Consider the following 57,090-nt stretch of genomic DNA (forward strand, 5'->3'; position numbering starts at 1 on the left):
GGAGAAGAGTTCACCATCCTCTTCCACCGCAAGGAACGGGAGGAGGTACTCGCCTCCCTGGAAGAACTGCGCCGGACCATTGCCGACTACCAGATGCGCCTGCGGGGCAACGACCGCCCAAGCTCGTCCCGGGAGGGTAAAAAGCTCCGCTACGGCTCCGGCCGCGGGAATGGCACCGTCTCCGTAACCGTCAGCATCGGCGTTGCCGAAAGCAGCGCCGACCGTCGCCGTCCCGCCGACGTCATCAAGGCGGCCGACCAGGCCCTCTACCGGGCCAAGGGTGGCGGCCGCAACCGGGTCTGCACCTGACGGACCCCCCAGTCTCTATCCCTTTCCTTCTCATCTTCCCCCCATTGCATTCCCGCCCCTCCCCGCTATACTTTTTCCGGTAATCATCACACGCCGGAGAGCCACGCGCGCGACGGCAGAGACACGGCGCCACAGGGGCCAGGGAGGGGATACCATGAAAATCCGACTGATTTCACTCATCACGCTTGCGGCATTCACGTTGGGCGGCGTCACGGGGTGCGGCACCATCCCGAAGGAGCACGAGGGGACTGCAAAAGGGGCCGGCTACGGCGGCGCAGCCGGCGCCCTTGCCGGCGCGCTGCTGGCCGGAGAGGGTTCACGGACCAAGGGAGCCGTTCTCGGCGGTCTGGCCGGAGCCCTCATCGGCGGCGTCATCGGCAACTACACCATCGACAAGAAGCTCACCGCCGAGGAGACCGCCGCCAAGTACAACGTCCAACCCTCATCGGGGACCATGGTCCGTCTCGAAAACGTGACCACCACCCCCTCAAGCGTCAATCCGGGAGACCGGGTAGAGGTCCAGACCACCTATGCGCTCCTCACCCCATCCACCACCGAGCAGGTGGGGTTAACCGAGTCCGTCGAGATCTACCACGGGGGTGAACTCGTCGGGAATCCCGAGGCCATGGTCACCCACAGCGGCGGCACCTATACCTTCACCATCCCCATCGTCCTCCCCAAGGATGCGAAAGCGGGGAGCTACCGGGTGATCTCCACGGTCAAGACTGCGACGGCAAAGGACAGCCGCGAAACCAGCTTCACGGTGCGGTAGCCTGCTGCCCCATCCATGGAGGGAGGGAAAAAGCATGATCGCTCTGACTGTCAACGGCACGCGGCACCAGGTGGACGTTCCCCCCGACACGCCGCTTCTCTGGGTGATCCGGGAGGTTATCGGCCTCACGGGAACCAAATTCGGCTGCGGCATGTCCCTCTGCGGCGCCTGCACCGTCCACGTGGAGGGGCGGGCGATCCGCTCCTGCGTCACCCCCGTGTCGGCCGTGGCCGGCAAGGAGATAACCACCATCGAGGGGATTCCCGAGTCTCACCCGGTGAAACAGGCGTGGATCGCCGATGACGTCCCCCAGTGCGGCTGGTGCCAGCCGGGACAGATCATGGCTGCCACGGCCCTTCTGGCGACCAACCCCAAGCCCGACGATGCCGCCATTGACGAGGCCATGGAGGGAATCCTCTGCCGATGCGGCACCTACCAGCGCATCCGCCGGGCAATCCACCGGGCCGTCGGCACGCCGACGAAAGGGGGTGCGTCATGAGCGGAATCGTCATCGTGAGCCGTCGCGATTTCCTGAAGGCAGGCATCGTTCTGGGAGGCGGGCTGATCATAGGGGTCCACCTGCCGGGAGGAACCGCCGCCGGCATGGAGCCCCCCCGCGAGACCTTCGCTCCCAACGCCTTCATCCGGATCGGCACCGACGATTCGGTGACGGTGATCGTCAACAAGTCGGAGATGGGCCAGGGGGTCTATACCGCGCTCCCCATGATCGTTGCCGAGGAACTGGAGGTGGATCCGGCCACCATACGGGTTGAGGCGGCGCCGGTGGCGCCCGCTTACAATCACGCCGAGTGGGGAATCCAGGTTACCGGCGGCAGTTCGAGCGTGCGGTCCGAATGGGACCGTCTCGCTAAGGCAGGGGCATCGGCCCGAATGATGCTCGTGGCTGCCGCGGCCGAAGCCTGGAAGGTGAAGCCTGGCCAGTGTCGGGCCGAAAAGGGATTTGTCCTCCACCAGGCCAGCGGCAGGCGCCTCTCCTACGGGAAACTGGCTGAACGGGCCGCCCGGCTGAAGCCCCCGGCGGAGGTGCAGCTCAAGTCACCCAAGGATTACAGCGTCATCGGCCGGCCGGTCAGGCGGCTCGACACTCCTGCCAAGGTGAACGGCACTGCCCTCTTCGGCCTCGATGTCGCCATACCCGGCATGCTCACCGCCGTGGTGGCGCGGCCGCCGGTATTCGGCGCCAAGGCCATGAAGATTCACCATGACAAGGCGGAAAAGGTGCCAGGAGTAAAGAGGGTGGTCCCCATCGACGCGGGGGTGGCGGTCATTGCCGAGAGTTTCCCGGCTGCCGTCAGGGGACGGGAGGCCCTGGAAATCGAATGGAACGAAGGACCCCTAGCGGGCCTCGACAGCGGCCGCCAGCGGGAGGAGTACGCGGAGATGGCGAAACGCCCCGGAGCCGTGGCTGCCCGCCGGGGTGACCCGGATACCGCCCTGAAGCAGGCGGTAAAGCGGATCGACGCGGTCTACGAACTTCCCTACCTGGTCCACGCCCCCCTGGAGCCCCTGAACTGCGTGGCGAGGGTGGAACCCGACCGCTGCGACATCTGGACCGGCACCCAGATGCAGACCGGAGACCGGAATGCGGCGGCAAAAATCACCGGCCTTCCCCCCGAGAAGATAACCCTCCGCACCCTGTTCCTGGGGGGAGGGTTCGGAAGGCGGGCGGTTCCCGATTCCCACTTCGTCCGGGAAGCGGTGCAGGCATCCAAGGCCATGGGCAAGCCGGTGAAGGTGGTCTGGACCCGGGACGACGACATCCATGGCGGCTGGTACCGCCCCACTTTCTACAACGAGCTCGCCGCCGGCCTTGACGCCGCCGGAATGCCCGCTGCCTGGAAGCATCGGATCGTGTGCCAGTCCATCGCCATCGGCACCCCCTTCGAGAAGGGGATGGTGAAAAACGGCGTCGACGACACCTCCGTGGAGGGGGCTGCCGATTCACCCTACGCGGTGCCAAACTTCCTCTGCGACTACCACATGGCGCCGGCCGGGGTGCCGGTCCTCTGGTGGCGGTCGGTGGGGCATTCGGCCACCGCCTTCGTGAAGGAGAGCTTCATCGACGAGCTGGCCCACCTGGCGGAGAAGGACCCCTATCAGTACCGCCGGCAGCTACTAAAGAAACATCCGCGGCTCGTGGGAGCCCTGGACCTGGCTGTGGAGAAGGCCGGGTGGGGGAAAGCGCTTCCCGAGGGGCGGGGACGGGGAATCGCCGTCCATGAGTCCTTCGGGAGCATCGTGGCCCAGGTGGCCGAGGTATCGGTGGGAACGAAGGGAGAAATCAGGGTGCACCGGGTCGTCTGCGCCGTGGATTGCGGCCGGTTCGTGAACCCCGGCATCATCGAAGCGCAGATGGAGTCGGGGATCGCCTTCGGCCTCTCGGCGGCCCTTCACGGGGCCATCACCTTCAAGAACGGCCGGGTGGAACAGTCCAACTACCATGACTACCCCATCATCCGGATGAACGAGATGCCCCGGGTGGAGACCCACATTGTCCGAAGCGGGGAAAAGCCGGGAGGAATCGGCGAGCCGGGAGTCCCGCCGGTGGCCCCTGCCGTGGCGAACGCCCTGTTTGCCCTCACCGGCGCCCGCCTGCGGACCCTGCCGATGACGCAGGAACGGGTTCTGGCTGCAACGGGCAAAGCATGAACGTCGCCGCGATCCTTCTGGCTGCCGGCAAGTCGCAACGGATGGGGCTCTGCAAGCAACTCCTGCAGCTTGCCGACCGCCCCGCCGTGGCCCATTGCCTCGACACCCTCACCGCCGTCGGCTTGAAGGAGATCGTGGCCGTGGTCAGCCCCGGTGGAGACGAGGTTGCCGCGGCCGTCTCCCGCTATCCCGTCGTGGTGGTCGCTAATGAATCAGACTCCTGCGACATGGCCGACTCGGTCAGAACGGGCCTTGCCCGGCTGATATCGGGTCCGACGGGAGTTCTCGTGGCCCTGGCCGACCATCCCCTTGTCAGGCCCGACACGGTACAGGCCCTCGTGAACCGCCACGGAGAGGAGCCGGACGCCATCCTCATTCCGATCCACGACGGCGCGAAGGGGCACCCGACCCTCTTCCCCGCCGCCATCCTCCAGGAGATTGGCCAGGTGGCCACCCTGCGCGATGTCATCGGACGGCACCGCGACAAGGTTCGGCTGGTGCCGGTGGCCGACGAGGGGGTGGTCATGGACATGGATGTGTGGGAGGACTACCTGGCGGTGGCGGAGCGGCTCAATCCGCCCGGATGAGTTTCAGGGCGTGCCATTTACGGGCAACAAAAAAGCGGGACCCGGCAGCGCAGTGCGCCGGCATCCCGCTTTTTGTCGTGTGACATCGGGAGAACGTCAGTCGTAGTCGTATTCCCGCCCCCATCGGTCGGTGAACGTCAGGCGGCGAAGCCTGTTCTGGGACATAACCTCGTCGGTGATGGTATCCGCCTCCTCCGTGCTGAACCCGACGCTGGGCCTCACCCCCATCCAGTGGGAGGCATCAGTCGTGGGGCTGTCCAGGGGGCGCGGCACCGGCGGCCCCGGCTTGTATTTGCCGTTCAGGAACAAGGCCGCCTCGTACTGGCGCGGCCGTTTCACGAGGCGCACGTCGACGAGGAATCCGTTTTTGGTTTCTTTGGACAGGATCGAGTCCAACACATCCATATCCCGCGGTACATCTGAAAATTCTGGCATACCTTCCCCCACCGTTCCGGTTGATTGACCGGGAAGCCGTTGCTTTCCCTGGTTAACTATATCGGATTACAGCGCATATTCTTGAGAAGAAATTCGCTCATTTCCCTGTCCACGGTGAGAATATGAGACGTGAGCCAGTCGATGAGGGTCTGGTTGACCCTGAGGACGAAGTCCCGACTCGGGGCCGCGGCGGCCACTTCTTCCACAAACCGGTTGATTCGCCGCATGAATTCTTCGTGCTCGGCCCGGTGTTTCTCGTAGCCGGGATAGCCGTACTCTTGCTGGAGCTTCTCCTCGGCGGCAAAATGGGCCACCACGTACTGGTCGAGGAAGCAGAGCATGGTCACCACCTCTTCCCGCTCCCTCCCGGCCACGCATGCGTCCAGGAGCTTCTCCAGTTGCTCGAACAGTGCCTTGTGCTGGTTGTCAATTTCATCGATCCCCACGGTCAAATCATCGGTCCACATGCAGCTCTCCCTGAATTGAAATGTAGAACTTGGTTCACGCCGCCACGACATCAGCAGATGTCATCGCCGTTCGAGCATCACGAAACCGGCTGCGGGAACCGTCACCTGTATCGCCTGAACGGCATCGTTGATCCGCTGGACAGCGGTTGTTCCGCGCACCTGCCCCGGATCGGTGGAGTAGCGGTAGGCAAAACGGTCCCCCTCCCGATGGAGGCTCCCGTCCACCAGCACCCAGGCGGTGCGGGGGGAGTCGGCATCGGTGTTGATGGCAAGAACCATCTCTTCGGTGTCAAAGATGCGGGACCACGGGACCACCGAGCGAATCTCTCCCCCGATGACATAGGGAAGCCCGAAGGTGATCCCATCCCCCGAAATCTCCCGCAGGTACTGGCGTCCGCGCCTCAGGGGGAGCTTCTCCCGGCGCAGCGCGAGTATCTTCGCGAACTCACGGTAGACCGGATTTTCCTCGTCAAAAAAGTGGACCCCCCGGGTGCGGAACGCGCCGAAGGGACCGCCGAACATGCACTCACGCAGATATCGGTCATCGCCCCCCTCGCCGTCAAAGGCCTGCTCGGTGCCGTAGTAGATGCAGGGGATGCCGAGGGTAGTGGTGTTCAATGCCAGGGCGTTCAGCACGAGCCGGCGCCACTTGGGATCGCCGGCGCAGAAGCGCTCTTTCTTGGCTCCCCGGCAGACCTGGTCGTGGTCGTCGATGACCGTCACCACCTTGTCCCGGAACCAGACGTGGGACTCCTTGCGGACAAGGAGGGAGTTGCGGAAGAGGCCGAAGTAGTCGGCAGGGTTCGCCCTCCCCTTCACCAGGCCTTCGAGCCGCAGCGGGATATCGTCCACGCCGAGGGCCGCGTTGAGGCCGGTGGTCCCCAGGGTTTCGAAGGCATTGGCCCGACCGCCGGTGATCTCGCCAATGAGATAGAAGTTCTCCTTGCCGATGACCTTGGCAAACTCGTGGATCACCGAGGCGAAGAACCGGGTCGCCCCGGCCCCCATATGCTTCACCGTATCGATGCGGTAGCCGTCCACGTCGGAGAGGGCGATCCAGTACTTGTAGACCTCGCAGAGGGCCAGGAGCGCCGGCGACGGGCGGAAGGAATCGACCTCGCCGTCCCCCAGATGGATATCCTTCAGGTCGAAGAAGTCACCGTCCAGGTATTCGTGGTAGCTGTCCCAATCCCGGATGTGGCCCATGCGGGTATAGGCGTTGGCAGCTTGAAGCTCCCGGGGCCAGACCGCGCCATTGGGCCAGGCGTCGGGATGGGCCTTGGCGTCGATGGGGCCGAAGGGGAGATTCGGCGTGCCGTCGGCGGAGCGGAACCCCGTCACCGGGTAGACGGTGGCGCCGTCATAGGGGGTGTAGCCCCGGTTGTAGGCAAAGATGTTGCCGGCATGGTTCAGGATGATATCGAGGATGACGTAGATGCCGTTGGCATGGGCAACACGGACCAGTTCCCGCAGGTCGTCGGCAGTGCCGAAATGGGGGTCCACGTCGAGGAAGTTCTGGATGCCGTAGCCGTGGTAGGTGGGGACAAAGGAGCACTGTTTGAAGAGGGGGCTGACCCAGACGGCGGTCACCCCCATGCGTTTGAGATATCCCATCTTGCCGGCAAGCCCCTTCAGGGTTCCGCCGCACCAGTTGTTCCCCGCCTCGCGCCAGACGGCGGCCTCGGGCTCGGTGCGGATGGCATTCCCCGCGTCGCCGGACTGGTAGAGGGGTGTTTCCCCCTTCGCGACCCGCCTCCCCCGGTTGTCGCGGTACCCTGTCTCCTTCCCGTCGGAAAAGCGGTCGAGGAGGAGGAAGTAGAGCACCTGGTCCTCCCAGGCCACGGGCGAAGGGTGGAAGGTGCGGTTCGTGAGGTCCTTGAGATCCAGGTCCGTGCTCGATTGCGGTGCCGTCATGGCGTTGCCTCCCCAAAAGGAAAGGGACGCCGTTCGCCGCGCCCCTCTCTTGTGGTGTCCCCTACGAGATCTTCAGCACGATCTTCCCGAAGTGCTTGTCTTCTTCCATCATCCGGTGGGCTTCCACCACCTGGTCGATGGTGAACACCTTCTCGATGATGGGGACAATGGTCCGGTCGGCGAATTTCGGCAGCGCTGTCCTGGTGAACTCGGCAACGATCTCCCCCTTGTCCTTCACGGGGCGGGAGCGGAGCACGGAACCGATGATCTGCTGCCGCTTCACCATCATGAGGGCCAGGTTCAGCTCCGCCTTGATGCCGCTGATGACCCCGATGATGACGAGACGGCCGGCATAGGCGAGGGAGTTCATGTTGGGCGCCAGGTACTTGGCCCCCACGTGATCGAGGATCACGTCGGCCCCCTTCTTGTTGGTGAACTCCTTCACAGCCTCGGAGAAATCAGGGGTCTGGGTAAAGTCGATGACCAGGTCGGCGCCAAGGTCCTTCACCCGCGCCATCTTGCTCGGGTGGGAGGTGACGATGATCTTCGTATTGGGAACCAGGGCCTTGCAGAGTTGGAGGCCGGCGGTGTTTACCCCGCCGCCGCCGCCGTGGAGGATGACGGTATTGTTGTCCTTGAGGCCGCCGATCATGAAAACGTTGAGAAACGCCGTGATGTACGATTCGCAGACGCAGGCCGCCTCCTCAAAGCTCATGGATTCTGGGATCCTCATCAGGTGGCTGGCGTAGGCCACGGCATACTCAGCGTAGGCGCCGCCACCCACCAGGGTCATGACCCGGTCCCCCACCTGCCAGCCGGTCACGCCGGGACCCAGCTCTTCGATGGTGCCGGAGACCTCCAGTCCCAGGATCTCCGAATCGCCCGGCGGAGGTGGATACTTCCCTTCACGCTGCACGAGGTCCGGGCGGTTGATGGACGTTGCCACCACTTTCACGAGAACCTGCCCCTCCGCCGGCTTCGGCCTCTCAACATCCCCCACCGTGAGCACATCGAGACCGCCGAAACCATTGAGCAGAACTGCTTTCATACGCTTTTTCCTCCTTGCATTGGATAGCTGACAAAATCAATCCGGCAACTCTAGCGAAGTGGCGGGATTGTGTAAACAGGAAATCCGGAGAGCGGTCATCATGCCCGGCTACCGCTTCAGGCGGAGAACGGAAATCTTCGCCAGGGCCCTTCCGCGCTTGTCCGGATCAGGGTTCAGCCGGACCGCGTCCATCATGAAACCGACGGTTTCCACAAAGGCCAGGGCGTCCCGCACCACTGCGGCGCACTCGCCAGCGTCCGCGGGCTGCTTTTCGGGAGAGTAGACAAGGGTGGAGTGGTCCGTGGTGAGGCTCCAGGCCACGTGGACCCGGAAACGCTCTCCCTTCCTGAGAGCAACGACATAGGCGCCGCAGGGCTGGGGAGTGTGTCCCGCCGGGGTGATGTTCACCACATTGAGGGAGTTGTGGACCTCGATGACATCCGCCGGCGTGTCGCACTCGATTGTCTCCAGCCCCTTGTCGAGGCTGAACCCCACACCCGCCCCGGTTCCTCCCTCTCCTCCCGGGGCGCCGAAGGAAACCAACTCCTCCCCTTCCCCCACGAAGCTGAAGGGATCGGTCTGTCCCTCCGCAAGGGCGTCACTCACGGCAGCAGCCACCTCGTCATCCCACTCGACCACCGGTGGTGCCTCCGGGGCCACGGTGACACCCTCTGTAGCGGCAATAAACGGCTCCGCCTTCTCGGGCTCATGCTTGACCTGCTCCCCGTGGCCACGGCGCGCCGGAGCCGGGGGCTCTCCCTGGGAGGCAAGCCGTACGACCTCAGCCTGAAGGGTCGAAACCCGCGCAGTGCCTGCCTGCGTAGCAAGGACCTTCTCAGCCGCCAGCCGTTCGATTTCCCTCCTGAGGGTTGCCGCCTCGGCCTCGGCCCGGGCCAAGGCTTCCGCCATCTCGCCGCCACCCTTCCTGGAGATAACCTGCTCGACGGCCTCACGCTCGGCCACAAGAACCTCGGCCTCGGCGGCCAGCCGAACGAGCCGGCCGACTGCCAGCTTGCGGGCCGCTTCCTTCTCCGCCGCCCGCTTCTCGATCACCGCTTCCAAAGCTGCAATGTCCGCCGCGGCCTTCTTTTCGGCAGAGACCGTCTCGGCCGCCAACCGCTCCGCCTTGGCTTCAAGCTCCTTGATCCTGGCCGCATTCCCCTTGGCGGCAGTTGCCTGTTCTGCGGCAAGGTCAGCCAGCCGCGCCGTGAGGGATTCAATCCGCTTGGCCGCTGCGCTTGCCCCCTTGTCCCGCGCTGCGGTAAGTTTATCCACTTCCGCGCGCAACCGCTCTTCCTCCCGAGCGGTTTCCTCGCCGGCCTTGTCCTTCTCGGCCTTCAGCCAGGCAATCTCATCCCGCAAGGACGCGGCAGCCGACGATCCCCCCTTTCCCAAGGCCGCCAGCTCTCCCTTAAGGCGTTCCACCGTGCTCCGGAGGGAAGCTGTTGCCTGGCCGTGCTCCTGGTCGGCCTGCTCCTTCTCCGCGGTCAACCGCGCAATTTCACCCTGCAGGGCCGTTTCCTGGGCCGCAAGGGTGGTGTCCTGCTCCTTCCGCTCTGCAAGCAAGCTATCGATGCGGACCTTGAGCTCCGCAAAGCGCTCCCGCGACTCCCGTTCCGCTGCGGCCTTTTCGGCGGCAAGGCGGTCTGCCAAAGCCTTTGCTTCGCTCTCGTCCTTGGGCGCAGGTTTCTCTTCCCGCTCTTTTTCCGCAGGGGGGATCTCCTCCTTGTTCTCCTTCGGAGCCGCCTCTTTCTTTACATCGCCGGCATCATCCTTTGCCCCGTCGGCGCTCGCCGGTCCCGTGGCGGACGGACGGCGAAGAACCGGGATATCGCGGATAACCACCTCCCGCATCGCCTTGCCATAACTGAGATTGACCTCCTGCATGGTGAACCCGAACGACGCAGCGAAAGCCAGTCCTTCCTTGAAGAGTGGGAGATAGGCCTCGCCCACCGGGATACCCTTGGGCGAGGCAAAAATCCAGCGTCCCCTCCGGTCGGCGTGTTCAAGGATTACGTAGACACGGGTCTGCCCTTCGCGTTGAATGGCACAAACGTATGCATTGCACGGGCGGGGGGATATCCCTTCGGGGGCTGCGGACGCCGACCCCAATGAACGGTGGACTGCGACAACATCGGCCTCCTCAGCCTCAACAAAAGACAGTGACGGATCATGGACAAACATGACAGACCTCGGGGAAGTTGGTGAAGTTGGTGACATTTTGGCTGCGGAAGGCGCAGGAGGGGTCGCGACCTGGGGAAGACCCCACCGACTACACTCTACCCGATTTTCCCGCCATGGCAAACTCCGGAGATGAAGAGGGTGGGGATTAAACAGGCTGTGGGGGGAAGAGGCGGGCAGGGAGAAGGAAGCTGTACAGGGGGCGCGCGTTACGGAATTTCGACAAGGAGACCATCGCCCTGCAGGGCTTCCAGCTTCTTCTCGATGGACTTGCAGAGGATAATTTTGCCGTCGTAGGAAGAATCGCTCTCGTTAACGATCATTACAGGGAAAATAGCGGAAATGCCGTTCACCCTGTTGGTGATCTTCAGCTTCTTGAAGGTTTCCCTCTTGTAGAAGGAAGAGACCTGCCGGGCAGTGGCCGGCGTAAGGGCTGCCATGCCGAACTGTTCGAAGGAACTCCCCTTTGTCCCGTCAGCGAGATGGCAGACCGCAAGCTCCAATGTATCGGGAGCAACTGCAGCGGGTTTCTGCCGCAACTCCCGAGCCACAAGGAGCGACTCCAACTTTGTCTTTGCCACGTTAAGGGAAATGGCGAGCACTCCGAGGTTGACCTTTTTGGTACAGAGCAGCAGCACAAAGGCATCCTGCAGGGGTTTGACGATAACCCTTCCGTCGCCATAGCGGAAATCAAGGAGCTCTGACGGTCCTGTCGCACCATGGACTCCACGTGCGGTATCCGCCACAGCGGCCGTAACCCTCTCGATAATGGCTGAGTCGAACAGGGGAGGAAACGCGCAGGCAACAGCATCCCCATCGCGTCCGCAGACGAGGCTTCCAATCACTCCCGGAACAGTATTGAGTTGTTGAAGAATTTCGTCCATCCGAATCTCGACCCTGTTCCAACCCGCTATTTCCTACTCCCGAAGGTGGCGCGGATATCCGATTCCACCTGAGCAAGGGAAGTCTCTTTATCCACCGCAATGGAGATGTAGTGATTTTTCGCCTCAAAGAGGAGCTGCTGTTCCCCCTTTGCCTGAACGGCAGCGGATTTCACCCCGCCGAGGCCCAGCAGATCGCCGAGTCTGTTGCCGAGGCGCGACAGGTCACTCCCTTTTTCGGCAAGGGCCTTGGCCTCGGCGCTTTCGTCGTCGACCGGCGAGCCGTCCTTCTTGAAAAGCACCGCGTAACCAACTCCGGCGATTTGAAGAAGCCGTTCCGCGATAACGCTCATCCTGCGCGGGGCCGTCCCTTCTCCTCCCTTCGGCCGCAGTCCCGCATTTTCCTCATCAATAATACGGTGTGCTTCAAGGAGGAGATACGCGATGCTCTGCTGGATGGACCGACCGGTAGTGGTAACCTTTGGCTGAATGACAAAGCGCCCGCCGGGCCAGCGGAGGATCTCGTACAGGGCCTGCTCGCCGACTACCCCCTCCTGCTCCGCGTGGATGATCTCGCCGTCGCGGAAAAAGATCATCCCCTGCCGCTGCTGGTACTCCACCGAAATGGCGCCGGTAAAGCGGTTGTGGCCCTTGAGCTGGATGACATCGGTCAGCGAAAGACCGGCGATGGATCCTTCGAAGCCGCTCTGTTTTTCCGGTCGTGATGACTTGGCCATCATGGCGTTACCCTCATTGGTGAATTATTAACACCACTTTACAAGCACATTCCATGCCCTGGCATCCGAATGGGGCCTACTTGTGGCACACGCTGCAGTCCCGCACGACCACAATCTGGAATTCGCCGGTGAGGGGGTTGAAATTGACGTCGTGACACCCGCCGGTAAACTTGAAGCACGTGTAGCGGCTCAGGATCGCCTGTGAGTGGTGAATATTGGCATTGGCTCCCTGATTATGGCAATAGCGACAGGTATCGGCCGGCTGATTTGCCTCGGTGAAGATGTACGCCAGGGCATCGTGATTCCGGGGAAGGGAAGGGCTTTGTCGGTTATGGATCGAGCCGGATTTGACCCGGTCGAAGAAAGCCTGACGCGCCGTCGAGTACTGGGAAAACTGCGGCGTCGAGTACTGGGCATAGAATTGCTTATAGAGACCGACCGACACCTGCGTGGGATCCTGGGGGTTAAGGGCGACCCCCCCGTGGCACGAGTAACAGCCGGCAGGATACCTGATCGGGTCGGCTATGTGGCAGTCGAGGCATGCCGGACCCGTAGCGCCACCACTGGCACCGAGAAAGCTGCTTCCGTGGCAGACGCGGCATTGGATCAGCTGGTCCTCGCCGTACATGGCGCTGAAGGTGGCCTGGGTGGACGAAGAAACAAGGCGAAACGTGACCATCTCTATGATCTTCCTGGGGTGCGTTGTGACCCAGGTGCATTCATGGGCGTTGACCGACGACGGCGCGTCGGGATTCGACGCATTAAGCCCACCGCCACATCCCGTCAGTACCGCGGCACACAGGAAAGTCCCGACCGTTAGCTTGAGCTTGGCTTGCATACTCATCATTTCAGCTACCTTCTAACCGTGACACGGCCGGCACGTCTGGGACGACTGGGGATTGCCGTGGCAGCGGTAGCACGAGGTGGGGTCGAGACGGCCGTCGATCCGGTGGCGGGAGAGGTATTCGCCCCGGTGTTGCATCCGCCGGTAGTTCTCCGTCTGGTTCTTGAGCGAGGGTTTCAGTTCCGTGTGGGTCACGTGACAGTCGTTGCAGAAGCTCTGCTCATGGCAGAGGGCGCAGATCCGCTGGTCCTGGTAGGCCACGAGACGGTGGGACTCGGTGAAGAGGGGGGTATGGTTGTACCGCTCGAAATCCACCGGGGTTTTCTTGTAACCGTGGCACTTGGTGCAGAACTCGCGGCGGTCTCCCAGTTCATAGATGGTGGGGTGTTTGGCCGGCAACCGATAGGTCGGGGTCGAGGCGCACGCCGCCAGGAGTGCGAGTATCAGCCCTGTCACCAGAAGCGCCGGTATGATGCCATGTTTCATGGGTAAATGCTCCATCCGCAGCCGTCACTTGCCAAAGGCGTAGGAGGCGGCAAGCGTGCCGCGGTAATCCTTGTCGAAGTAAGGATCCTGGCTGTAGTCGAGGGATAGCTTCACGGTGAGGGCCTTGTCGAGGAACTTGCTTCCCCCTCCGACCGAAGCGAAGAAGGCACTGTCCTTGCGGTACATGCTCCAGACATTGCCGTCGTCATAGTTCACATAGACCACGTCAGCCGTGACGAAGGCTGGGGCCACATCCCAGTATACATAGGCCCGCCCGAGATAATACCGGTTCTGGGCAATGTCACCCTCCACCCGGCCGAATTCCATCCCCACCTCGGAGAAGATCTTGCGCCTGACAGCGGCCAGAACCGTGTACATGTCGGCGGAACCGTAACGCTTGTCATACTCGTAATGCTTGTAGCGGGCGCCGAACTCGATGTTTTCCGCTGGGTACCAGAAGGCCTCGGTCCCCGCAATGTCCACCTTCTCCCCGAATTGTGACATATACCGGAAGGGCGCGGAACCGCCGGATCTCCGGTTGATGAAATCCTCGTACCGGTAGTGCTGATAGAAAGGACGAAGCTCAAAAGCCTTGAAGGGAAGCCGCAACTCGTAGGACTGCTCTCCCAAGCCTCCGGTGACGAGATTCCAGGTGGTATGCCCGAGCAGGGTAATGTTGGCGGGGAGGAGCAGGGTGGCGTCGGCTCCCAGGAGCTGCTCATCGGTGGAGCCGTCATTTCCCGTGTGCTTGTAGGCCAAGGCCACGTCGTAGCGGCCGGGAATCCCCTGGGCGACCCGAGCCCCGTAAATCCAGTCTCCCCCTCGCCCCTTGACATCCTCCAGGTTCACGGGGAAACCGGCGTAGGCAGAGGCGGTAACCGTCGGCACCAGATCGGTTTTGACATAAAGGCCGTCGATGCTCTCCCTCATCACCCCCTCGAAGATGTACTGGCGCCCGAAACGGATCTGGTAGTCCCGGTTCTTCGGGTCCAGGTAGTCCAGATAGGCGTAGAGGAGTTCGCCGGTGGCGGTGCCGTCTGCATTGCCGAAGTCGTCCCTGAGGTTCGCCCGTCCCCACCCGTAAGCGTGGAGCGAAAGCCCCGGCGTTTTGGGAACGGAGTAGTCGAAGCGGAGGAACTCATAGACCGGCAGGAGGGACCGTTGCCTTCCATTGCTGTCGTTTCGTTCGTAGAGGCGAACGATGGTGTCGGAGGTGATGCCGAGATCGGCGGCCGAGCCCGACGGCGGCGCCGTGAGCAGCGCCGCAGCGAGGACCGTCACCCCTAGGGTAAAGCCTTGGTAAAGCTTCACGCATCCCTCCTTCAAAAGATCATGACATCAAAGGTAAATCGTTCGAGAGGTCCTCCCCGAAAGAGGAGGACCTCTCAGTATCTGCTGTCAGCGCTGCCGCACCGGCGGGTTGTGCGCATCCTGGTGGCAGGTGAGGCACTTCGGGAACCGCTCGTGGAGCTGCTTGCTGTGGGGCAGTCCGTGGCAGTCGGTGCACTGCGGGATAAAGCCGTGCTTGGTGTGGCAGGCGGCGCAACTGACCTTGCCGTGACGGCTCGGCGTCTTGGTCCAGGTGGCATAGACACCCTCGTGGCAGGCTCCGCAGGTACGGGTGCCCACGTCCTTCTTGTAGGAAATTTCCTTCGGCTTGTGAACCGGATGGCACTCGCTGGCGCAGGTCTTGAAATCCTGCCCCTCGTAGTGGGGCTTGTGGCACATGTTGCAGGATGGTATGAGACCGTGGCGCGTGTGGCAGTCGGCGCAGGAGAGCTTGGTATGCTTGCTCGGGAACTGCTTCAGGTCCGCCGGCGGTCCGGCGTGGCAGGTGGCACAGGAGGCCAGAAGCTTCTGGCTCATGGGCATGACCTTTATCGAGTGGGGATTTGAATGGCACTCGGCGCACTGGGTGAAGACCTGCGCATGGGCCACCGTTGCCGGCGAGTGACAATCGGAACATTTGGGCATGATCTGGTCCCAGTTGTTCTTCCGGGGACTGTAGCTGTGGAAGCTCTTGTGGCAGTTCTGGCAGGTGAAGGCGTGGCGCCCGCCGTCCTTCTTGATGTCCTGAAACACGCCGGGGTGACACTGGCCGCATTGGGTAACGGTGAGTGGAGGGGGCTCGACGGCATAAAGCTCGGGCTGCTTCTGGATCTGGACCGTTGCCACCGGCGACGACGACCGTTTTCCCATCTCAGCCGCGCCGGAGGCCTGCTCGGCGGCAAATGCGAAACCGGAACCGGCCGTGGCCCACCCCAACAACGCCACACTAACCAGCAATCTACCGAACCTGTTCACTCCCTGTTTCATCGGATACAGTCCCTTTCTGAGAGATCAGAACCCCTCTTTCACCTTCACAGCATACCCAAACATTATGAATTAGCGTGTATTAATACCCTTCAACTGGCCGTCATGTCAACCGAAAACCGGGGATTCCCCCCATGGCAGACCGGAGAAACTGACGCAGTATCAACACACTATCTTCTTTTATGCCCTAAAGAAAAATGACGGACAGCCGAAGAGTATATCAACTACGCATTTGCTCCATGTTTTGCGATTTCAGCCCATGTCATGCGATGGTGTACACTAACTATGGCGATAGACACTCTCCATACCCGCATCCTCGGCTATTTTGAAAGCGAGATTGAAGCTCTCCGCAACCATCTGGAAACGGGACAGTTCAAGAGCTTCAAGGATCAGGTCATCGCCGGTCTGAAAATCGCCGAGGCCCTGGAGTTCCTTGTTCCCTACACCCGGCGGAACCACAGGGCGCGCCGACTTGTCAGAAAGGGTAAAAACCTGATCAATGATCTGTTGTCGGTTCGGGAGGTTATCCGCAGGGGCAACAGCTCGCCCCACGTAAGGCAGTTACTCCTCATCTCCAAGGTCATGTCATCGGAACGCTATCTGCAATAACTCCTTTGCTGCCGCGCTCCCTGTCTATTTGGCAACGCTTGCCTTCAGACCATCCTGCAGAGTCGGGTACAGAAGTTTAACCCCTAGTTTACCCACCATTTTCGAGTTGTCCATCCGCCGCGACTCCGTAACATAGGAAAGCATGAGGGGTGTCATGACTTTTTTCGCCTCCTCCATGGTCACCTGCCGGGGGCGCGGGAAACCGAGGGCATCGGCGCAGGCGTTGAAGTACTCCGTCATGGTGCCCGGATTGCCGTCGCTCACATTGAATATATCGCCGTCCTCGCCCTTCTCGGCAGCAGCCATGCAGACCCGGGCTAGGTCCTCGGAATGGATCCGATTGGTGTAGGAAGCCTCACTCTCAAAGAGGACCGGCTGGCCGCTCGTTAGCTGCTGGAGCGGAAGCCGCCCCGGGCCGTAGATGCCCGTGACCCGCAGAACGACTATCGGAACGCCCCGCTCCTTGCCCCAGGCGCGAAAGACCGTTTCAGCGTCGTAGCGGCGCTTGGCCCGTGCCGTCTGGGGATTGGCAGGTGTATCTTCGGTCACGATCAGGTCGCCGCAGTCGCCATAGACGCCGCTGGTGCTGAGGTAAACCACCTTTGCCGGCTCCTCGCCCGGCCTGACGGCGGCACAGAAGGCCCGAGCCCTCGGCTCGGTTATCCCTCCACCCGGCGGAGGGGCGAAGTAGAACACGGTCGCCCCCCGGAGAGGGAGGCCGGCAAGGGATTCAGGATCGTCCAGGTGCCCTTCCACCGTTCCGATGCCATGTTCATGCAGTTTGGCAGCGCTTTCCTCCGAACGGACGAGGGCTGTCACCGCAGCTCCCTTATCCATGGCAAGCCGCGCCACCCGTTTCCCGATATCGCCGCACCCGACGATGAACACCCGCTCCACGTTCACATCTCCCATCCCCGGTGTCACCGCACCGGCACCCCCCATAACGGCCGTTCATTAGCGAATCAGCTCTAATACCACCTGAGGAGGAATCATGTCAATACACTCGCGGCGGCTGTTCTCCTGAAGCTATCAGCTTTTCCTGAAAGCCCGGCGTCCCCACACCACCATGTAGTCTCCCCCCGAAACCAGTGCCATCGCGAGCGCAAGAACAAAGAGGGGCTTCAGCACAACTCCAAGGAGTTCCATCCCCGCCCCATGGGCGAGCACCACCAGGATCAGGGAAATCTGCACAAAGGTATTGGCCTTGCTGGCTATGCTGGGATTCATCTCCAGGGTTCCCGTGCGGCCGTAATAGGCGACTGCGCCGGCAACGATTACCAGGTCACGGCCGACAATGACCAGGGCAAGCCACCATGGCAGTTGCCCGATGGCCGCAAGGACAAGGGACGAGGTAACCACCAGGAGCTTGTCGGCCAGCGGATCGAGGAACGAACCGAGGCGGCTTTGCTGGTTGAAGCGCCGGGCGATGAAACCGTCGAGGGCATCGCTCACGCCCGCCACGAGGAAAACCGTCAGGGCAGCCCGGAAGTTGCCGTCCAGAAGAAACATGATGAGGGCGGGGACCAGGACTATCCGAAGCGCCGTCAACATGTTGGGTATGGTCATGATTCCGTTCATGGTGCCGGCGCCTTGTCCCTCTGGGCAAGCCCGAGAGGGACCTTTGCCGGAGAGAGTGCCCTCTGATGGCATTTTGTTACACTTTTCCGCCTTAATACGTTGCTCTCATGATACCCAAAGAAGCATCATCCGTCCACTCTCCCCCTCTCCTTCATCTCGTCACACCCCAAAGGACACTGTTCTCCCCTTATTCTTCTATCGTCATCATGAGACACTTATACATAACCTTAAAGTTCCAACGCCGTAAACCGACAAGTATTAATGGCATGAGGTTTCTGCGCCGATGCCCATGAACGTCGGAAAAGGAGAATGACATGTTGGCAAGCATGAAAATCGGAACGCGGCTCGGCCTGGGATTCGGACTTGTTGTGCTGCTGCTGGTGATTACCGGCGGTGCGGGGTTTCTGGGGATAGAGAAGATTGACAAAGCGAGTAACGAGATTCTCTCCCAGGAAGTCAAGATTGGCGAGTACTTTTCCCGGGTGAGGGCCAATATCCTCTACATGAGAATGTACGAAAAGGACGCGTTCATCAATATAGGCAATCCCGACAAGATCGCGGAATACGAGAAGAAATGGACCGAGAAGAAAGAGCGTCTCGATGACTGGCTTGGCAAGCTGGGCAAACTGAAACTCGACGACAAGGAAAAGGGCCAGTATGCCGCGATACAGGAAAACTACAAACAATACGTCGCCGGTTTCGGACAGCTCATGGGGCAGATCAAATCCGGCGCCATCACCAGCACCCAGCAGGCAAACGAGGCGATGAAACTGTTCAAGGAGTCGGCCCACACCATTGAAAAACTATCCACGGAAGGGAACCGGGCGGCCTACGAGGCGAGCGACAAGAGGGCCAAGGAAGTCGATGCCATCGGCAGCAGGGTTGTTACGGCAATTGTCATCAGCCTGGTTGTTGCCTTGGTGCTCGCCGTGATGATAACCGTGGTCATTACCCGCGGCATCACCAAACCGCTCCGGGCGATGAATGCCATGATGGACGACATCGCCCAGGGGGAAGGCGACCTGACCAAGCGGATCGAGGTTCGCTCGGACGACGAACTGGGGCACCTGGGGCGTTCCTTCAACCTCTTTATCGAAAAACTCCAAAAGATCATTGCCAAGGTAACGGAAAACACGGTCCAGGTGGCTGCGGCAGCCAGCCAGGTCTATGCATCCTCAGAGCAGATGGCAACCGGCGCCGAGGAAGTGGCGGCTCAGGCAGGAACGGTCGCCACGGCCAGCGAGGAGATGGCGGCAACATCCAACGAGATCGCCAACAACTGCATGATGGCGGCGGAAGGATCGCGGGAGGCCAGCAGTTCGGCATCCGGCGGCAGCCAGGTGGTCGAGCAGACCGTGGCAGTGATGACCCGCATCGCCGAGCGGGTGAAGGAGGCAGCCCATACCGTTGAAGGGCTGGGAGCCCGCGGGGATCAGATCGGCGAAATCATCGGCACCATTCAGGACATTGCCGACCAGACCAACCTGCTGGCCCTGAATGCGGCCATCGAGGCGGCCAGGGCCGGCGAGCAGGGGCGAGGGTTTGCCGTGGTTGCCGACGAGGTGCGAGCCCTGGCTGAACGAACCACGAAGGCTACCCGGGAGATCGGCGAGATGATCAAGGGGATCCAGCACGAAACCGGGCGGGCAGTCTCATCCATGGAAGAAGGGGTCAAAGAGGTGGCCAGCGGCACCTCTGAAGCGGCAAAGTCGGGCGATGCCCTGCGGGAGATCCTCGACAGGATCAATGGGGTAACCGGCCAGGTGAGCCAGATTGCCACGGCAGCGGAAGAGCAGACCGCCACCACCGCCGAAATCACCAACAACATCCAGCAGATCACAACTGTAGTAGAAGCCACGGCCCGCGGCGCCCAGGAATCCGCGGCTGCAGCAAGCAGGCTGACAGACCTGGCAACTGAGCTGCAAGGGTTCGTTGGACAGTTCAAGGCATAAACGACGTATTATGACGCACATTCCGGTTTTACTGTCATCATCACACAACCGGGAGGTGCGTCATGATCTATCTCACCACAGACCAGTTCGACCAGGCAGTCTACTTCGATCTCCGCAAGACCGAGCATCCCCGCCGGGCCGGCGGACAGGAGCATATCCTCCACGGCCTCCTAGGGAACGGGGTCAGCGAGGTACCGGTCACTATCCGGAGCTGGCGCGACTGGACCGCAGTGGATTTCGGCAAAGGGGACCTCTTCAGCTTCGTGGACGAGCGGACCATCCGGCGGATGCTGGGCCAGGTAGCGCGGGAGATGGAGCTGCACTAATTCCGGGTTTCCCGTACGGGATTTCTCTGCTATCATCGCGGTCCCATTACCGTTGAAAGGAGACCGCCATGAGCAGTTCGTGGAAGATCGAGACCCAGGCCATCCAGGGGGGATACACCCCCAAGGCGGGCGACCCCCGCGTCGTCACCATCTGCCAGAGCACCACCTTCAAGTACGACAGCGCCGACCACGTGACGAAACTCTTCGACCTGGAAGAGGCCGGCTTTTTCTATACCCGTCTGGGGAACCCCACCACCGACGCCTTCGAGCAGAAGCTGGCCATGATGGAGGGGGGAGTCGGCGCCCTGGCCACCTCTGCCGGCCAGGCGGCCACGACCCTTTCCATCTTCAACATCTGCCAGGCGGGCCAGCACTTCGTGACCGCCAGCACCCTCTACGGCGGCACCTACAACCTCTTCGCCTGCACCCTCCCCAAGATGGGAATCGAGGTGACCTTCGTGGACCCGGAGGCCCCGGCCGACGAAATCCTCGCCGCCTTCCGCCCCAACACCAAGGCCCTCTTCGCCGAGACCATCGGCAACCCGGGGCTGAACGTCCTCGACTTCGAGAAATTTTCCGCCATCGCCAGAGGGAAAGGGGTGCCACTCATTATCGACAGCACCTTCGCCACCCCCTACCTCTGCCGCCCCTTCGAGCACGGGGCCAACGTGGTGGTCCACTCGGCCACGAAATACATCGACGGCCTCGCCACCAGCGTCGGCGGCGTCATCGTGGACGGAGGGAACTTCGACTGGGGCAACGGCCGCTTCCCGGAACTGACCGAGCCCGATTCCTCCTACCACGGCCTCCAGTACGTGAAGACCTTCGGCAACCTGGCTTACATCATCAAGGCCCGGGTCCAGCTCATGCGCGACATCGGGACCACGCCGAGCCCCTTCAACTCATTTCTCTTCACCAACGGCCTCCAGACCCTGCCCCTCCGGATGCAGCGCCACAGCGACAACGCCCTGGCCCTGGCTCAGTTCCTGGAAAGCCACCCGTCGGTCAGTTGGGTCAAGTACCCGGGACTCACGAGCCACGCCAGCCACGACCGGGCACAGAAGTACCTGCCGCTTGGGTGCAGCGGCGTCCTCACCTTCGGCATCAAGGGGGGGGCCGAGGCCGGCAAGAAGTTCATGGAGGCGTGCAGGCTCGTAGCCCTCGTGGTCCACGTGGGTGACGCCCGCAGCTGCGTCCTCCACCCGGCCAGCACCACCCACCGCCAGTTGACCGCGGAGCAGCAGACCGCTTCCGGCGTCACCCCGGACCTGATCCGCCTCTCCGTCGGCATCGAGCACATCGACGACATCATCGCCGACGTGGACCAGGCCTTGGCGGCAAGCCAGAAGTAGCCGTCGAATCCGAATCCCGGAACAAAAAGAGCCTGCCGAAGTTGCAATCGGCAGGCTCTTTTCGCGTCTTGCGGAATCTCGGTCAACGCACTATCAGTGCTGTACCCCCTCGCCACCGGCCTGCTGCTGGGCCGCAGCGCGCATGGCTACCTTGTGCTGCTCCAGGGTCTCCAGCTCCCGGACCTTCTCGCCGAGCCAGTGGTGGAGCTCCCGGGCTGTCTGGTAGTTGAGGACCACGCCGGTGGGGACGAAACGCACGAGGCTCTGGGCAAAATCCTCGGGCTCCACGCCGGTCTCGGCGCCGATGGTGCCGTTGGGGTTCACCTCGTGGGTGATCTCGTTGGGGAGCGGCGGCCGCTCCAGGTAAAAATTCACGACCAGGTCGCCCCGGGGAGAGACGCCGCCGTGGGCGCCGTTCACGTAGACCGGGTTGTAGTCGTAGGTGAAGATGTACTTGAAGGTAACTTCCGGTTTCTTGGACACGAGTGCTTCTCCTTCCTTGCATGGTAGTGGGATTTGTCCCCATATGTTCCCATGATACGGTAATGAAAAAAGGGGAACCGCCTCGCTGGCGGCCCCCTTTAATACCACGTTACCGTGGCGGTTTCGAGTGTTTTTCGTTAGTCGTGCTTCACGCCATAACGATGAGAAGATCCTCCTTCTCCACCTTGTCCCCTTCCTTGAACTTCACCTCGGCGACGGTGCCGTCTTCCTTGGCCTTGATGTTGGTCTCCATCTTCATGGCCTCGGTGACCATGAGGACGTCGCCGGCCTTCACCTCGTCGCCGGCCTTGACGTTGAGCTTCAGGACCTTCCCCGGCATGGGCGCGCCCACATGCTTGGCGTTCCCCTTGTCGGCCTTCTCCCGCGCCGACTCGTCGGTCTGGACCGACTGGTCGCGGACAACCACGCTCCGGGCGTTGCCGTTCAGTTCGAAGAAGATGTGCCGGGTGCCGTCGGGGTGGACTTTGCCGATGGCGTTCAGCTTGATGATGAGGGTCTTCCCCGCCTCGATCTCGATGGAGGTCTCCTGCCCCGGCTCCAGGCCGTAGAAGAAGATGGGGGTCGGGATGACCGAGGTGTCGGAGTATTCGTGGCGGTGCTTGTGGAACTCCGGGTAGACATGGGGGTAGAGGATGTAGCTCATGAGCGCCTTGTCGTCCACGGGGTGCCCCACCTTCTCTTCCACCTTGAGCCGCTCCTCGTCGAAGTCCACCGGCTCCAGCAGCTCGCCGGGGCGGCAGGTGATCGGCTCCTCACCTTTCAGGACAATCTTCTGAAGCTCCCGGGGCCACCCCTGGTAGGGCTGACCCAGCATCCCCTTGAACATCCCCACCACGGATTCGGGGAAGGCAAGCTCGCTCCCCTGGGTGAAGACATCCTGAACGTCCAGGTTGTTCTTCACGAGGAACATGGCCATGTCCCCCACCACCTTGGACGACGGCGTCACCTTCACGATGTCGCCGAAGAGGAGGTTCACCTTGTGGTACATCTCCTTGCACTCCTCCCAGCGGTCCAGGAGGCCGAGGCCGGCCACTTGGGGCTTGTAGTTGGAGTACTGGCCGCCGGGGATCTCGTGGTGGTAGACCTCGGCAGTGCCGTTCTTGAGCCCCGACTCGAAGGGGGCGTAGTAGTCGCGCACCGTCTCCCAGTAGTTGGCCAGCTTCTGGAGCCCTTCCTCATCCAGCTGGGTGTCCCACTCGGTACCTTTCAGGGCCGCCACGAGGGCGTTCAGGTTCGGCTGGGCCGTGAGCCCGGAGAGCGATGACAGGGCCGCGTCGACAATGTCGACCCCCGCCTGGCAGGCCATGAGCAGCGTGGCGCTGCCGTTGGAGGAGGTGTCATGGGTGTGGAGGTGGACCGGGATTCCGATGTTCTCCTTGAGGGCCTTCACCAGCTTGTAGGCGGCGAAGGGCTTCAGGAGGCCCGCCATGTCCTTGATGGCGAGGATGTGGGCACCCATCTTCTCCAGCTCCTTGGCCATGCTCACGTAGTATTCCAGGGGATACTTATCCCGCGTCGGATCGGTGATGTCGCCGGTGTAGCAGATGGCCGCCTCGCAGATCTTGCCGCTCTTGCGCACCGCCTCCATGGCCACGGCCATCCCCTTGGTCCAGTTGAGGGAGTCGAAGACCCGGAAGATGTCGATGCCTGAGGAAGCCGCCTCCTCCACGAAGCGCTGCACCACGTTGTCCGGGTAGTTGGTATACCCCACGGCGTTGGAGCCCCGGAGGAGCATCTGGAAGAGGATATTGTGGATCGCCTCGGAAAGCTTATGGAGCCGCTGCCACGGGTCTTCCTTCAGGAAGCGCATGGAGACGTCGAAGGTGGCGCCCCCCCAGCACTCAACTGAAAAAAGCCCGGCCCCAAGATAGGAAGTCGGCTCGGCGATCTTCAGAAGATCATAGGTGCGGACCCGGGTTGCCAGGTTGGACTGGTGGGCGTCCCGCATGGTGGTATCGGTGAGGAGGAGCTGCTTCTGCTCCAGGATCCACTTGGAGAGCCCCTCGGCGCCGAGCTTCATGAGGAGGTCGCGGCTCCCGGCGGGGCGGGGCCGGGTGAGATCCACCTCGGGCACATGGGCCTCCATGAGCTCCGCCGACTTGAGGGGCTTCGTGATCCCCGGCGAGCCGTTGACGATGACATCGCCGAGGAAGCTGAGGACCTTCGTGGCCCGGTCCTTCTTCTCGACAATCTGGAGCAGTTCCGGGTGTTTCTCGATGAAGGAGGTGTCGCATTTGCCGTCCAGGAAGACCTGGTGGGTGATAACGTTCTCCAGGAAGCCGATATTGGTCTTGACCCCCCGAACCCGGAACTCCTGGAGGGAGCGGTCCATTATGTGGGCCGCTTCCTCGAAGGTGAGTCCCCAGGAGGTGACCTTCACGAGGAGCGAGTCATAGTGGGGGGTGATCACCGAACCGGTAAAGGCGTTGCCGGCGTCGAGCCGCACACCGAAGCCGGCCGAGGAACGATAGGTGGTGATGGTACCGAAGTCCGGGGCGAAGTTGTTATTCGGGTCTTCGGTGGTGATCCGGCACTGGATGGCGTACCCCCGCATGGCGATGGCTTCCTGGTTCGGGATGTTGATGGGGGGATCGGAGAGCTTTTTCCCCTCGGCCACGAGGATCTGGGCCTGGACCAGGTTGCGGCCGGTGATCATTTCGGTCACCGTGTGCTCCACCTGGATACGGGGGTTCATCTCGATGAAGTAGAAGTTCCCCTCCTGGTCCAGGAGGAATTCCACGGTGCCGGCGTTGCGGTAGCCCACCTGGCCGGCAATCTTGAGGGCCGCCGCGCAGATCGCCTCGCGGGTCTCCTGGCTCAGGCAAAGGGCCGGGGCGAACTCCACCACCTTCTGGTGGCGGCGCTGGATGGAGCAGTCCCGCTCGAAGAAGTGGACCAGGTTGCCGTGCATGTCGCCCAGGACCTGCACCTCGATGTGCTTCGGATTCTCGATGTAGCGCTCCAGGAAGACCGCCGGGTTGCCGAAGGCCGCCTTGGCCTCGCTACGGGCCGCCACGAGCCCTTCGAGAAGCTCCTTCTTGCTGCGGGCCACCCGCATGCCGCGCCCGCCGCCACCGGCCGCCGCCTTGATGATGATGGGGTAGCCGTAGTTCTTGGCGAAGATGAGGGCCTCTTCCTCGTGCTCGATGGGGTCCTCGGTGCCGGGTACGGTGGTGACGCCGGCGGCCATGGCAACTTTCCTGGCCGACACCTTGTCCCCCAGGGCCCGCTGCATCTCGGCCGTGGGGCCGATGAAGGCGATTCCCGACGCCTCGCACTTCTCGGCGAACTCGGCGTTCTCCGAGAGGAAGCCGTAACCGGGGTGGATGGCGTCCACGTCATGCTGCTTGGCGATGGCAATGATTTCGTCGATGCCGAGATAGGCGTCGATGGGGCTCTTTCCCTTCCCCACCAGATACGCCTCGTCGGCCTTATAACGGTGGAGCGACAGTTTGTCCTCCTCCGAGTAGATGGCAACAGTGCTGATGCCGAGCTCCGTGCAGGCCCGGAAAATACGAATCGCTATTTCGCCGCGGTTGGCGGCCATTACCTTCCTGAACTTTCTCTTCTCCATCCGGTCCTCCCCAGTGTTTTTACGCAAAATAAAACATCTACAAGCAAGATAAAACTTTATTCAAACTAAAATTATTTCGTTATTTTGAATAGTTATGTGAATATTTCTGGTCTCTGCATAAAAACAAATCGAACATTTGTTGTCAAGAATAAACTTTTGTTTTACCTGATTGCAAAACCGCTCGGAGACAGTAAAATTTACCCTTAACAACCCCGTCAAGGGGTGGTACGATTTATCGTGCTTTCATTTCAGCCAAGGAGATAACACCGCATGAACGTATTCAAGACAGCCCGCAGACAGATCATCGCCCTCTCGGCGATCGCCCTTCTTGCCGGCACTGCCGGGGCGAACGCTGCCCCCGCGGCCAAGGCGGACGCGAAGGCAGGCGAGGCCCCGTCTGCCACGACGGCGGTCGCCCGGGTGAACGGCGTCGACATCACCAAAGCCGAACTGGAACGGGCGAAGAAGATCATCCTCTCCCGGAACCAAATGGCGGGTGCCGCCATGAACGACGAGATGTCGAAGAAGGTGGAAGAAGCGGCCCTCAACCAGCTCATCGCCAAGGAACTCCTCTTCCAGGCCGGCAAGAAGCAGGAGATCAAGGATCTGGACAAGAAGATCCAGGAAAAGGTGGCCGAGCACAAGGCCCGCTTCAAGTCCCAGGCCGACTACGAGAAGGCCCTGAAAGAGATGGACATGACCGAAAAGGAGGTCGAGACCTTCACCAGGGAGGACATGGTCATCGGCAACCTGATCGAGACGAAAATCGTCGCCAACACCAAGGTCAGTGACGACGAGGCGAAGAAATTCTACAACGACAACAAGGACAAGTTCCGCCGGGAGGAGTCGGTCCGCGCCAGCCACATTCTCGTTGCCGCGGATCAGAAGGCATCAGAGGAAGAGAAGAAAAAGGCCAAGGAGAAGGCAGAGGCACTGCTCAAGCAACTGAAGGGGGGGGCCGATTTCGCCGAACTGGCCAAGAAGGAATCCTCCTGCCCCAGCTCCGCCAGGGGGGGTGATCTGGGCTTCTTCGGCAAGGGGCAGATGGTTCCCGAATTCGAGAAGGCCTCCTTTGCTCTCAAGCCGGGCGAGGTGAGCGACGTGGTGGAAACCCAGTTCGGCTACCACATCATCAAGCTGGCCGAGAAGAAGGAGGCCGAAACCGTCCCCTTTGAAGAGGCAAAGGAACGGATCGTCCAGTTCCTCACCCAGCAGAAGGTGCAGGCGGGGATCGGCGAGTACGTGGAAGAGTTGAAGAAGAAGGGGAAGGTCGAGATCCTCGCCAAGTAACCGCAGCTTCGTTTTCGTAACAGAGAAAGGCCGCCCTCGATATCCGGAGGCGGCCTTTTTTCTGTTACTCCATCCCAATGCTCTTATTCCTTCTTGTCCCCTGCCTTGTCCAGGAACATCTTGATAAGGTCAATGGGTACCGGGAAGATGGTGGTTGAATTTTTCTCGGCCGCCACCTCGGTCAGGGTCTGGAGGTAGCGCAGCTGCAGCGACGTGGGCTCGGCGGCCAGGATCTTCGCCGCCTGGGCCAGCTTCTCCGACGCCTGGAATTCGCCGTCGGCATGGATGACCTTGGCGCGCCGCTCCCGCTCCGCCTCGGCCTGCTTGGCAATGGCCCGGAGCATCTCCTGGGGGAGGTCGATGTTCTTCACCTCCACGGCGGTCACCTTCACCCCCCACGGCCCCGTGTGCCGGTCGAGGATCTCCTGGAGCTCCTTGTTGATCTTCTCCCGGTTGGCCAGAAGCTCGTCCAGCTCCACCTGCCCCAGGACGCTCCGCAGGGTGGTCTGGGCCAGCTGGCTGGTGGCGTAGAGGTAGTTCTCCACTTCCACAATGGCCTTCTGGGGCTCCATGACCCGGAAGTAGATGACCGCCGACACCTTCACCGTCACGTTGTCGTGGGTGATGACATCCTGGGGCGGGACATCCAGGGCCACGGTTCGCAGCGACACCCGTACCAGCTTGTCGATCCCCGGGATGATGAAGAAGAGCCCCGGCCCCCGGGAGCCCGCCAGCCGACCGAGGCGGAAGAGGACCCCCCGCTCGTATTCGGGGAGGACCCGGACGGCGCTGGCCGCGAACATGATCAGCAGGATGAGGATGAAGATCACCGGCACGTAGTTGAAGATGTCGAACATGGAAGCCTCCTGTTGAGGCCGGGACCCGGGACCGGGGACCGGCAAAAATCGAAATCAAGATCAAGGGACGGAATTACGCAATAATGGCAGCATCACATGGCAGTCCTTGCCTAAAGGCCTTTCCCGGTCCCCGATCACCGGTCCCCGGTCTTTCTGACCTTAACCCGCATCCCTTCAACCGCCACCACCGTCACCCGGTCCCCCTCGGCCAGGGGCTCGTCGCTCCAGGCGTCCCAGTACTCGCCGTGGATGAAGACCCTCCCCTCGGGGGCAATGGCGGAAAGGGCCTTGCCGCTCTCCCCCAGGAGCCCCTCTCCGCCGGTGGTGGGTTTACGGCGGTGGGCCCTGACCGCCATGGTGACGGCAAAGACGGAGAAGGCGGAGACGGCGATCACCGTGATGGCGATGACCTGCCACGATACCCGGAGATAGGGCTCCGGCGATTCGAACAGCAACAGCGACCCGAGTACCATGGCGATCACCCCTCCGACCGTCAGCATTCCGTGGGAAACGATCTTGATCTCGGCGATGAACAGGATGAGCGCGAGGATGATGAGGAGCACGCCGGCGTAGTTCACCGGCAGGGTCTGAAAGGCGAAGAAGGCGAGGATGAGGGAGATGCCGCCGATCACGCCGGGAAGGATCACCCCCGGATTGGAGAGCTCGAAAAAGATCCCGAGGAACCCAAGCATCATCAGGATGTAGGCCACGTTGGGATTGCCGATGGCATCGAGAATCCGCTCCCGCGCCGTCATCGGCTCCTCCCGGACAGCGGCGCCGGCAAGCCTGAGGACCACGTCTCCGCCGGGGCGGGCCACCCGGTGTCCCTCCAGTTGGGCCAGGAGCGAGGCACGATCGGCGGCGATCAGATCTACCACGTTCTCTTCAAGAGCCTTCTCGGCGGAGAGCGACAGGCTCTCCCGCACCATCCGCCGCGCCACGGCGGCGTTTCTCCCCCGACGATTCGCGAGCCCCTCGGCGTAGGCCTCGGCATCGTTCACCACCTTCTCTTCCATGACCTTGTCCTGCTTTTCGCCGATGGAGACGGGGTGGGCAGCGCCGATAGTGGTTCCGGGCGCCATGGCGCAGATGTCGGCCGCCAGGCAGATGATGGCGCCAGCCGATGCGGCCCTGGCACCCGACGGTGCCACGTGGACCGCCACCGGCACGGGGCTCCCAAGGACGTCCTTCACTATCTCCCGCATGGCGGTGTCGAGGCCGCCGGGGGTATCCATCTCCAGGAGGACGAGGCGGTCTCCCCTGCGGGCGGCGCTGTCGAGGTTCCGCTTGAGAAACGAGGCGGTGACGGGATTGATGGCCGAACGGACGCCCAGCACCCGCACCGTCGCCGAATTGGGAGGAGGGGCGCCGATGGATACGGTACCTGGCAACAGACAGCAAACGAGGATGCAGAGCGCGATTATCCGAGGCATACTCTCACAGTATACCCGGTGCGGCGCGGCAGTCAACGCGACGGGAGGCTTGCCAAGGGCGGCCCATTGGTGCTATGTATCAAACCTGCTCACGGGAGGCACCAATGAAAGAACGGACCCGCATCCTCCTCATCGATGACGAAGAATCGGGGCGCGAAGCTCTCACTCTCATCCTCAGGAACGCCGGCCACCACGTTACGGGGGCGGCATCGGGGAGGGAAGCGGCCCAGCACCTCGCTCGGGATAAGTTCGACATCATCATCACCGATCTCTTCCTTCCCGACACCAATGGCATCGACATCCTCAAGAGCGTCAAGCGCGACTCTCCCTTCACCGAGGTGATCCTCATCACCGGCCACGCCTCCGCCGAAACCGCCGTGCGGGCCATGAAGGAGGGGGCCTACGACTATATCACCAAGCCCCTCAACATCGACGAGCTCAGGATCATCATCGCCAAGGCGGTCGAGAAGCACCAGCTCCTCTCCGAAAACGTCTACCTCAAGAAACAACTCCGGGACAAATTCGAGTTCGCCAACATCATCGGCGCCTCGCCGGCCATGCAGCAGGTCTTCGCCCTCATGAAGCGGATCGTCAAGACCGACTCCACGGTCCTCATCACCGGCGAATCGGGGACCGGCAAGGAGATCGTGGCCAAGGCGATCCACTTCAACGGTTCACGGCGCGATCGGCCGTTCATCGCCGTCCACTGCGGCGCCATACCGGAGAATCTCCTGGAGTCGGAACTGTTCGGCTACATGAAGGGGGCTTTCACCGGCGCGGTGAGGGACAAGATCGGCAAGTTCGAGGCGGCAAACGGCGGCACCATCTTCCTGGACGAGATCGGAACCATGCCGCTGCAGCTCCAGACAAAGCTCCTGCGGGTTCTCCAGGAACAGGAGGTGGAACGGGTCGGCTCCACCCGTCCCATCAAGATCGACGTACGGATCGTCTCGGCCACCAATCTGGATCTGGCCGAGGAGGTGAAGAAGGGGACCTTCCGTGAAGACCTCTACTACCGGCTCAACGTCATCCCCCTGAGCCTGCCGCCGCTCCGGGACCGGGTCGAGGACATTCTCCCCCTGGCGAAGCACTTTCTCGCCAAGTACTGCAAGGAGATGCAGCGCCGGCGGATGGCCCTCACCACGGAAGCGGTGGAGGCATTGGAAGGGTATCGCTGGGGAGGAAACGTGCGGGAGCTGGAGAACGTCATGGAGCGGGTCGTGGCCCTCACCGAGGCAGACACCATCACCCTCCACGACCTTCCACCCAACATCCGCGAGGAATCCCTCACCCGGGTCACCGAGCGGGGTGTCGACCTCGTGAAAGTGATCGCCGAAATCGAGCGGAGCATGATCACCGACGCCCTGGCCCTCACCGACGGGGTCAAGGCCCGGGCCGCGGCGCTGCTGAATCTGAACCGCACCACCCTGGTGGAGAAGATGCGCCGACTCGGAATGCCCCTGTAACGTCCCCTTTCCCCTCAGAAAAATTCCCGCAGGCTTTCGTCTATCCCTTTGAGGTTTTCGTAGTAATCGTCTGGGAGGCGGATCCGCACTGTCGCCCTCGATGGCACGAAAGCGACAGGCACGGCCCCAGACAACTATTTCTCTTACTCGGGGGCGCCGCCCCCCAGGACCTTGTAGAGAGTCGCCACATTGAGGAGGCGGACAAGGCGGACACCGATCAGGTTCTGCTGGGCGCCGTAGAGGGCACGCTGGGAATCGAGCACCTGCAGGTAGCTGTCGACTCCCTTTTCGTACCGCGCCTGGGAGAGGCGGTAGCTCTCGGAAGTGGCGTCGGTGAGGGACTGCTGGGCCGACAGCTGATCATCGATGGTTCCTCGCTGGGCCAGGGCATCGGCCACCTCCCGGAAGGCGGTCTGGATCGCCTTCTCATACTGGGCAACGGCGATGTCCCTGTCCACTTCAGCCACCTTGAGGGTGGCCTGGTTCGCTCCTGCGGTGAAGATGGGGAGGGTGATGCGGGGGGCGAAACTCCAGGTGAAGGCATCTCCCTTAAAGAGCCCTGTCAACTCGTCGCTCCCGAAGCCGACATTGGAAACCAGGGTAATGCGGGGGAAGAAGTTTGCCCGGGCCGCGCCGATGTTCGCGTTGGAACCCTTCAGGAGGTTTTCGGCCTGGAGAATGTCGGGACGCCGCAGCAGCACGTCGGACGGCAGCCCCGGCGTCACATCCTTCATGGCGGTAAGGTTCTCGCTGAGGGCCGCAGGGAGGATCTCCGTCGATACCGGCGATCCAACCACGAGATTGAGGGCATTCACGTCCTGGGCTATCAGCGTGGTGAAGCGGGCGATATCCACCCGGGCCGACTCCACGCTGGTCCGGGCCTGGTTAAGATCGAGGGCCGAGGAGACACCGGCCTCGAAACGACTCTTGGTGAGGTTGTAGGACGACTGCTGGCTCGCCAGCGTATCCTGAGCCAGCTTCAGCCGCTCCCGGTCGGCGGCCAGGGTCAGGTAATTGGAGGCCACCTCGGCCACCAGGCTGATCTGCACGCTGCGGCGGGCCTGTTCCGTGGCCAGAAACTGCTCCAGGGCCTGGTCCTTGAGGCTTTGGACCCGGCCGAAAAGGTCCAACTCATAGGAGCTGACGCCGAGGCCGACGCTGTACTGGTCAACGGTCTGGGCCTGGCCGGTAGAAGAGAGATCCTTGGGAATTCTCTGGACGCTGCCGTCGGCGGTGGCGTCGATCTTCGGGAAGAGGTCGGAGCGCCGGATCCGGTACTGGGCCTGGGAGCGCTCGATGTTGAGGGCAGCGACCCGCAGGTCCCGGTTGTTCTCCAGGGCCAGGGTGATCAGTTTCCGCAGTTTCTCGTCCACGAAGAACTCCTGCCACGGGATGTCGGCTACCGGCTTCCCGGACTTGACAGCAGTCTCCTGGTACGCCGGGCCTTCCGGCCATGCAGCCGGAACGGGTGCGGCGGGACGCTCATATTTGGGGGCCATGGTGGTGCAGCCGGCCAGGGTCATAATTAATGCTGAAACACAGAGGCACTGAGACACTGAGAAAAAACCAGTCACGAGACTCTTACTGGTAGAGTTCTTGGATTCAGCCGCACCATTAGAATCAATCAAACCATACTCCATGGTTTTCTCTGTATCTCTGTGTCTCTGTGTTATTTCTAAAGGGTTTGTCAGGTTCATATTCAATTCACCTCCGATGCTGCTTCAGCGGCCGGCTGTACGGAAGGCTGCTTCTTTCTGGCAAAGACTTTCGACACCATCACAAAGAAGAACGGAATGAAGATCAGGTCGATAAAGGTGGCCGAAAGCAGCCCCCCGGTCACGGCGGTGCCGATGGCGTTCTGGGCCGCGGCCCCGGCCCCCTTGGTGAGGGCCAGCGGCAGGGTACCGAAGAAGAAGGCCAGTGAGGTCATTATGACCGGCCGCAGCCGTATCTTCACCGCCGCCAGGGTCGCCTCCACCAGTTCATGCCCCTGGTGCATCTGCTCCTTGATGAACTGGATGATCAGGATGGCGTTCTTGGTCGACAGACCCACGGTCGTCAGGAGACCGATCTGGAGATAGACGTCATTGGGGAGCATCCGCAGCTTCACCGCGGTAACCGCCCCCACCAGGCCCAGCGGAAGCATCAACAGGTTGACGAAGGGGATGGTCCAGCTCTCATAGAGGGCCGCCACCGAAAGGAACACCACCAGGAGCGAGATGGCGTAGAGGGCCGGGGCCTGTTTGCCGGCCTGTTTTTCCTCATAGGAGAGGCCAGTCCACTCGTAACCGATGCCGGTCGGAAGCTGGGCCGCCATCTTCTCCATCTCGGCCATGGCCTCGCCGGTGCTCACGCCGGGCGCGGCCTGCCCCATGATCTCCACGGACGGAATCCCGTTATAGCGCTCCAGGCGGGGCGAGCCGTACTGCCAGTGGGCGGTGGCGAAGGCGGAGAACGGCACCATTTCGCCGCTCTTGTTGCTGACGTACCAGCTGTTGATATCCTCCGGCAGCATCCGGGACTTCGGATCGGACTGGAGATAGACTTTTTTCACCCGGCCGTTCTCAATGAAGTCGTTGACGTAGGAGCTCCCCCAGGCCGTGGCCAGCACGCTGTTGACATCGGCCAGGGAAACCCCCAGGGCACCGGCCCGCACATCGTCGATGTCGAGCTTGAACTGGGGTGAGTCATCCTGCCCGTTGGGGCGCACCGCTATGAGCTTCTGGTTCTTCATGGCCATGCCGAGGAGCTGGTTGCGGGCCTCCATCAGCTTCTCATGGCCAAGGCCGGCACGGTCCTGCAACTGGAAGTCGAAGCCGTTGGCCTGCCCCAGCTCCACAACCGCCGGCGGTGAAAAGGCAAAGGCGAGGCCGTCACGGATCTGCGAGAAGGCCTTCATGGCCCGGCCGGCAACGGCTGGCGCCTTCAGGTCGGGGGTCGGGCGCAGCTTCCAGTCCTTGAGCCTGACAAAGGCGAGCCCCATGTTCTGACCCCGGCCGGCGAAACTGAATCCGGCAACGGTGATAATCGCCTCCACCGACTTCTTCTCCTTCTCCAGAAAATGGTGCTCAAGCTGCTCGATCACCTTGATCGTCCGTTCCTGGGTAGCCCCGGCAGGGAGCTGGATCTGGCAGATAATGAACCCCTGGTCCTCGTCGGGGAGGAACGCGGTGGGAAGGCGCGTGAAGAAGAACGCCATGGCCGCAACGATGGCTCCGTACACCACCAGGTAGCGCACCGGCTTGCCGAATGAACGGCCGACGATCCCTTCGTATTTGCCCCTGCACCAGTTGAAGCATTTGTTGAACCAGCGGAAGAAACCGCAATACCAGCCGCTCTCGCACGCCTCATGCCCCGCTTCAACCGGCTTGAGCAGGGTAGAACAGAGGGCCGGAGTGAGGATCTGGGCCGTCAGCACCGAAAGGATCATGGCGGAGATGATGGTGATGGAGAACTGGCGGTAGATGACGCCGGTGGAACCGCCGAAGAAGGCCATGGGAAGGAAAACCGCCGAGAGAACGGTGGCAATCCCCCAGAGGGCACTGGTGATCTGGCCCATGGATTTGACGGTGGCATCGTGGGGCGAGAGCCCCTCCTCGGACATGATCCGCTCCACGTTCTCGACCACGACGATTGCGTCGTCCACCAGGAGGCCGATGACGATTACCAGGGCGAACATGGTCAGGGTGTTGATGGAGAAGCCCGCGGCCGACAGCACCCCCATGGTGCCGAGCAGAACAACCGGGACGGCAATGGTGGGGATCAAGGTGGCACGGATGTTCTGCAGGAAGAGAAACATGATAATGAAGACGAGGAATACCGCCTCGATCAGGGTCTGGACCACCTCTTCAATGGAGATCTTGACGAAGGGGGTGGTGTCGTAGGGGTAGACAACCTCCATGCCGGCAGGGAAGTATTTCGACAGCTCCGCCATCTTCGCTTTTACCCGATTGGCGGTGTCCAGGGCGTTGGCGCCGGCGGCCAGGCGCAGGGCCATCCCACCCAGCGGTTTTCCCTTGTATCGGGCTTCAATATCGTAATTCTCGGTGCCGATTTTACATTCGGCCACATCCTTCAGTTTGACCGTGGAACCGTCAGGGTTGGTCCTCAGAATGATGGCGTTGAACTGCTCCGGGGTCTGGAGGAGGGTGCGGGCCGTGATGGTAGCGTTAAGCTGCTGTCCCTGAGGCGCCGGGTTCCCGCCGAACTGGCCGGCCGAGACCTGGGCGTTCTGGGCCTGCACCGCCGCAATGACGTCGTTGGTGGTGAGGTGGTAGTTGTTCAGCTTGGCGGGGTTCAGCCAGATCCGCATGGCGTTCTGGGAGCCGAAGACCGTCACCTCGCCGACCCCTTCCGTCCTGCTGATGACGTCCTGGACGTTGGCAACCATATAGTCCGTCAGGGCCGGACGGTCCATGGAGCCGTCTTCCGACACCAGGCCGATAATCATCAGGAAGTTCCTGGTGGACTTGACCACCTGGATTCCCTGCCTCTGGACGATCTGGGGGAGGAGCGGCGTGGCGAGCTGCAGCTTGTTCTGCACCTGCACCTGGGCGATGTTCGGGTCGGTGCCGGCCTTAAAGGTCAGGTTAATGGCCACGGCACCGGCCGAGTCGCTGGTGGAGGACATGTAGATCAGGTTGTCGATGCCGTTCAGCTTCTGCTCGATCACCTGGGTCACCGTATCCTGCACCGTCTGGGCCGAGGCGCCGGGATACATGGCGTTGATGGTGATCTGTGGCGGCGCGATGGGAGGATACTGGGAGACCGGCAGGGTCTTGATGGCCAGGAGGCCGGCCAGCATGACCATGATGGCGATTACCCAGGCAAAGATGGGTCGGTTTATGAAAAAGCGGGACATGGAAGAGCTCCTTTAAATCTTTGAAAAGCGAAAATCCATTACCACAGAGACACGGAGGCACAGAGAAAGGCTAGAGGACCCTTCGAAACCTGAATGGTTTTCTCTGTGCCTCCGTGTCTCTGTGGTGGATTTTCAAGTCAGTTTTTCCCAGCCGGTGCGGCGGGCGCCGCCTCCGGCTTTGCTCCGAACGGCACCGCCTTGACCGGCGTGCCCGGCTTTGCCCGCTGGATTCCTTCCAGGATGACCCGATCACCGGCCTTGAGCCCGTCGCTCACCAGCCAGTTGTCCCCAACGGTCCGGGCGACCTTGATGACCCGCGACTCCACCTTGTTCTCGGCCCCCACCACCAGAGTCGTGGCATCGCCCTTCGGGTTGCGTGTGACGCCCCGCTGGGGGACCAGAATCGCCTGTTCGCTGACGCCATCTTCAACGATGGCACGCACGAACATCCCCGGCAGGAGGGTCTGCTTCGGGTTCGGGAAGACCGCCCGCAGGGTGATGGAACCGGTGCTCTGATCAACGGTGACTTCCGAGAACTTCAGGGTTCCCGACAGCGGATAGGGGCTGCCGTCCTCCAGCAGAAGCTTGACCCGCGCCTGGGCGGCACCGTCGTGTTTCATCAGTCCGCTGGCCAGGTTCTGCTTCAGCTTCAGGAGCTCGGCGCTGGACTGGGTGACATCCACATACATGGAACTGAGCTGCTGGATGGTGGCCAGTGGAGCCGCCTGGCTGGCGGTCACCAACGCCCCGTCGGTCACGGTGGAACGGCCAATCCGGCCGGAGATGGGTGCGGTCACCTTCGTATAGCCCAGGTTGATGCGGGCGGTCTCCACCGATGCCTTGGCGGATGCCACATCGGCCTCGGCCTGTTTGAGGGCGGCGTTAGCGTCATCATAGTCCTGCTGGCTCACGGCCTTGATCTTCACCAGATCACGGAAGCGCTCTTCCTTGAGGCGCGCCGGGATGAGGTTGGCTTCTGTCCGGGCAAGGGTCGCCTTGGCGCTGGCAAAGGCCGCCTGATAGGTGGAGGGGTCAATCTGGTACAGAACCTGACCCGCCTTCACGTCGGACCCCTCGGTGAACAGGCGTTTCTGGATGATGCCGCTGACCTGGGGACGAACCTCGGCGATCAGGTGAGGCGAGGTGCGGCCCGGCAATTCAGTCGTCAGCTCAACCCGTTGGGGCTGAATCGTAACCACTCCCACTTCGGGGGGACCACTGGGAGGAGGGGCGCCGTTGGATTTCTTGCCGCATCCGGCCACCATCATCCCGATGGCAAGGAGCCCCGTAACGGTAATCAGTCGTGTTCTGTACATGGCTTGCATAGACACCTCTTCACGGAAAATTGAATGAATATTCATTCGAGAACTTGGCACTATCTTCTGACCGCGTCCCAGCATGCCTCGATGGTTCGGGCGATAATGAGATCGTCCAGCGTGATGAACCCGAGAATGTGGTCCCGAGCCACGGAAAGAAGCGGACCGAAGGCCAGGGCAAAGTGGATTGGCAGGGGAACATCCTTAAGGACCTGCTGGGCAATCCCTTCATCGAAAAGCTCGCGATAGACGTCGCACCCTTCCTTTTCTCCCAAGAGCCGGTCCCGACGGAACGCCACGCCGTAGGGTGAGTTGTGGAACTGCTCCAGATAGCGGAAATCGAGGGGATTGTTGATGAAATATTTGAGCAGCGCCGTACCGAGATGGAGAAACCGCTCCCGGAACGCTTTCACCTCCGAGTACCCTTCGGTAATGACCGGATAGATCCTCTCCTCCAGCTCACGGTACAGTTCCGTGATAAGCACATCCTTGTTTTCGAAGTAGCGATAGATCGTCCCGGCCCCCACCCCGGCCCTGTCGGCAATCAACGCCATGGGGGCGCCGTGGAAGCCGTGCTCGGCAATAATCTCAAGGGCCGCGCGAACAATCTCTTCGCGCTTATCCGGTTTCGACATGGTAGACCTCTTTGTCTTGATGATTCAGAATGAACGTTCATTCCATGTTTAATTAATCAGCCACGTCTTGTCCAGAAAAAAATTTACTTTCTTCCGCGGGGCACCGCAGCCTCGCAAGGAACGCGGGTCTGGCAGAGGCCGCAGCCGGTATAGGGGACACCGTAACGCTCACCCACCGCCTCAGGAACGGCGCCGTAGACGTAATCCCGGCACCGGGACTTGTCGTGACCGTCGAAGCTGATGGCCCCCACGGGGCAGCGGCCGATGCAGACGCCGCAGGTCTCCTCGCGGTACCAGAGGCAGTTGTGGCGGTGGTCCGGGGCGGTGCGGGGAGAGGGAGGAAGCGCCAGGTCAGTGATGACGCTCCCCACCCGGTGGGCAATTCCGCGAGCCGTGATGAGGCCGTCGGAGAGGCTGAAGGTGCCGAGTCCGGCCGCGTAGGCGGCGTGGCGCTCGGACCAGGTGGAGGCAATGCCCACGGGGGTATCGGCGAATTCCTTCCAGGCGGGGGCGTATTGGGGGGCAAGCGCCCGGTGGCCGATCCCCTCCAGGTACGCCGCCAGATGCCGCCGGAGCGCGCCATTCAGGACCTCGCCGTGGGTCCGGGTGAGGGCCCACCTGCGGGAGGGCCACTGGCTTTCCAGGCGGTTGCTCATCCGCGTCCCCTCCGTGACCGGCAGGATCCAGACGATGACCGTTGCCGCCCCATCCAGCAGCTCTGTCGGCGTCAGGTGGAAATCGCCGATGATGTGCTTGTAGTCAGTGAAAAGCGGGTCGTCAGCCGCGGCGAAGCCCACGAGGGGGTCGTCGAAGTAAGGGCCGCTGTCGTCAGCGAAGCGGTTTTCCGGGCTTTCCGCCACAAAACGTCCGATCTCGGCACGTAGTGTTTCCTCCATCTCGACCTCCTTTAGGCTGCTGTCGGCTCGGGCCGCCGGTAGAGGGTGACGAAAAGCAGCAACGTCGCCACCCCCACCACGCCATTCAGGAAAAAACCGATCCGGAAGCCTTCTTCCCGGATTAACGCCCCCATGCCGGCGGCGCAGAGCATCATCCCGACATAAACGCAGGTATTGTAGCATCCCATGGCGAGCCCCCGCTGCTCCCGGGGCACCACATCGGCGATCAGCGCACAGACGGCGGTGAAGGCGACCCCCATGCTTATCCCCATGACCGCCGCGGCCCCCATGAGCGGGACCACGGACCGGCAGAGGCCGAAAGAGGCGAGCGCCAGGGCGAAAACGGCAAGCCCTCCAATTACCAGGATACTCCGGTCATCCACACGGTCGCTCAGTTTCCCCGAGGGGAGGCGTGAGATGGCGTTAGCCAGGGCCTGGGCCGCGAAGACAAACCCCACGTGTCCCGAATGCATCCCCTGGCTCCGGATATAGAGGGGCATGAAGGTGACGAACATGCCGAAACCGAAACAGGTGCCGAGGGTTGCGACGAGGCAGGCGATGAGCCGGCGGTTGTGCATGAGCCCCGTAAGGGCCGGCAGGATGGCGGGACGGACAGCGCCGCGGGCCTGGTCCGTGGAAGGCGCGGGGAGGAAGATGAGTGCCACGACGAACATGGCGAAGATCAGCCCCCCCGCCACGAGAAAGACCGGCCGAAGCCCCAGTGCCGTCCCAAGGAAACCACCGGCGGCCGGGCCGAGGGTCATGCCGCCGTACAGGGCCATCGTGTACCAGCCGTAGGCCTGGCCCAGCACCTCCGGCGGGGTGACGTCGGCCACATACGACATGAGGGTCGGCGAAAAGGCCGACAGCCCGATGCCGAAGAGGAGATAGATTCCCCCCATCTGCAGGGGAGTGCGACTCCAGTAGAGGAGAAACGACGAGCCGGCCAGGAGGATCAGCCCCCCCAGGAGCGGTATCCGTCGCCCCAGTCGATCGGAGACAAGTCCCGAGGGAATGGAGAGCGCTCCCGCCATCAGCATGAACGCGCTGTTGATGAGTCCCACCTGCGCCGTGTCGGCCCCCAGCGACGTGGCAAAGAGAGGGACAATCGGAATCCTCATGTAGGAGCCGAAAAAGCAGACAAAACTGATGACACAGGCGAGGAGCAGAAGTTTTCCCGCCCGGTGTTCCCGCGATTCCATGGGCAACTACCCCTTCAGCCCTTGGGCGAAATTCATAGTTCTTTCCCCACGGCAAACGCCTTGCCCAGCAGGGGACCAACACCGTGGTAACCCCGATGGCCGGTGTCAAAGACAAGGGGCTTGAGCTTCAGTATGTCGGGAAGGCCGTCGTCGCCGAGCACTTCCGCGTCTGCCTTAACGTCCACTATTTCGCCGACGAACAGGGTGTGAAGGCCGATTTCCAGGGTGTGAAGCAGCCGGCACTCAAGGGCGAAGGGGAACTCCGCCGCGTAGGGGGCGTCCACAAGTTCACTTTTCACCGGCGTAAGTCCAGTGGCGGCAAACTTATCCGTGTCGCGCCCCGAGACAATGCCGACGTAATCGGCCTCCTTCATGGCGGTTTCCGACGCAATGCCAATGGTGAAGGCCTTGCGCTCCACGATCGAAGCGTAGGAATAGGTCGCCTTTCGCAAGGAAACCGCAATGCACGGGGGCTGGGAACAACAGATTCCGCCCCAAGCGGCATTCATCAGATTTGGCTTCCCCTCGCGGTCATAGGTGCCCACCATCAGGACAGGGGCCGGAAACAGGAGGGTCTTGGCCCCCAGGGATTGCTTCATGGTATTCTCCTCTCGCAAATCAGATTTTCAGCTCTCCAGCAGGTTAACCACGACACGCCCCGTGATCCCCCCATGGAGAATCGCCTGGGTCATCACCTCCAGCCCCGCCAGAGTGCACTCCGTCGCCATCTCGCCGAGCTGAACGGGCTTCCAGTCGGTGGCAAGCCGCTGCCAGACCTCCTCGCGAAGCCCCCGGGGGCACTGGACCGAATCAATCCCCAGAAGGCTCACCCCCCGCAGGATGAACGGGTAGACGTTCACCGGCAGTTCCGGCGACCCCACGAGCCCGCAGCAGGTGACCGTACCGCCATACTTCGTGCTCTTCAGGACCGCCGCCAGGGTCTGGCCGCCGACCACATCCACGGCCCCGGCCCAGCGCTCGGCCAGGAGCGCCTTTTCGGCCCCGGCCGTCACGTCGTCACGGCCGATCACGGCTGTCGCGCCAAGCCCCTTGAGAAAATCCTCGTCGAACTCCTTGCCGGTGGCTGCCGTCACCCGGTAGCCCGCGGCGGCAAGGATGGAAACCGCAATGCTCCCCACCCCGCCGGTGGCGCCGGTCACGAGGATATCGCCGTCAGCGGGCCTCACCCCGGCCCGCTCCAGCTTCAGCACCGACAGGGCCGCCGTGAAGCCGGCGGTGCCAAGCGCCATGGCTTCCCGCAGCGTCACCCCCTCGGGCAGCCGCACCGCCCACTCCGACGGAATGCGGACATATTGCCCCCACCCGCCGTCGGTCTCCATCCCCAGGTCATAGCCGGTGACGATGACCTTGTCGCCCGGGGCAAAGGCGCCGCTCTCGCAGGAGACCACCTCGCCCGCCGCGTCGATGCCGGGGGTATGGGGGAACTGCCGCGTCACCCCGGGGTGGCCCGTGGCCGAGAGGGCATCCTTGTAGTTGAGGGACGAGTAGTGGACCCGTATCACAAGATCGCCGGGAGGAAGATCGTCCACGCTCCGCTCTCTAATCTCCCGCACGAACTGCTTGTCGGAGGTTTTCTCCACCACCAGCGCCTTGAATTTTGCCATGTCGCCCATCCTCAACCTCCTTATTTGCCCAAACGGGTTACCATAAAGTCACAGGGAATTTTGATTTGGTGGGACCCATCCTTGACATGGTCCGATCACGCTGGCAAGGTAAATTTTTTTCATGACCAGAAATGAAAAAAGCCCGCACATGGCGGGCTTTTCCTTGCGCCATCGAACAACCCTAGAACTTGACCCTGAGCCCCATCAGCGCATTATGGCTCTCGAATTTGAACTTGGTCACCGTCACCGCACCTTCGTCAAAGGTGGCCTTTGAGGTGCCGAAATAGCGATACCCCAGGTCAAGGGACATGATCGGATTGAGGGCTATCTCCACCCCGGCTCCCGCCTGGTAGGCGAAAACGGTGTCGTCCCCCTTGTCGTAGAGAGGACCGTCAGTACTGGTGGTATCGCTCAGGTTGAGCACGGCGAAGCCGACGCCCCCTCCCACGTAGGGGGTAATGGGGCTCTGGTTGTGCATATCGAAGAAGGCGTTGGCCATGACCGCCAGCGCACCGAGATCACCATCCACTCCCGGGAACCGGTACCCGTCAGAAGTGTCGGTAACCGCTTTGATCTCCGAATGCCGGTAGGAAAGCTCCCCCTCCAGGCGGAGAAAACCGTAATCATACCCGGCGGTACCACCCACGGCAATGCCCGGGTCGAACTCCACCCGGTCGTTAAACGTGTTGACGAAATCAGTGCTGGAAACGTCGGCGTCCCGGGGGATACTCACCCCGAGGAAACCGGAAAAATACCCCCCGGGCCGGGCAGGCGTTGCCTGGCTCATGGCGGGCATTCCCCAGATGGCGATGGCAGCAGCGGCAATGAGAATTCTTTTCATGGTTATCCTCCTTGAATGGTATGCCAAATGTAATCAGTATAACGCAAAAGGAGGGTTGCAGTTTACATCCCGGGCCTGAATGGAGGCAAACGAGTCAGTTACGCCTTCTTTACAAATTCCGATTTCAACTGCATTGCGCCGATCCCGTCGATCTTGCAGTCGATGTCATGGTCTCCTTCGACGAGGCGGATATTCCTGGCCTTGGTTCCGACCTTGATTACCGACGACGAGCCCTTGATCTTCAGGTCCTTGATCACCGTAACCGTATCACCGTCACTGAGAACGTTGCCATAGGCGTCACGCACCACGCAACTCCCGTCCCCGCTCTCCGCTGCCGTTTCTTTCCCCCATTCATGGGCGCATTCCGGACAGACATACATGGTTCCGTCTTCGTACGTGTATTCTGAACTGCATTGTGGACATTTGGGCATATCGCTCATGGCGCATCCTTTCTGATTGGTTATGGGCTGGGGGAACATACGGCGGGCACCCCTTATAGCACGGTTATCGGCACGACGGAATTCTTTAACAGCCGACATTGCGAATAAATCACACCCCCAAAGAGCATCTTGCACCGAAGAAGCCGCTCCGCTATAACAGGCACCTATCCGAACAAAAACATCAACAGGACGAATGCGGCCCTCACCCACGGAAAGGACACCCCATGACCCTCTATACCCTGCTCTGCTTCCTCGGCGCCTCCATCGCCCTGACCGTAGCCCCCGGCCCCGACAACATCTTCGTCATGACCCAGGGGATCGCCCGGGGGAGAAAGCCGGCCATCGTCACGGCCATCGGCATGTGCAGCGGCGTCACCGTCCACACCACGGCCGCGGCCTTCGGAATCTCGGCGGTGTTCTATTCGTCAGCTATTGCCTTCACGGTGGTGAAGTCCGCCGGCGCGGCGTACCTCCTCTACCTGGCCTTCAAAACCCTGAAGGAACGGTCCGCCATCAGGCTCTCGGCGGCCGACGACCTCCCCGCGGCGGCCCTGTTCCGGCGGGGATTCATCATGAACGTGCTCAACCCCAAGGTGGCCATGTTCTTCCTGGCGTTCCTCCCCCAGTTCGTGGCCCCCGCCGCCGGCCGCGTCCCGCTCCAGATGCTGCTCTTGGGACTCATATTCATGGTGCAGTCCGTGGTGCTCTTCTGCCTGCTCGGCTACTTCGCCGGAAGCATCGGCAGCTTCATCCTGGCCCGCCCCCGGATCGCCCGCTATTTTGACTGGCTTACCGCAGGGGTTTTCCTGTCCCTGGGAGTGAGGCTGGCCCTGGCGGAGCGGTAAATGTTTCCCCATTACTGAAAGAATCCTTCCCCCTCCGCAGTCTTCAATAATAATATTTTCATAAAAAATTTTTTCATGATACACAAAGACGCTTTGCGATTTACCATCAAGGACACATAACGTGGCATACCATGCAGAGGAGGGCATACTGGTGAAAAAAGGGGTATTTCCATTTTTAATCATTGCTTGGCTGTTGACCGGCACGACATTGCCGGCATCGGCGACAGTTTTCCAGTCCCATATGCTGAACACGCTCAGCTTCAGTTATGTGGAGAACCTTTTCGATTCGAACGGAACTATGAAGAATGGACTGGAACTGGCGCCGGGAGATCACCTGGTGGGAATCATATCCGTCAACCGAATCGTCGCGGGAGGGGAGACGATTTTCACGGCAGGCCCAACGTCGCAGCTGACCGGGATTTACGCCCACAAGGTGCTGAGCGTCCCGCCGTATGTGGTGAACGGGCAGTATGCATATGATCCCCTCAACCCCTCGTCGCTCCAGGTGCACACGGAATACGGCAATCCTGACCTGGGAGCATTCACTGTCGGTTCAAGCACTGTGAACCTTGCCAACGTTCTGGAACCGGGCGCGGTTCTGGCCCTCTGGCTCGACCAGGGGAACAGCGCCACCAGCTTCACGACGGGAGGAACCCTTGCCGACAGCGTGGCCCGGGCAACCGATGGACTCCCCTTCCTCTCCGCGGGGATTGGGAATTCGGGATATTTTTACAGTCATACCAAACCGTCAGTCACCATGGCCGAGTTGATGAACGGAGCCTTCATAGGCCAGGCCTTCGCCGGTCTGGAAGTATTGACCAACGCCACTGGGCACACACTCTTCCCTATCTTCAACCCCGGCGACCAGGAACAGGGTACCGCAACGCCGCTGGTTCTTTCCTGCGATCTCGGGATCAATCCAGCCTTTTTTTCACCTGAGCCGGCCTCACCCTGGGCCCTCGCCGGCACAGGCTCGGTGCAAGTTTATCCGGCTCCCGAGCCATCCACCCTGGCACTCTTTGGCGCTGCCGGGTGCATAATGGCCCTGTGCAGACTGAGGAAGCGCATCTGAGACTTGCAGATCCGCACCCAAAAGGCGTCCGGTCGGACGCCTTTTTTCATTGCTCTCTCTGATTCCATCCCACCATCCTGTTATCCAGTTCCCGGAACACCTTCCCCCTACAGATACGGTAACGGGGCCGGATATTGCCCTCCCCGGTGCCCATAACTCCATTTGCTTTGTTCGCCGGGAGCGGGTATTTATTTATGGAATCAAAATCCGACGATCAGGAAGACACACACCATGATATTCACCACACTGCGCGCAACTCTGGCAATGCTCGCCGTCACGGCCATGGCCTGCGCCCTGCCGGTGCGGGCCTCGGCCGGGGACGACCTGGCGCGGGGGGTGCTCGCCGAACTGAACGCGGCCCGCGCCAACCCCAAGGACTACGCCGAACACCTGCGCGTCTACCGGTCCCAGTTCACGGGAACCTACCATATCCCGCCGGGCAGCAGGATTCGATACGTCACCAGGGAGGGGACCCGGGCCGTGGACGAGGCAGTGCGGTTCCTGGAGGCGCAACGCCCCCTCCCCCCCCTGATCTGGTCGGAAGGGCTCTCCCGCGTCGCTGCGGAACTGAACCGGGAGCAGACACGGACGGGTGCCCTGGGCCACGCCTCGGGCAGGATGGAGATGCGGGCCCGGGCCGAGCGCGTCGGCCGGTGGCAGAGCACCATTGGCGAGAACATCAGCTACGGCCCCGACGATGCCCGACGTGTGGTGATGCAGCTCATCGTCGACGACGGAGTGCCTGACCGGGGGCACCGGAAGAACATCTTCGCCCCCGACTTCAGGGTGGCCGGCATCGCCTGCGGTCCCCACCCGGTCTTCGAGACGAGTTGCGTCATCGACTTTGCCGGCTGGTTCACTGAGAGGTGACATACCCATGACACAGCAATTCAAGGACTATTTTTCCGAGAAATCGGACGCCTATCGTTCCTACCGCCCCGGCTATCCCCCCGAGCTCTTCGCCTGGCTGGCGGGGCTGCCGGCGCGGCGCGACGCGGCCCTGGACTGCGGCTGCGGCACTGGACAGGCATCAGTGGCCCTGGCGGAACACTTCGCCCGGGTCTACGCCGTGGACCCCAGTGCCGCCCAAATCGAAAGCGCCACCTCCCACGAGCGGGTGGAGTACCGGGTGGCACCGGCGGAAGAGACCGGCCTCCCCGATGCCAGCGTCGACCTGGTGATCGCCGCCCAGGCCCTCCACTGGTTCAACTTCGGCCGCTTCTACGCCGAGGTGCGCCGGGTGGCCCGGGAAGGCGCCGTCTTTGCCGCCTTCACCTACGGCCTCCTCGCCATCGATGAGGAGATCGACCGGATCATAGGCCGCTTCTACCGCGACGTCATCGGCCCCTACTGGCCCCCCGAGCGGACCCACGTGGACGCCGGCTACCGGACCCTCCCCTTCCCCTTTGCCGAGATCGAGGCCCCGGCTTTCGCCATGAAGGCGGAATGGAACCTGGGGCACCTGATGGGATATTTCGAGACGTGGTCTGCGGTAAAGGAGTACCGGCGGCTCAAGGGAGACGATCCTCTGGGGCTGGTGGCGGGGGACCTGGCGACAGCCTGGGGGGACCCGGCGCTTGTCAGGCAGGTCTCATGGCCCCTGGTGATGCGGGCAGGGCGGGTAGCGTAAGAGAGAAGAGAGCACCAACTACTGTCCTTTCTTCCGGAGAACCACCCGGCGCCCCTTGGCAATGCGCCGTTCCTTCCCCTTCCGCTCCTGCCGGGCAGCCACGTCGTCGCGGGCGGCGGCCTCCTCATCCTCTTTCCTGAGCTTCAGGTAACTGGCGTAGCGCCCCGGGTCGATCTCTCCGCCGGCCAGGGCATCGCGCACCGCGCACCCGGGCTCGTGGGCGTGGCTGCAGTCGTGGAACCGGCACCGCTTGGCCAGTTCGGCGATCTCGGGAAAGGAGGCGTCGAGCCCCTCCCCCGCCTGCCAGAGGCCGAATTCCCGCATGCCGGGGGTGTCGATGACGATGGCGCCGCAGGGGAGGAGTATCATCTGCCGGTGGGTGGTGGTGTGGCGCCCCTTGGCGTCCCGCTCCCGCACCGCGCCGGTGGCCATGACCTCTCCTCCGGCGAGGCGGTTGACGAGGGTCGACTTCCCCACCCCGGACGAACCGACGAAGCAGGCGGTCACCCCCGGCGCCAGGACCTCCCTCACCGCTGCGACCCCTTCTCCCGCAAGGGAGTTAACGGACACCACCCGCACGCCGGGGCCAAGGGCCGCCGCCTCCGCAACCCGCTCCGCCGCCTCGGGGCAGAGATCGGCCTTACTGAGAATGACCACCGGCTCCGCGCCGCTCTCCCGGGCCGCTACCAGATACCGTTCGAGACGCCTCGGGTTGTAGTTGCCGTCAAGCCCCATGACGATGAAGACCAGATCCACGTTGGCGGCGATGGGCTGCACCTCGCCCCCGCCACCCGCGCCCCGGCGGGCAAGGAGGGTCCGGCGCGGCAGGATGTCGTGGATCGTCACCTCTGACCCGCCGTTCACCGATTCGATGACGACCCAATCGCCGACCATGGGGCGGTCGAGGCGATCCGCGGCCCCCTTGCGAAGTCGCGGGGCAAGCTGCGCCGGAAACTCCCCCGCGGCGGTCCTCAACCGGTACTCCCCCCGAAGCTCGGCCGTCACCCGCGCCACGGTGCCGGGATCCGCCCCCCCTTCGGGGGCCGTTTCCGCAAACCAGTCGCTCCATCCCAACGCTTTCAGCTCATCCATGGAAACCCCGTCCTCCGAATAGTCGCACGACGGCATTGTACGCAATGTGGAGGGAAACGCAACCGGCGGATAGTGCTCCGTGCAGGAAATGAATGGGAAAAATCGCTGGCAGTGAGTGCCGGAATGTCAGGGAGTGGGGTATCAGGCGGCGGCGCTTCGGATGGGATTGGCGCGGCAGTGGTCAAAGATACGGAGGTGGTTGGGCTCGCTCCGGAAGAGGGGTGCCTCGTCCCAGGTCCGTCCGTCAAGAAGCCGTCCTTCCCCGGTATAGAGGAAGGGGATGCCGCGTTCCTCTGCCTGATCGCGGAGATCCCGCGCCCAGTCGGAAAGGTGTGAAGCGTCGCCATCCCCGGCCCCCCCACAGACCACCCAGTCGATGGCACCGAACCCGGCCAGGCAGAGGCTGTTCACCTGGCGCAGGTCCAGTCCTCCCCGAAGGGGCTCGGCAAGGATGCCGACCATGGGCCACCGGACCCCGTCGGCCACCCAGCAGTTCTTGAGGGCAATGGTGGCGGGAACGCGGAGATCCGCCTCCTCCTGGTCCCGCACCCGGACCAGGAACCAGAGGTTGTTGAGGGTGTCGTCCTCCTCCAGGAGGCGATAGGGGAAATCGGGCGAGGTGGCGTAGAGCCTCTGGAAAGAATGCTCGGGGTAATCGGTGACAGCGACGAAGAGATGCTGAGGAGACGAGGCCACGACCGAGAGCATGGCGTCCAACTGCTCCACCGGAAGGAAGGGATGGAAAGGGTCGCCCCCCACGATCCAGACCTTTCCCTCCTTCTCGCCAAAGGGGCGCCAGAGTGCCTCGCGGTCCACCGTATCCCGCCGGATGAGCACCTCCCAGGCGTCATCCCAGAAAATCCCTTGCCTCAACCGATTGAACATCTCAAGCCCTGCCTTAACCTCATTGCTGTCCGATGCGAACACCCATGGTTACGTATCGGCGGGCGGGCGCAAAACTTGAGGTGCGCGGGATGTTTCCCTCAAACAGTTTGCATTTTCCCCGGGGGGCATTAAAATGTCTTACACTCTCGACACCTGACTAGTTTCGAGATGTTCTGACACCGTAGGAGCGACATTTTGAAAAGCATGAGCAGAGCAACCAGAAGAGACCAGGCGGACCTTCCCGGAGCGGCCCAGTGAACCGAAGGCTCGTCATTTTCTCCCACGGCAAGGAGAGCGGTCCCTGGGGAACCAAGATCTCGGCCTTGGCCCCCGTGGCACGGAAGCAGGGTTTTGCCGTCGAGAGCATCGACTACACCGACCTCGCCGACCCCGATGCCCGGGTCGGCAGGCTCGTGGAGCGGTGCGCCGGCGGAACGGGCACCCTTGTCCTCGTCGGTTCCAGCATGGGGGGATATGTGGCAACAGTGGCCTCACAGACCGTGAAGCCGGCGGGACTTTTCCTCATGGCGCCGGCCGTCTACCTCCCCGGCTACGCCGAATCGGACCCCACCCCATCGGGAAAAACCTACGTCGTCCATGGCATGCACGATGAGGTCATCCCCATGGAGAATGCCGTCCGCTTCGCGCAGCGGAACCATGCACGGCTCTTCCTCGTGGATGGCGACCACGCGCTCGTGGGCCAACTCCCCTTCATAGAAGAACTCTTCGGCCTCTTTCTCGCAAGCATAGCCGCCGCCTGCTAGGGGCAGGAGTAGGTCACATCGACATAGTTGGGAATGCAGCGCTTGCCGCTTTTCCTGATGGCCACCAGATGATAGGGCTGGGTCAGGGACTGGGCCGTGAAGCACCCCTCGCCCGGCTTTCTCCTGATGATGGTGAGCCAGATTCCGTCCATCCCCTCCTGCACCTCCTTGACCTCGATGCTGTATCCCCCCGTCGGCCGGACCATGTCCACCACAGCAACCACTTCATTACGCGAAAAATCGACCGCAGGGAGCGCCGGAACAGGAGTAACGTTCCGGTGGAGCAAGTTCCAGAATGATGAGAATTCTCCCTGGCCTGCAATGACGCGAATCAGAGGCCAGACGAGCTGGGTATCGGTTCCGGGCTCGGAGTAGGCGCCGCCGACCCCCTTGGCGACCGTCTCGACGGACACCTTGAACGCCGCAGGGGGCGGCTGCACCGGGATGGCGGTGGCGCAGCCGACAAGGGAGACGATGGCGAAAACCAGGAGCAGAGGCGTGCGAATGGAGTTCATAGTTGGACCATCCTGTTCGTGTGAATTTCAATTGCCGCAAGGGCTCTATCGCCCGAACACCCGCCGGAAGAAGCGCGACATCTCGTCCCACGAATCCCTGTCGGCGGCGGCGTCATAGGCGAGAGGGAGACCGAATTTCCTGGCATAGGCATCGGCGTCGGGATTCGTGAAGCTGTGCTTTGCCCCGGTGTAGGAGATGAACCGGAAGTCGGCCCCGGCCCGGGCCATCTCGGCCGCAAAGGCTCCCACCTGTTCGGGGGTGATGAACGTGTCTGCCCCTCCGTTGAATGCCATGACCTTCGCCTTGACCGCGCCCGGTTCGGCCGGCTTTGCCGTGGCGAGGTTGCCATGGAAGCTCGCCACTCCCTTGAGGTCGAGGCCCTGCCGGGCCATGTTCAACACCACCGCACCGCCGAAGCAGTAGCCGATGGCGCCGATCCGGCCGGCATCGACGGTGGGCTGTTTCCCGAGCAAATCCATCGCCGCCCTGAAGCGGGCAGCCATGAGGTCCATGTTTTTCATCACCGCGGAAGAGAACGCGCCGGCATCGTCGGGATGGAGAGCTTCCTTCCCCCCGCCATACATATCGACCGCCAGGGCCGTGTACCCCAACTCCGCCAGCATCCGGGCCCGCTTGCGGGCGTAGTCGTTGAGCCCCCACCACTCGTGCACCACGAGCACGCCGGGACGTTTTCCCTTCACTGCGTCGTTCCAGGCGAGATACCCCTTCATGGTCACCTCTCCATCGCGGTACTCGACCACCTTCCCCCGAATCGCGGCATCTGCCGTCGACACCCCCAGCAAGCCACCGGCCAGTGCGACCGCCACCAAAACGAAGCTTCTTATTCTGCCCATGCCGCACCTCTTTTCCGCCGCCCGAGGCGGCATTTGACGCCTGCTGCAACTTTACCAGATCACGGAGAAATTTCCCGCACGGCGTCGCATTGCGCCTCCGGCACCTTGATTATCGGAGAGTGTGCATTACTCTTTCCTTGTTGCTTAAAGCCCAGGAGGAGGCGCCCATGACCATCAGCAAAAAGATCGAGACCCTCTTTCCCGCCCCGGAGGATATCCCCGCCCAACACCGGCTCCCGGCTCCGGTGGAGTTGCGGACATACCTCGTGGCGGGAGAACTTCGCCAGTGGGAGGGAGCGTCCCAGGAGGTATTCTCCCCGGTCTGCGTCAGGACCCCGGACGGCCCCGAGCGGGTCAGGATCGGAAGTTTCCCCCTCATGGGCGAGGCCGAAGCCCTTGCTGCCCTCGACGCGGCAGTGGCCACCTATGATAACGGCAGGGGTGAATGGCCCACCATGACCGTTGCCGACCGCATCGGCCACGTGCAGCGGTTCGCGGCCCGGATGAAGGAGCGGCGGAGCGAGGTGGTCCGGCTCCTCATGTGGGAGATCGGCAAGGCCGAAAAGGACGCTGCCAAGGAGTTCGACCGGACCATCACCTACATCGCCGACACCATCGATGCCCTCAAGGACCTGGACCGGGTCTCCTCCCGCTTCGTGATCCACGAGGGGATCATCGGGCAGATCCGCCGTGCCCCCCTCGGCGTGGCCCTCTGCATGGGACCCTACAACTACCCCCTCAACGAGACCTTCACCACCCTCATCCCGGCCCTCATCATGGGGAACACGGTGCTCCTGAAACCGCCGCGCCACGGCGTCCTCCTCTTCGCGCCCCTGCTCGAAGCCTTCCGGGACTCCTTCCCCCCCGGCGTGGTGAACACCCTCTTCGGGGCCGGCCGCACCGTTACCCCGCCGCTCATGGCATCGGGGAAGGTGGACGTCCTCGCCTTCATCGGCACGAGCCCCGCGGCCAACGCCCTCCACAAGGGGCACCCCAAGCCCCACCGGCTCCGGACGGTCCTGGGGCTGGAGGCCAAGAACCCGGCCATCGTCCTCCACGACGCCGACCTGAACCTGGCGGTGGAAGAGTGCATCGCCGGAAGCCTCTCCTTCAACGGCCAGCGCTGCACCGCCCTCAAGCTCATCTTCGTCCACGAATCGGTGGCCGATCACTTCCTGAATCTCTTCTCCCGAGCCATCGCCGCCCTCGGCTGCGGGATGCCCTGGGAACCGGGCGTCATGATCACCCCTCTCCCCGAACCGGGAAAGACGGTCTATCTCTCCGAGCTGCTGGAAGACGCCCGCAGGCACGGCGCCCGGATCGTCAATGACGGCGGGGGGGCCATGTCCGGCTCCTTCTTCTACCCCGCCGTGGTCTATCCGGTGACCCCGGCCATGCGCCTCTACGCCGAGGAGCAGTTCGGCCCCATCGTGCCGGTGATCCCGTTTACCGACGCCAACACCCCCATCCGTACCATCGAGGAATCGGACTACGGCCAGCAGGTGAGCATCTTCGGCCGCGATCCCCAGACCCTGGCGAACCTCGTGGACCACCTGGTGAACCAGGTCTCCCGCGTGAACATCAACAGCCAATGCCAGCGGGGTCCCGACATCTTCCCCTTCACCGGGAGGAAGGACTCGGCGGTGGGGACCCTGTCGGTCTCGGACGCCCTGCGCTCCTTCTCCATCCGCACCCTGGTGGCGGCCAAGGAAATCGATCTGAACAAGGAGATCATTGCCAACATCGTCCGGGAGCACCGTTCCAACTTCCTCTCCACGGATTTCATTCTCTGAGCGCAGGAGGAAATTTTATCGCTCCCACAAGCCTTTACATCGGCGATTCTTCGTCATATACTCTGTCGCACCTATCAAAGTTACCGGGAGAGATCCGTGCTCCGCACCTTCCTCGAAAAACTGGGCGCCGTCACCATCTTCATCTTCCGGGAAATGGGCCGGATGCTGATCTTTCTCGTCATGGCCCTCGTGAACATCATCATCCGGCCCGGCAAGCCCTTTCATATTTTCAAGCAGATCCACTTCATCGGCACCAAATCCCTCTTCGTCATAACCCTCACCGCCTCGTTCACGGGGATGGTCCTGGGGCTCCAGGGGTACTATACCCTGGCCAAGTTCGGCTCCGAGGGGATGCTCGGCTCGGCGGTTGCGCTTTCCCTCATTCGTGAACTGGGGCCGGTCCTCACGGCCCTCATGGTGGTGGGGCGTGCCGGCAGCGCCATAACCGCCGAAATCGGGATCATGAAGATAACCGAGCAGATCGACGCGCTGAAGACCATGGCCCTGGAGCCGTTCAAGTACCTGATCTCGCCGAAGATCGTCGGGGCGCTGGTGGCCGTGCCGCTTCTGTGCGCCATCTTCGACGTGGTTGGCATCTACGGCGGGTACCTGGTGGGGGTCAAGCTCCTGGGGGTAAACCCCGGCGCCTATTTCCACGAGATGGAGCGGAGCGTGGAGTGGAAGGACGTCTGGTCGGGAATCGTCAAATCCATCTCCTTCGGCGGCATCCTCGCCTGGGTCTGCTGCTACAAGGGTTACCACGCCAGCCACGGCGCCGAAGGGGTGTCGCGGGCCACCACCGAGGCGGTGGTCATGTCGTCGGTGCTGGTGCTGGTGTGGGACTACTTCCTCACGTCGGTTATGCTGTGATTTATGATCAAACTCGTTGACATCCACAAGTCATTCGACTCCCAGGCGGTGCTGGACGGCCTTTCCCTGGAAATACCCGAGGGGAGGATCACGGCGGTGATCGGCCCCAGCGGCGAGGGGAAGAGCGTGCTCCTGAAGCACATAATCGGCCTCATGAAGCCCGACCGGGGCCAGGTCCACGTGGACGGGGAAAACATCACCGCCATGCGCCGGTTCGAGATGAACCGGGTCTGGGAGAAGTTCGGCATGCTCTTCCAGAACGCGGCCCTCTTCGACTCCATGACGGTCTTCGAGAACGTGGCATTTCCCCTGGAGGAGAAGACCCGGTTCTCCCGGGCCGAGATTCGCGACCGGGTCCACAACGCCCTGGAGAACGTGGGGCTCAGGGGGATCGACAAAAAGTACCCCGACGAGCTGTCAGGGGGGATGAAAAAACGGGTGGGGCTTGCCCGGGCGCTGCTGCTGAACCCGCGGATCATCCTCTTCGACGAGCCGACCACAGGTCTTGACCCGATCATCTGCCGGGCCATCCACCAGCTCATCAGGGATACCCACGAGCGGTACGGCTACACGGCGGTGATCGTCTCCCACGAGATTCCCGAGATCTTCGACATCTCGGACCTGGTGGCCATGCTCTACCGGGGGCGGATCACCGAGATGGGGACGCCGGAGGAGATCCGGCGCTCGGAGCACCCGGTGGTGCGGCAGTTCATCAGCGGCAGTCTCGAAGGACCCATCAAGTTCATCTGATACAGGCAGGGGATTGTTATGAAGAAAGTCACTCTCGAACTCATTGTCGGCATTTTTGTGGCCATCGGCATCCTCTGCCTCGGGTGGCTCTCGGTGAAGCTGGGCAAGATGGAACTGGTCGGCGGGGACCACTACGAGGTCTATGCCGAATTCGACTCCGTGTCGGGACTCAAGGAGGGAGCCGCGGTGGAGATTGCCGGGGTGGAGATCGGCCGGGTCGACCGGATCGCTCTCGACCCGAAGTTCAATGACCGGGCACGGGTCTCCATGCGGATCGCCAACGGGGTAAAGCTCCAGGACGACATCATCGCCTCGGTCCGCACCAGCGGCATCATCGGCGACAAATTCATCCTGCTGAAGCCCGGCGGGTCCGACAAATTCCTGGCCAACAACGGCAGGATCAGGGAGACCGAATCGGCAGTGGATCTGGAGGAGCTTCTGAGCAAGTACATCCACGGCAAGGTCGAGTGACTTAGCCGCATTCCAGGAGGGAAGGACATGAGAACACTTCGCGCAGTGGCATTGGCATGCTGCCTGACGGCACTCCCGCTGTCCGGGGCACTGGCCGCCGAACCGGCAACGGCAACGAAAACCTTGAGCCTTGATGAATGCATCCGGGGCGCCATAGCCACGGCCCCGGAGCTGGGCGAATCCCAGGCCGACATCGAGCTGGCCCAGTCCAGGCTTGAGGAGGCCAAGGGGTACCGGTTCCCGCAGATCGAGATGAAGGCCCTCTTCGGGCCGGTCCCCGAGGCCAGGGGCAATCAGGTCTGGTCACCGGACGGGGTCAACGACACCGACTCCTTAACCTGGTTCGCCCGGGCCGACGCCACCCTGGTCCAGCCCCTCTACACCTTCGGCAAGATCAGCGAAAACATGAAGGCGGCCACCCACGGCATCGAGGTGGACCGGGCCAAGAAGGACCAGCGGCGCAACGAGGTGGCGCTCCAGACCAAGGAATACTACTACGGCGTCCTCCTGGCCCGGGAAATGAGGGAAGTGGTCCTGGAGGTGCGGGAGAACCTGGACAAGGCCCGCAAGAAGGCCCAGGAACTCCTGGACAAGTCATCCCCCAACGTGGAGGAGCTGGACATCTACAAGCTCGACGCCTTCAACGGCGAGGTGGGGAAATACCTGGCAGAAGCCGACAAGGGTGAAACCCTGGCCATCTCGGCGCTCCGGACCCGCATCGGCTTGCCGCCCGAGGCACAAATCGACATCGCCACCGAGCGGCTCGTGCCCGACGAGGGAACCGCAGGGGATCTTCCGGCTTACATCGACGAGGCCCGGGCCAAGCGCCCCGAGTTCAAGCAGCTCAAGGAGGGGCTCCAGGCCCGGGAAGCACTCGTGGAAGCGGCAAAGGCCGCCTACTACCCCGACATCTTCCTGGCCGGACTCCTGTCGGGCGCCTATTCGCCCGAGCGGAGCCGCATCGACAACCCCTTCATCACCGACGAGTTCAACCACTTCTGGTCGGGGATCGCCCTGGGGGTCAAGTGGAAGCTCGATTTCGGCATTACCGGCTCCAAGGTGGCCGGCGAGCGGGCCCAGTACAACCGCCTCCTCTCCACGAAAGTCTACGCGGAGAACAACATCCCCCTCCAGGTGAAAAAGGCCTGGCTGGAGCTGAAGGAGGCGGAGAAGAGCATCGACGCCACCCGGGACGCATACAGCAATGCCAAGAAATGGATCGTCTCCGCCATGGCCAACTTCGACTTCGGCGTCGGCCCGGCCAAGGAGCTCTTCGACGGGCTCCAGAACTACGCCCGGATGCGGGCCGGCTACTTCCAGTCCATCTACAACCAGAAGATGTCCCGGGCCAACCTGGACTACGCCGTCGGCGCCATGCCGCTGGAAAAATAAGTGAGCACCAAACACTCTGCAGGACCCCCCTCAATCCCCCCTACCCTGTAGGGGGGAAGCAAGCGTAAGCGAAGCAGGGTGGTCGAAGCAGGGGTGCACAGCCGGAACTTACTCAAGAAGGAGAAACTCCGTCATGAAATGGTTTGCCCTGCCGATTCTTTTCATCACCTTCGCCCTGGGCGGGCCGGCCTTTGCCCAGGGGGTCCCCACCCAGACCGTCAAGAAGACCGTGGACGAGGTTGTCCGAATCGTCTCCGACAAGGAGATGAAGAAGCCCCAGTTTGAAAAGAAGCGCCGTCAGGAGCTGAAAAAGGCCATCGGCGCCGTCTTCGACTACGGCGAGATGGCCCAGCGCGCCATGGCGCGCCATTGGAAGGACCGGAACGCCGCCGAGAAAAAGGAATTCGTCTCCCTCTTCGAGACGCTCCTGGAAAACTCCTACGCCGACAAGATCGAATCCTACAACCAGGAGAAGATCGTCTACCTCAACGAGCGGATCGAGGGGGAGTACGCCGAGGTGAGGTCCAAGGTGGTCACCGCCAAGCGCGACGAATACTCCCTCGACTACCGCCTCATGAACAAGGGTGGAAAGTGGATGGCCTACGACGTGGTCATCGAGGGGGTGAGCCTCGTATCCAACTACCGGGGGCAGTTCAACAAGATCATCACCAACGAGGGGTACCCGGCCCTCCTGAAAAAGCTCAAGTCCAAGAGCGCGGAGATCAAGGCGCCGTAGTTCACGAAACCTGCCTGACGAATAAACGGGGCTGCTTCCCGACGGAAGGAGCCCCTTCACCCTTCCCCCATTGCATCCCAATTTATTGCTCACGCCCACTTTTCGCGTTCCTGGCGGTTTCCTTTTCTCTATCCGTTAGGGGAGTGATTTGCCATCGCTATCCACACCTGTTATCTTGCAAATCACCAGTGCCGCGGCTATGATTTACCAAATCTAACAAAACCTTACGGAGACCAGAGATGACGAAAAAGTCCACAAAGACCATCGTGGCCGGGAAAAAGTCCCTGGCCTCGCCCCGTTCGACGCCCGAACCGGAACGGAAAAGTGATGAAACGCATTTTCCCATTGTCGCCATCGGGGCATCCGCCGGGGGATTGGAGGCCCTGACCCTGTTCCTGGAGCACGTGCCCCAGAACAGCGGCGTGGCCTTTGTGGTGATCCAGCATCTCGACCCGGACCATATCGCGCTCCTGCCCGAACTGCTGCAGCGGGTTACCACCATGAAGGTAACGGCGGTCAAGGACCGGAGCCACGTCAAGCCTGACTCCGTCTACGTCATCCCCCCCAATCGCGACATGTCGATCCTCCACGGGGTGCTGCACCTGTTCGAGGCGTCCGAACCCCGGGGCCAGCGCCTTCCCATCGACCACTTCTTCCGCTCGCTAGCCGAAGACTCCAAGGAGCGGAGCATCGGCGTAATCCTTTCCGGCATGGGGTCGGACGGCACCCTGGGGCTGAGGGCCATCAAGGAGAAGGGGGGGCTCACCCTGGTGCAGAACCCCGACTCGGCCAAGTTCAGCGGCATGCCCAACAGCGCCATCAGTTACGGCCTTGCCGACATAGTAGCCCGGGCCGAGGAGATGCCCGGGAAGATCATGGATTTTCTCCAGCATACCCCTACCCACTCGCTGCAGAAGACGAAACTGGAGGACAGGGAACTGAGCGCCCTCGACAAGATCGTCATCCTGCTCCGGAGCGAGACGGGCAACGATTTTTCCCTCTACAAGAAGAGCACCCTC

At 62.1% G+C, this 57,090-nt stretch carries 54 protein-coding genes (2 of these 54 only partly in view); 23 read left to right on the forward strand and 31 right to left on the reverse strand.

The features are described 5' to 3' along the window. From KI811_RS02285 to KI811_RS02305, 5 genes are all read left to right on the forward strand, one after another. On the forward strand, positions 1-309 hold the final stretch of the coding sequence (locus KI811_RS02285) for a GGDEF domain-containing protein (RefSeq protein WP_214184867.1). It extends 927 nt beyond the left edge of the window; only the last 309 of its 1,236 coding nucleotides appear in the window; the start codon falls outside the window, past its left edge; its stop codon occupies positions 307-309. A 154-nt stretch (positions 310-463) separates the two neighbouring features. Beyond that, complete coding sequence (locus KI811_RS02290; RefSeq protein WP_214184868.1) at positions 464-1,081, forward strand: glycine zipper 2TM domain-containing protein; 618 nt, start codon at positions 464-466, stop codon at positions 1,079-1,081. A 34-nt stretch (positions 1,082-1,115) separates the two neighbouring features. Next, positions 1,116-1,580, forward strand: coding sequence for a (2Fe-2S)-binding protein (locus KI811_RS02295; RefSeq protein WP_214184869.1), 465 nt, complete (start codon positions 1,116-1,118; stop codon positions 1,578-1,580). Further along, positions 1,577-3,751 carry a xanthine dehydrogenase family protein molybdopterin-binding subunit gene (locus KI811_RS02300; protein WP_214184870.1) on the forward strand — a complete coding sequence of 725 codons (2,175 nt, stop codon included), beginning with the start codon at positions 1,577-1,579 and terminating at the stop codon, positions 3,749-3,751. Before KI811_RS02295 ends, KI811_RS02300 begins: the two co-directional genes overlap by 4 nt. Beyond that, positions 3,748-4,338 (forward strand): nucleotidyltransferase family protein, encoded by a 591-nt coding sequence (locus tag KI811_RS02305; RefSeq protein WP_214184871.1) that lies wholly within the window; start codon positions 3,748-3,750, stop codon positions 4,336-4,338. Before KI811_RS02300 ends, KI811_RS02305 begins: the two co-directional genes overlap by 4 nt. A 96-nt stretch (positions 4,339-4,434) precedes the next feature. Here the strand turns inward: KI811_RS02305 and KI811_RS02310 are convergent, their stop codons facing one another. The 11 genes from KI811_RS02310 to KI811_RS02360 all read right to left on the reverse strand — a co-directional run bounded on the left by KI811_RS02310 (position 4,435) and on the right by KI811_RS02360 (position 15,647). Continuing rightward, entirely contained in the window at positions 4,435-4,773 is a 339-nt protein-coding gene (locus KI811_RS02310) for a hypothetical protein (RefSeq protein ID WP_214184872.1), read from the reverse strand. A gap of 56 nt (positions 4,774-4,829) precedes the next feature. Continuing rightward, on the reverse strand, positions 4,830-5,240 hold the full coding sequence (locus KI811_RS02315; protein ID WP_214184873.1) for a bacteriohemerythrin: 411 nt from the start codon (positions 5,238-5,240) through the stop codon (positions 4,830-4,832). A 60-nt stretch (positions 5,241-5,300) separates the two neighbouring features. Further along, positions 5,301-7,154: an alpha-amylase family glycosyl hydrolase gene (locus KI811_RS02320; RefSeq protein ID WP_214184874.1), complete on the reverse strand. Its 1,854-nt coding sequence runs from the start codon at positions 7,152-7,154 to the stop codon at positions 5,301-5,303. Positions 7,155-7,215: 61 nt separating this feature from the next. Continuing rightward, complete coding sequence (locus KI811_RS02325) at positions 7,216-8,202, reverse strand: NAD(P)H-quinone oxidoreductase (protein WP_214184875.1); 987 nt, start codon at positions 8,200-8,202, stop codon at positions 7,216-7,218. 108 nt (positions 8,203-8,310) lie between these two features. Further along, on the reverse strand, positions 8,311-10,386 hold the full coding sequence (locus KI811_RS02330) for a coiled-coil domain-containing protein (protein WP_214184876.1): 2,076 nt from the start codon (positions 10,384-10,386) through the stop codon (positions 8,311-8,313). A 206-nt stretch (positions 10,387-10,592) separates the two neighbouring features. Then, positions 10,593-11,267 carry a roadblock/LC7 domain-containing protein gene (locus tag KI811_RS02335; protein ID WP_214184877.1) on the reverse strand — a complete coding sequence of 225 codons (675 nt, stop codon included), beginning with the start codon at positions 11,265-11,267 and terminating at the stop codon, positions 10,593-10,595. 26 nt (positions 11,268-11,293) lie between these two features. Beyond that, positions 11,294-12,004 (reverse strand): DUF4388 domain-containing protein, encoded by a 711-nt coding sequence (locus KI811_RS02340; protein ID WP_214184878.1) that lies wholly within the window; start codon positions 12,002-12,004, stop codon positions 11,294-11,296. A gap of 73 nt (positions 12,005-12,077) precedes the next feature. Further along, positions 12,078-12,848: a hypothetical protein gene (locus KI811_RS02345; protein WP_214184879.1), complete on the reverse strand. Its 771-nt coding sequence runs from the start codon at positions 12,846-12,848 to the stop codon at positions 12,078-12,080. Between the two features lie 12 nt (positions 12,849-12,860). Further along, positions 12,861-13,331 carry a cytochrome C gene (locus KI811_RS02350; protein ID WP_214184880.1) on the reverse strand — a complete coding sequence of 157 codons (471 nt, stop codon included), beginning with the start codon at positions 13,329-13,331 and terminating at the stop codon, positions 12,861-12,863. Positions 13,332-13,355: 24 nt separating this feature from the next. Beyond that, entirely contained in the window at positions 13,356-14,642 is a 1,287-nt protein-coding gene (locus KI811_RS02355) for a hypothetical protein (RefSeq protein WP_214184881.1), read from the reverse strand. Between the two features lie 87 nt (positions 14,643-14,729). Beyond that, entirely contained in the window at positions 14,730-15,647 is a 918-nt protein-coding gene (locus tag KI811_RS02360; RefSeq protein ID WP_214184882.1) for a cytochrome c3 family protein, read from the reverse strand. 282 nt (positions 15,648-15,929) lie between these two features. Between KI811_RS02360 and KI811_RS02365 the strand changes: the two genes are divergently transcribed. Continuing rightward, positions 15,930-16,253, forward strand: coding sequence for a hypothetical protein (locus tag KI811_RS02365; RefSeq protein WP_214184883.1), 324 nt, complete (start codon positions 15,930-15,932; stop codon positions 16,251-16,253). Between the two features lie 24 nt (positions 16,254-16,277). Here KI811_RS02365 and KI811_RS02370 read toward each other — a convergent pair whose 3' ends face one another. Further along, the gene (locus tag KI811_RS02370; protein ID WP_214185124.1) at positions 16,278-17,150 is read right to left on the reverse strand and encodes an SDR family oxidoreductase; all 873 of its coding nucleotides are present in this window, start codon (positions 17,148-17,150) and stop codon (positions 16,278-16,280) included. A gap of 132 nt (positions 17,151-17,282) precedes the next feature. Further along, positions 17,283-17,831, reverse strand: coding sequence for a CDP-diacylglycerol--glycerol-3-phosphate 3-phosphatidyltransferase (gene pgsA, locus KI811_RS02375; protein ID WP_214184884.1), 549 nt, complete (start codon positions 17,829-17,831; stop codon positions 17,283-17,285). A gap of 314 nt (positions 17,832-18,145) precedes the next feature. Between pgsA and KI811_RS02380 the strand changes: the two genes are divergently transcribed. From KI811_RS02380 to KI811_RS02390, 3 genes are all read left to right on the forward strand, one after another. Continuing rightward, a complete protein-coding gene (locus tag KI811_RS02380) occupies positions 18,146-19,783 on the forward strand; it encodes a HAMP domain-containing methyl-accepting chemotaxis protein (protein WP_214184885.1) in 1,638 nt (545 codons plus the stop codon). Positions 19,784-19,845: 62 nt separating this feature from the next. Then, positions 19,846-20,109: a hypothetical protein gene (locus KI811_RS02385; protein WP_214184886.1), complete on the forward strand. Its 264-nt coding sequence runs from the start codon at positions 19,846-19,848 to the stop codon at positions 20,107-20,109. A gap of 68 nt (positions 20,110-20,177) precedes the next feature. Further along, positions 20,178-21,461 carry an O-acetylhomoserine aminocarboxypropyltransferase/cysteine synthase family protein gene (locus tag KI811_RS02390; protein ID WP_214184887.1) on the forward strand — a complete coding sequence of 428 codons (1,284 nt, stop codon included), beginning with the start codon at positions 20,178-20,180 and terminating at the stop codon, positions 21,459-21,461. Positions 21,462-21,554: 93 nt separating this feature from the next. Here KI811_RS02390 and KI811_RS02395 read toward each other — a convergent pair whose 3' ends face one another. Both KI811_RS02395 and KI811_RS02400 read right to left on the reverse strand, forming a co-directional pair. Continuing rightward, on the reverse strand, positions 21,555-21,944 hold the full coding sequence (locus tag KI811_RS02395; protein WP_214184888.1) for a hypothetical protein: 390 nt from the start codon (positions 21,942-21,944) through the stop codon (positions 21,555-21,557). A 148-nt stretch (positions 21,945-22,092) separates the two neighbouring features. Further along, positions 22,093-25,539 (reverse strand): pyruvate carboxylase, encoded by a 3,447-nt coding sequence (locus tag KI811_RS02400; RefSeq protein ID WP_214184889.1) that lies wholly within the window; start codon positions 25,537-25,539, stop codon positions 22,093-22,095. 270 nt (positions 25,540-25,809) lie between these two features. Here KI811_RS02400 and KI811_RS02405 point away from each other — a divergent pair, with 270 nt between their 5' ends. Next, complete coding sequence (locus tag KI811_RS02405) at positions 25,810-26,829, forward strand: peptidylprolyl isomerase (RefSeq protein ID WP_214184890.1); 1,020 nt, start codon at positions 25,810-25,812, stop codon at positions 26,827-26,829. 83 nt (positions 26,830-26,912) lie between these two features. Here the strand turns inward: KI811_RS02405 and KI811_RS02410 are convergent, their stop codons facing one another. Both KI811_RS02410 and KI811_RS02415 read right to left on the reverse strand, forming a co-directional pair. Then, positions 26,913-27,686, reverse strand: coding sequence for a slipin family protein (locus KI811_RS02410; protein ID WP_214184891.1), 774 nt, complete (start codon positions 27,684-27,686; stop codon positions 26,913-26,915). A gap of 134 nt (positions 27,687-27,820) precedes the next feature. Beyond that, positions 27,821-29,119, reverse strand: coding sequence for an NfeD family protein (locus KI811_RS02415; protein WP_214184892.1), 1,299 nt, complete (start codon positions 29,117-29,119; stop codon positions 27,821-27,823). 104 nt (positions 29,120-29,223) lie between these two features. On the opposite strand from KI811_RS02415, the gene KI811_RS02420 reads away from it, so the two are divergent. Continuing rightward, complete coding sequence (locus KI811_RS02420; protein WP_214184893.1) at positions 29,224-30,585, forward strand: sigma-54-dependent transcriptional regulator; 1,362 nt, start codon at positions 29,224-29,226, stop codon at positions 30,583-30,585. Between the two features lie 143 nt (positions 30,586-30,728). On the opposite strand, the gene adeC is transcribed toward KI811_RS02420, so the two are convergent. The 10 genes from adeC to KI811_RS02470 form a co-directional block, all read right to left on the reverse strand. Then, positions 30,729-32,108 carry an AdeC/AdeK/OprM family multidrug efflux complex outer membrane factor gene (adeC, locus tag KI811_RS02425; protein WP_214184894.1) on the reverse strand — a complete coding sequence of 460 codons (1,380 nt, stop codon included), beginning with the start codon at positions 32,106-32,108 and terminating at the stop codon, positions 30,729-30,731. A 176-nt stretch (positions 32,109-32,284) separates the two neighbouring features. Then, on the reverse strand, positions 32,285-35,446 hold the full coding sequence (locus KI811_RS02430) for an efflux RND transporter permease subunit (protein WP_214184895.1): 3,162 nt from the start codon (positions 35,444-35,446) through the stop codon (positions 32,285-32,287). Between the two features lie 137 nt (positions 35,447-35,583). Beyond that, positions 35,584-36,771 carry an efflux RND transporter periplasmic adaptor subunit gene (locus KI811_RS02435; RefSeq protein WP_214184896.1) on the reverse strand — a complete coding sequence of 396 codons (1,188 nt, stop codon included), beginning with the start codon at positions 36,769-36,771 and terminating at the stop codon, positions 35,584-35,586. Between the two features lie 50 nt (positions 36,772-36,821). Next, positions 36,822-37,397, reverse strand: a complete 576-nt coding sequence (locus tag KI811_RS02440; RefSeq protein WP_214184897.1) for a TetR/AcrR family transcriptional regulator — start codon at positions 37,395-37,397, stop codon at positions 36,822-36,824. Positions 37,398-37,480: 83 nt separating this feature from the next. Further along, on the reverse strand, positions 37,481-38,293 hold the full coding sequence (locus tag KI811_RS02445) for an epoxyqueuosine reductase (protein WP_214184898.1): 813 nt from the start codon (positions 38,291-38,293) through the stop codon (positions 37,481-37,483). A gap of 11 nt (positions 38,294-38,304) precedes the next feature. After that, positions 38,305-39,495 carry an MFS transporter gene (locus KI811_RS02450; protein WP_214184899.1) on the reverse strand — a complete coding sequence of 397 codons (1,191 nt, stop codon included), beginning with the start codon at positions 39,493-39,495 and terminating at the stop codon, positions 38,305-38,307. 32 nt (positions 39,496-39,527) lie between these two features. After that, a complete protein-coding gene (locus KI811_RS02455; RefSeq protein WP_214184900.1) occupies positions 39,528-40,094 on the reverse strand; it encodes a flavin reductase family protein in 567 nt (188 codons plus the stop codon). 27 nt (positions 40,095-40,121) lie between these two features. Beyond that, complete coding sequence (locus KI811_RS02460; protein ID WP_214184901.1) at positions 40,122-41,129, reverse strand: YhdH/YhfP family quinone oxidoreductase; 1,008 nt, start codon at positions 41,127-41,129, stop codon at positions 40,122-40,124. A gap of 172 nt (positions 41,130-41,301) precedes the next feature. After that, positions 41,302-41,961, reverse strand: coding sequence for an outer membrane protein (locus tag KI811_RS02465; protein ID WP_214184902.1), 660 nt, complete (start codon positions 41,959-41,961; stop codon positions 41,302-41,304). A gap of 98 nt (positions 41,962-42,059) precedes the next feature. Further along, positions 42,060-42,401, reverse strand: a complete 342-nt coding sequence (locus tag KI811_RS02470; RefSeq protein WP_214184903.1) for a zinc ribbon domain-containing protein YjdM — start codon at positions 42,399-42,401, stop codon at positions 42,060-42,062. Positions 42,402-42,625: 224 nt separating this feature from the next. Here KI811_RS02470 and KI811_RS02475 point away from each other — a divergent pair, with 224 nt between their 5' ends. From KI811_RS02475 to KI811_RS02490, 4 genes are all read left to right on the forward strand, one after another. Then, positions 42,626-43,246, forward strand: a complete 621-nt coding sequence (locus KI811_RS02475; RefSeq protein ID WP_214184904.1) for a LysE family translocator — start codon at positions 42,626-42,628, stop codon at positions 43,244-43,246. A 298-nt stretch (positions 43,247-43,544) separates the two neighbouring features. Continuing rightward, positions 43,545-44,318: a PEP-CTERM sorting domain-containing protein gene (locus tag KI811_RS02480; RefSeq protein WP_246551228.1), complete on the forward strand. Its 774-nt coding sequence runs from the start codon at positions 43,545-43,547 to the stop codon at positions 44,316-44,318. 231 nt (positions 44,319-44,549) lie between these two features. After that, entirely contained in the window at positions 44,550-45,188 is a 639-nt protein-coding gene (locus KI811_RS02485; RefSeq protein WP_214184906.1) for a CAP domain-containing protein, read from the forward strand. Positions 45,189-45,195: 7 nt separating this feature from the next. Further along, positions 45,196-45,948, forward strand: coding sequence for a class I SAM-dependent methyltransferase (locus tag KI811_RS02490; RefSeq protein WP_214184907.1), 753 nt, complete (start codon positions 45,196-45,198; stop codon positions 45,946-45,948). Between the two features lie 18 nt (positions 45,949-45,966). Here the strand turns inward: KI811_RS02490 and rsgA are convergent, their stop codons facing one another. Together rsgA and KI811_RS02500 are read right to left on the reverse strand one after the other, a co-directional pair. Continuing rightward, positions 45,967-47,040, reverse strand: coding sequence for a ribosome small subunit-dependent GTPase A (rsgA, locus tag KI811_RS02495; RefSeq protein ID WP_214184908.1), 1,074 nt, complete (start codon positions 47,038-47,040; stop codon positions 45,967-45,969). 141 nt (positions 47,041-47,181) lie between these two features. Further along, positions 47,182-47,925: a DUF5131 family protein gene (locus KI811_RS02500; protein ID WP_214184909.1), complete on the reverse strand. Its 744-nt coding sequence runs from the start codon at positions 47,923-47,925 to the stop codon at positions 47,182-47,184. Positions 47,926-48,179: 254 nt separating this feature from the next. Between KI811_RS02500 and KI811_RS02505 the strand changes: the two genes are divergently transcribed. Further along, the gene (locus tag KI811_RS02505; protein WP_214184910.1) at positions 48,180-48,689 is read left to right on the forward strand and encodes a YqiA/YcfP family alpha/beta fold hydrolase; all 510 of its coding nucleotides are present in this window, start codon (positions 48,180-48,182) and stop codon (positions 48,687-48,689) included. Here KI811_RS02505 and KI811_RS02510 read toward each other — a convergent pair. Continuing rightward, positions 48,686-49,204, reverse strand: coding sequence for a protease complex subunit PrcB family protein (locus KI811_RS02510; protein WP_214184911.1), 519 nt, complete (start codon positions 49,202-49,204; stop codon positions 48,686-48,688). The genes KI811_RS02505 and KI811_RS02510 overlap by 4 nt on opposite strands. A 45-nt stretch (positions 49,205-49,249) precedes the next feature. Then, positions 49,250-50,059, reverse strand: a complete 810-nt coding sequence (locus KI811_RS02515; RefSeq protein ID WP_214184912.1) for a dienelactone hydrolase family protein — start codon at positions 50,057-50,059, stop codon at positions 49,250-49,252. Between the two features lie 167 nt (positions 50,060-50,226). On the opposite strand from KI811_RS02515, the gene KI811_RS02520 reads away from it, so the two are divergent. The 7 genes from KI811_RS02520 to KI811_RS02550 form a co-directional block, all read left to right on the forward strand. Next, the gene (locus KI811_RS02520) at positions 50,227-51,852 is read left to right on the forward strand and encodes an NADP-dependent glyceraldehyde-3-phosphate dehydrogenase (protein ID WP_214184913.1); all 1,626 of its coding nucleotides are present in this window, start codon (positions 50,227-50,229) and stop codon (positions 51,850-51,852) included. Between the two features lie 96 nt (positions 51,853-51,948). Beyond that, positions 51,949-52,722: an MlaE family ABC transporter permease gene (locus KI811_RS02525; RefSeq protein WP_214184914.1), complete on the forward strand. Its 774-nt coding sequence runs from the start codon at positions 51,949-51,951 to the stop codon at positions 52,720-52,722. A 3-nt stretch (positions 52,723-52,725) separates the two neighbouring features. Further along, complete coding sequence (locus KI811_RS02530) at positions 52,726-53,472, forward strand: ABC transporter ATP-binding protein (protein WP_214184915.1); 747 nt, start codon at positions 52,726-52,728, stop codon at positions 53,470-53,472. 18 nt (positions 53,473-53,490) lie between these two features. Then, the gene (mlaD, locus tag KI811_RS02535; RefSeq protein WP_214184916.1) at positions 53,491-53,943 is read left to right on the forward strand and encodes an outer membrane lipid asymmetry maintenance protein MlaD; all 453 of its coding nucleotides are present in this window, start codon (positions 53,491-53,493) and stop codon (positions 53,941-53,943) included. 27 nt (positions 53,944-53,970) lie between these two features. Further along, positions 53,971-55,335 carry a TolC family protein gene (locus tag KI811_RS02540; RefSeq protein ID WP_214184917.1) on the forward strand — a complete coding sequence of 455 codons (1,365 nt, stop codon included), beginning with the start codon at positions 53,971-53,973 and terminating at the stop codon, positions 55,333-55,335. Between the two features lie 133 nt (positions 55,336-55,468). After that, entirely contained in the window at positions 55,469-56,071 is a 603-nt protein-coding gene (locus KI811_RS02545; RefSeq protein WP_214184918.1) for an MlaC/ttg2D family ABC transporter substrate-binding protein, read from the forward strand. 239 nt (positions 56,072-56,310) lie between these two features. Next, a protein-coding gene (locus KI811_RS02550) for a chemotaxis protein CheB (RefSeq protein WP_214184919.1) crosses the window boundary here: on the forward strand, positions 56,311-57,090 show its beginning. 1,884 nt of this gene lie beyond the right edge of the window; only the first 780 of its 2,664 coding nucleotides appear in the window; its start codon is at positions 56,311-56,313; the stop codon falls past the right edge of the window.

It is taken from the genome of Geobacter hydrogenophilus, assembly GCF_018501225.1.
In the GTDB taxonomy this organism is placed as follows: domain Bacteria; phylum Desulfobacterota; class Desulfuromonadia; order Geobacterales; family Geobacteraceae; genus Geobacter; species Geobacter hydrogenophilus.

Coding starts and splice junctions, on each gene's coding strand:
- KI811_RS02325 (WP_214184875.1), bottom strand. CDS start 8,202: ATGAAAGCAGTTCTGCTCAATGGTTTCGGCGGTCTCGATGTGCTCACG.
- KI811_RS02445 (WP_214184898.1), bottom strand. CDS start 38,293: ATGGAGGAAACACTACGTGCCGAGATCGGACGTTTTGTGGCGGAAAGC.
- KI811_RS02510 (WP_214184911.1), bottom strand. CDS start 49,204: ATGAACTCCATTCGCACGCCTCTGCTCCTGGTTTTCGCCATCGTCTCC.
- KI811_RS02345 (WP_214184879.1), bottom strand. CDS start 12,848: ATGATGAGTATGCAAGCCAAGCTCAAGCTAACGGTCGGGACTTTCCTG.
- KI811_RS02360 (WP_214184882.1), bottom strand. CDS start 15,647: ATGAAACAGGGAGTGAACAGGTTCGGTAGATTGCTGGTTAGTGTGGCG.
- KI811_RS02290 (WP_214184868.1), top strand. CDS start 464: ATGAAAATCCGACTGATTTCACTCATCACGCTTGCGGCATTCACGTTG.
- KI811_RS02295 (WP_214184869.1), top strand. CDS start 1,116: ATGATCGCTCTGACTGTCAACGGCACGCGGCACCAGGTGGACGTTCCC.
- KI811_RS02500 (WP_214184909.1), bottom strand. CDS start 47,925: ATGTTCAATCGGTTGAGGCAAGGGATTTTCTGGGATGACGCCTGGGAG.
- KI811_RS02380 (WP_214184885.1), top strand. CDS start 18,146: ATGTTGGCAAGCATGAAAATCGGAACGCGGCTCGGCCTGGGATTCGGA.
- KI811_RS02365 (WP_214184883.1), top strand. CDS start 15,930: ATGGCGATAGACACTCTCCATACCCGCATCCTCGGCTATTTTGAAAGC.
- KI811_RS02335 (WP_214184877.1), bottom strand. CDS start 11,267: ATGGACGAAATTCTTCAACAACTCAATACTGTTCCGGGAGTGATTGGA.
- KI811_RS02465 (WP_214184902.1), bottom strand. CDS start 41,961: ATGAAAAGAATTCTCATTGCCGCTGCTGCCATCGCCATCTGGGGAATG.
- KI811_RS02415 (WP_214184892.1), bottom strand. CDS start 29,119: ATGCCTCGGATAATCGCGCTCTGCATCCTCGTTTGCTGTCTGTTGCCA.
- rsgA (WP_214184908.1), bottom strand. CDS start 47,040: ATGGATGAGCTGAAAGCGTTGGGATGGAGCGACTGGTTTGCGGAAACG.
- KI811_RS02460 (WP_214184901.1), bottom strand. CDS start 41,129: ATGGGCGACATGGCAAAATTCAAGGCGCTGGTGGTGGAGAAAACCTCC.
- KI811_RS02350 (WP_214184880.1), bottom strand. CDS start 13,331: ATGAAACATGGCATCATACCGGCGCTTCTGGTGACAGGGCTGATACTC.
- KI811_RS02320 (WP_214184874.1), bottom strand. CDS start 7,154: ATGACGGCACCGCAATCGAGCACGGACCTGGATCTCAAGGACCTCACG.
- KI811_RS02470 (WP_214184903.1), bottom strand. CDS start 42,401: ATGAGCGATATGCCCAAATGTCCACAATGCAGTTCAGAATACACGTAC.
- KI811_RS02520 (WP_214184913.1), top strand. CDS start 50,227: ATGACCATCAGCAAAAAGATCGAGACCCTCTTTCCCGCCCCGGAGGAT.
- KI811_RS02440 (WP_214184897.1), bottom strand. CDS start 37,397: ATGTCGAAACCGGATAAGCGCGAAGAGATTGTTCGCGCGGCCCTTGAG.
- KI811_RS02305 (WP_214184871.1), top strand. CDS start 3,748: ATGAACGTCGCCGCGATCCTTCTGGCTGCCGGCAAGTCGCAACGGATG.
- KI811_RS02310 (WP_214184872.1), bottom strand. CDS start 4,773: ATGCCAGAATTTTCAGATGTACCGCGGGATATGGATGTGTTGGACTCG.
- KI811_RS02330 (WP_214184876.1), bottom strand. CDS start 10,386: ATGTTTGTCCATGATCCGTCACTGTCTTTTGTTGAGGCTGAGGAGGCC.
- KI811_RS02400 (WP_214184889.1), bottom strand. CDS start 25,539: ATGGAGAAGAGAAAGTTCAGGAAGGTAATGGCCGCCAACCGCGGCGAA.
- KI811_RS02450 (WP_214184899.1), bottom strand. CDS start 39,495: ATGGAATCGCGGGAACACCGGGCGGGAAAACTTCTGCTCCTCGCCTGT.
- KI811_RS02485 (WP_214184906.1), top strand. CDS start 44,550: ATGATATTCACCACACTGCGCGCAACTCTGGCAATGCTCGCCGTCACG.
- KI811_RS02390 (WP_214184887.1), top strand. CDS start 20,178: ATGAGCAGTTCGTGGAAGATCGAGACCCAGGCCATCCAGGGGGGATAC.
- KI811_RS02340 (WP_214184878.1), bottom strand. CDS start 12,004: ATGATGGCCAAGTCATCACGACCGGAAAAACAGAGCGGCTTCGAAGGA.
- KI811_RS02540 (WP_214184917.1), top strand. CDS start 53,971: ATGAGAACACTTCGCGCAGTGGCATTGGCATGCTGCCTGACGGCACTC.
- KI811_RS02475 (WP_214184904.1), top strand. CDS start 42,626: ATGACCCTCTATACCCTGCTCTGCTTCCTCGGCGCCTCCATCGCCCTG.
- KI811_RS02315 (WP_214184873.1), bottom strand. CDS start 5,240: ATGTGGACCGATGATTTGACCGTGGGGATCGATGAAATTGACAACCAG.
- KI811_RS02420 (WP_214184893.1), top strand. CDS start 29,224: ATGAAAGAACGGACCCGCATCCTCCTCATCGATGACGAAGAATCGGGG.
- KI811_RS02480 (WP_246551228.1), top strand. CDS start 43,545: ATGAAGAATGGACTGGAACTGGCGCCGGGAGATCACCTGGTGGGAATC.
- mlaD (WP_214184916.1), top strand. CDS start 53,491: ATGAAGAAAGTCACTCTCGAACTCATTGTCGGCATTTTTGTGGCCATC.
- KI811_RS02405 (WP_214184890.1), top strand. CDS start 25,810: ATGAACGTATTCAAGACAGCCCGCAGACAGATCATCGCCCTCTCGGCG.
- adeC (WP_214184894.1), bottom strand. CDS start 32,108: ATGACCCTGGCCGGCTGCACCACCATGGCCCCCAAATATGAGCGTCCC.
- KI811_RS02385 (WP_214184886.1), top strand. CDS start 19,846: ATGATCTATCTCACCACAGACCAGTTCGACCAGGCAGTCTACTTCGAT.
- KI811_RS02545 (WP_214184918.1), top strand. CDS start 55,469: ATGAAATGGTTTGCCCTGCCGATTCTTTTCATCACCTTCGCCCTGGGC.
- KI811_RS02515 (WP_214184912.1), bottom strand. CDS start 50,059: ATGGGCAGAATAAGAAGCTTCGTTTTGGTGGCGGTCGCACTGGCCGGT.
- KI811_RS02530 (WP_214184915.1), top strand. CDS start 52,726: ATGATCAAACTCGTTGACATCCACAAGTCATTCGACTCCCAGGCGGTG.
- KI811_RS02410 (WP_214184891.1), bottom strand. CDS start 27,686: ATGTTCGACATCTTCAACTACGTGCCGGTGATCTTCATCCTCATCCTG.
- KI811_RS02435 (WP_214184896.1), bottom strand. CDS start 36,771: ATGCAAGCCATGTACAGAACACGACTGATTACCGTTACGGGGCTCCTT.
- pgsA (WP_214184884.1), bottom strand. CDS start 17,831: ATGAACGGAATCATGACCATACCCAACATGTTGACGGCGCTTCGGATA.
- KI811_RS02300 (WP_214184870.1), top strand. CDS start 1,577: ATGAGCGGAATCGTCATCGTGAGCCGTCGCGATTTCCTGAAGGCAGGC.
- KI811_RS02430 (WP_214184895.1), bottom strand. CDS start 35,446: ATGTCCCGCTTTTTCATAAACCGACCCATCTTTGCCTGGGTAATCGCC.
- KI811_RS02455 (WP_214184900.1), bottom strand. CDS start 40,094: ATGAAGCAATCCCTGGGGGCCAAGACCCTCCTGTTTCCGGCCCCTGTC.
- KI811_RS02490 (WP_214184907.1), top strand. CDS start 45,196: ATGACACAGCAATTCAAGGACTATTTTTCCGAGAAATCGGACGCCTAT.